Below are 54,972 nucleotides of genomic sequence, written 5' to 3' on the forward strand. Positions count from 1 at the left end.
CGATGCCCGGCCTTTCAAGTGGACCAAGACCGCCGACCAGATCCTCGACCGCATCTGCCGCTACTGCTCACGCATCTCCGAACCAGATCACTAGGTCCCGGCCGCCCTACGACCGCCGCACCCAGCCGCAGCGGTTGCGGGTGAGGACTCGGAAACCGAGGGCGGTGAGGAGGCGCAGCTCGGCGGCGTCGTCGGGGTCGGGTCCCGAGTAGGCCAGGAGGCGGTCGACGCGGGCCAGGCGCAACCAGTCGGCGGCATGGGCGACGAGCGCCGTGGCGGTGGTCTCGTAGTCGAGTGCGGGGTCGGTGACGTGCAGGTTTCCGATGTCGGCCCAGGCGGCGTGGGGGGTGAAGCGGCCGGTGCCGTGGAGGTTGGTGTCGATCTCGATGTAGCCGGCCTCGTCGACGGTGAGGCGTGTGCCGTTGATGCCGACCGAGCGGCGGACCTTCCTGCCGAGGGCCACGTCAGGGGTCGGGGCCGGCAGGTCCGCCACGTCGGCGAGGAGCAGGAACTCCGTCCGGGTGTGCCGGAATCCGGCCCGCTCGTAGAGGTCGGCGATGTGCGGCCACTGGTCGGGGACTCCGCAGAAGGTAGGAGCGGGGAGGTCTCCACCGGCCGTCACGGAGCCGACCCGCCACCGGGCGAACTGCGCCAGGCAGGCGGTCAGCAGCGCCTCGGCGGCCGGGACGCAGTCCGGGATGAACCGTGCGGCCGGGCCGTCCGGAGAGACCGGCCAGTACACCAGCCAGCAGACCTCACCGACGTTCCGGTAGGCAGGACCGACGGTCTCGTCCGAGCCGTAGCGGAGCAGGTGCGCCGCGGCGACGACACGCCCCCGCTGCTCGGCGACCAGCGTGCTCCGTTCGACGACCCACGGGTCGACCACGAACTCGGCCGGATCGCGGGCGAGTTGACCGAGCACGGCGTTGACCGAGACCGACAGGCCGGGGACGGTGGCCGCGACGTGCGCGTTGACCAGATCGGTGACCTGGTCGCGGTCGTCGCGACGGAAGGGACGCACGGTGAAGTCGGACATGACTGACTGGCCTCCGAAACACGTCATGGGGGAGCTGAGGGAGGCCGCTGCCGGTGCGGTATGCGGAAATCGTACCGGCCACGTGGACAGGAAAAGCGCAACTTCGACAGGGCCCGCGGAGGCAGTTACCTTCACCTGCCCCCGACCAAGGAGAGACGCGTGCCCCGTCTTGCGCTGTACACCTTCGGCGTCCTGAAGTCGCCTCTCGTCGATCCCGCGCCGCTCACGCGCGAGTTCTACGACGTGGGTGAGGCCGTCTACCGGAAGATCAGTCAGCAGCCCGGATACCTCGGGCATGCGGAAGCCGCGGACGGCGACCAGGGCATGCTCTTCGAGGCGGACTGGGGTGTGTGGGGAGAGTTCGCCGTACCGGCCTGGTACGGCAAGGGCCGTACGGTGGCGACCACCGCCCTGGCCACGACCCTCTCGCTCTGGACCGACCTGCGCCCCGCCTTCGACGCCGTCTACACCGGGCTGCACCGTGAGGCGCTGAACCGGCGTTACGACTGGTTCGAGAGGACAGGACACCCGAATTACGTGTTCTGGTGGGTCTCCGACGGCGTGATACCCACCTGGCAGGACGGGGTCTCCAGGCTGGAGCACCTGCACGACCACGGCCCCGCGCCGCACGCCTTCACCTTCCGCCACTCGTTCGCCCCGGAGGGCAGTGCGCGCGGGCCGTACCCGATGGCCGGGGAATAACCGGAGGCCCCCTCCTGTTACGTCGCGCAGCGACCCACGAAACGTCACGAGCAACAGGAGGCACCCCACCATGGCCGCAGACGCCGTAGAGGAGATCCGGGGCACCGCCCAGGGCACCGCTCCCGTCCCCCTCTCCGTGCTGGACCTGGTGACCGTCGGCGCCGGCCGGACCGCCACCGACGCCCTGCGGACCAGCGTGGACATCGCGCGCCTGGCCGAGAAGCGCGGCTTCCACCGGTACTGGGTCGCCGAGCACCACTCCATGCCCGGCGTCGCCTCCTCCTCCCCCGCGGTGATCCTGGCCCACCTCGCCGCCCACACGGACCGCATCCGGCTCGGTTCGGGCGGCGTCATGCTGCCGAACCACGCGCCGCTGGTGATCGCGGAGCAGTTCGGGACGCTGGAGGCCATGGCACCGGGGCGGGTGGATCTGGGCCTCGGCCGGGCGCCCGGCACGGACGGGGCCACCGCCGCCGCCCTGCGCCGCACGGACCGGCTGGGCGAAGGCGCCGACGACTTCCCGCAGCAGCTCGCCGAGCTGATCCGGTTCCTGGACGACGACTTCCCCGACGGGCACCCGTACGGGCGTATCCACGCCGTGCCGGGGCCCGTGCAGGCGACCTCGCCCGGGGGCGTGCAGTCGGCCCACCGGCCGCCGGTATGGCTGCTCGGCTCCTCCGGGTTCAGCGCGCGGCTGGCCGGCACCCTCGGGCTGCCGTTCGCCTTCGCGCACCACTTCTCCGCGCAGAACACCGTCCCGGCGCTCGACCTGTACCGGGACTCCTTCCGGCCGTCCGCCGTCCTGGACGCGCCCTACGCCCTCATCGGCGTCTCCGCGCTCGCGACCGACGACGAGAAGGAGGCCCGCCGGCAGGTGCAGGCGGCCGCGCTGAACATGGTGCGGCTGCGCACGGGCCGGCCGGGGCTCGTGCCGACGCCCGAGGAGGCCGAGGCGTACGACTTCAGCCCGATGGAGGAGGAGTTCGTGCGGTCCTGGAACGCCAACGTCATCCACGGCACCGCCGACGAGGTGCGGACCGGCCTGGACGACCTGCGCAAGCGCACCGGCGCCGACGAGCTGATGCTCACCGCCAACGCCCACGGCGGCGACGTGCGTCTGCGTTCCTACGAGCTGATCGCCGACGCCTACGGCTTGCCGACCGCCTGAACCCCGGCCGCGCCGGGCCCGGCGGAGCCCAGCAGCGCGGAGATGCGGTCCGGTGCCACCGGTCGGGAGTACAGCCAGCCCTGACCGGTGTCGCAGCCGATGCGGCGCAGGCGGGTCGCCTGGTCGGAGGTCTCCACGCACTCGGCGGTGACGGTCAGGCCGAGCCGGTGCGCGAGCTGGACCATCGCCTCGACGATGACCTCGTCGGCCGGGTTGGCGGCGCCTGCGCCGGCTCCCGCGCGGGGGCCGCCGTCCGCGTCGCCGTCCGGTACCGCGTCGTACTGGAAGCCCCGCACGAAGGCGCCGTCCAGCTTCAGGACGGAGACCGGGAGCCGGCTGAGGTAGGCCAGGTTCGAGTAGCCGGTGCCGAAGTCGTCGATGGCGATGTGGACGCCCATGTCACTGAGCGCCTTGAGGACCTGGAGCGGTCGGCCCGCCGAGCCCATGACCGCCGACTCGGTCAGCTCCAGCTGGAGCAGGTGCGGGGCGAGGCCCGTCTCCTCCAGGGTGCGGGCCACGTCCGCCACCAGGTCGGAGTCCCAGACCTGGCGGACCGCCACGTTGACGCTGACGAAGATCGGCGGATCGTCCGGGTGGGCGAGCTGCCAGCGGCGGGCCTGGTGGCAGGCCGTGCGCAGGATCCAGCGGCCGAGCGGAACGATCGAGCCATCCTCCTCCGCCAGTGCGATGAACCGATTCGGCGCCAGTACGCCGAACTGAGGATGATTCCAGCGGATGAGCGCCTCGACGCCCCGCACCCGGCCGTCCTCCATGCCGACCAGCGGCTGGTACTCCAGTGCGAACTCGCCGCGCTCGATGGCGGGACGGAGCGTGGCCGCGAGCGCCTGGCGCGTCATGCGGTTGGCGTTGCGCTCCGGGTCGAAGAGCGTCCAGCGGGCCCGGCCGTCGGCCTTGGCCCAGTACAGGGTCGTGTCGGCCGCCTGCATCAGGGCGGTGGGGGTGGTACCGGCGGTGTGGCGTTCGACGACGCCGACCGAGGCGGTGACCGACAGGCGGCGGTCGGACAGCTCGAACGGCGGCTGGAGGGCCGCCAGAACCGCTCCGGCCAGGTCGGCGACCTGGTCGGTGCCCAGGGAGTCCTCCACGAGGAGGGCGAACTCGTCACCGCCGAGCCGGGCCACCAGCGGGGCGCCGCCCGAACGCGCGTCGGCGGCCTCCTCCGCGCACCGCGTCAGCCGCTCGGCCACGGCGGCCAGCAGCCGGTCGCCGACGCGGTGGCCGTGGGTGTCGTTGACGGCCTTGAAGCCGTCCAGGTCCAGGTAGCAGACACCGATCCGGCCGGTGCCGCCGTGCTCGTACGTCTCCGCCTCCAGGGCGGCGGTCAGCCGTTCGAAGAACAGGGCGCGGTTGGGCAGCCGGGTCACCGGGTCGTGCATCTGGAGGTGGCGCAGCCGCGCCTGGAGTTCGCGCCGCGCGCTGACGTCGGCGACGGACAGCAGGAGGCCCGGGGTGTCCCCGGCGTCGGCCAGCGGCTCGACCGTCACCTGCGCCCACAGGGAGTGCCCGTCGGCCCGCTTCAGCCGCCGGGTGCAGCGCAGCCGGGGCTGCCGGCCGCGCAGCACCTCGCGGTAGGCGTGCCAGATACCGGCGTCGGAGGCGAGGTCGACGAGGTCGGCCGCCGCGCAGCCCACCAGCGCGTCGGGGTCGTTGCCGAGCAGGGTGCCGAGGGTGTCGTTGGCGCTGACGACCAGGCCCTCGGCGTCGACGACGGCCATGGCGAGGGGGGCGGCGGTGAACACCGAGCGATAGGCCGCGGGTCTCTCGCGCGCCGTACGAGGAGCCAGATCTTGGTCACTCTCTGTGACGGCTGACCGGTCGAGGTCTGCCGCGGACGTCGGCCCTTCGGAGGTTCCGTTCACCGCTCGCTCCCGCAGTGCCTCGATCTCTGTTCGTGCTCTGTTCGTGCAGGAAAGTGTGCCGATCATAGAGGCTGACACCGGGCCCTTCCAGCCGCCTTTCCGCGTTCCGGACCGAGCGGCCACTCTGAGAGATCGTTTCTGCTCACACCTGGACGGGTTCTTCATGCCTCCGACCAGTTGTGACGTTCCGTGAGTGTTGCCGGGGTGTCGACCGGGAGGCCGACGACGAAACCACGGACGGCTCACCCATCCGGTGCAGGCGAACAGGGCGTAATACGACAATCATGCACAAGCTGGGTGCGGTGTCCCGTCGACCGCACCCGGAGGTTCATGTGCCACGCCTGCGCAGCACGGCGGCGGTGTGCACCACCATGTCGGCGCTCGCGGCGACCTCCCTGATCACCGCCCCCTCGGTCGCCGAGCCGTTCTCACCGGAGCCCTGCGCCCTCCAGCGCACCGAGGTGCACCACTCCGAGGGCCTGGACACCTGGAACGCCGCCTATCCGCGGCCCGCCCGCGCCCTGGACGCGGTGATGGTCTTCCTGTCCTTCCCCGACTCCCAGCCGCTGACCTCGCCGGCCGAGCTCACCGCCGACCACTTCCCGGCCACCAGCCGCTTCTTCCAGCAGGCCTCGTACGGCGCCTTCAACCTGCGCCCGCACCCGATGCGGGACTGGATCCCGATGCCGAGCCCGTCGACGTCGTACGCCATACGGCGCGACTGGCGCCCCGAGCACCGGGCCGCCTACCTGCGCGACGCGCTGCGGGCCGCCGACCGGCACATCGACTTCTCCCGCTACGACGTCGTCTACTTCGTCGCGGACCCGGACGCGCCCGGCGTGGACTCCGACGCCACGAAGGTCGTCAACCTGGAGCGCCCGATGCGGGCCGACGGCACCGACGTGCGGCGGGTCGTCACGGTCTTCGAGAACCATCCGCCCGACCGGCTGGTCCTGGCCCACGAGACGGGACACGTCTTCGACCTGCCCGACCTCTACCACCGGCCCGTCGACGGCGAGGGCGACTGGGACACCCATGTCGGCGACTGGGACCTGATGGGCAGCCAGTTCGGACTCGCCCCGGACCTGTTCGGCTGGCACAAGTGGAAGCTGGGCTGGCTGGAACCCCGGCAGGTGGCCTGTGTACGGGGCAGCGGGCCGACCCGGCTGACGCTGGAGCCGCTGGCGGCGGGGCCGGGGGTCATGGTGACCGGCGCGGCCGGGGCGCCGGCCTTCGGTCTCGGGCGGGGGACGAAGCTGGCCGTGGTGCGCACGGGCGCGGACACCGTGCTCGCCTTCGAGGTGCGGAGCCCGGTCGGCAACGACGCCTCCGCCTGCCGGGCGGGGGTGCTGGTGTACCGGGTGCACAGCGGGGCGGAGTCCGGGGGCGGACCGATCGAGGTGATCGACGCCCACCCGGACACCGAGGCCTGCTGGGCCGACTCGGTCTACCCACCCCTCGCCGACGCCCCGGTGGGCCCGGGCGAGAGCTTCACGGTCCCGGGCGAGGGCGTCCACGTGGCGGTGGAGGGACGCTCGGAGTCGGGGGCGTGGACGGTGCAGATCACACCGGGGTGAGCGGAGTCGTGTCAGGGGCGTCCCAGACAACGGAAAGGCCCCTCGCCTGGGCGAGGGGCCTTTCCGTTGTCTGTGCGCCGCCAGGGACTCGAACCCCGGACCCGCTGATTAAGAGTCAGCTGCTCTAACCAACTGAGCTAGCGGCGCCTGCTGACGTCGTAGACCTTAGCATCCTGGTCGGCAGAGGGAAAAATCGAAATCCGCACCGCGGATCGGGCCGCTCTCACGGCCGCCCAGAGCAGGATTTCCGGGCCCGGCAGCCACGGCATGCGGGTGTCCGGCGCGACGAGCCACCGCGACCCGGAACGGGCGGGCCCGCCCGCGGGGGCCGGTACGGTCACCGCGTCCCCGGCGCCGTGACACAGCAGCGGCGGCACCGCGCCCGTACGCCCGTCACCCCTGCCGCGGGCGCTCCACTCCTCCCACTCGAGGAGCGACGGCAGCCGCTGGGCGGTGCCCGGCGCGGCGAACAGCAGCATCCGGCCCCGGAACTCCGCCACCGGGCCGGACCCCGGGCCGTCGTCCCACATCCGGTCCAGCATCCGGCGCCCGAAGATCGCGGGGGCGCTCACCACGTCGAAGGCCGAACCGCAGGGCAGGACGACCGGGGCCTCGGGCCGCTCCTCCCACAGCGCGAGCGTGCTGCGCGGATACGCGCTCGCCGAGGCCAGCCAGGCGGCGCCGTCCGAGGTGACGTCCGAGACGTGGGGCGTGGCGTTGCGTGTGCTGCTCATGCCGCATACATCTACCGGGCGTGAGGGAGCCGCTCCGCTGGGTTGCGGGAAACGGGGACAGGACAGCAGGGAAGGGAGTATCTTGCCCACCCTCCTGGCATATGCGGTCGGGTTACTCCGCCGGCTCGCCGCGCATCAGATCGCGTCCGAACTCCACCATCTTCTTGGCGTAGTCCTCGGTCCACTCGGCGCGCTCGGCGATGTCCGCGGCGGTGAGCCGGTCGAACCGTCGCGGGTCGGCCAGCTGCGCCGCCGCGATCGCCTGGTACTCCATCGCGCGGTCCGCCGCCGCGCGGAAGGCCTGCGTCAGCTCGGTGGCGCGCTCCAGCAGCTCCCGGGGGTCGTCGATCGACTCGAGGTCGAAGAAGTGCTCGGGATCGGCGGCCGCCTCCGCCGGCTCGAAGAGCAGGGGCGCGGGGCGTAGCCGCGGTTCGTTCCGACGCGGCGTGGGCTCCGCCATGTCTTCTCCTCCTCGTACGTCACGACGACCCTCCCCCCGCACGCGGGGGCACTCCGTCGGAGTGGGCCACCGTCCATTGTCCCGCGCCCGCGCAAGAGGGCGGGGGTGCCCGGCGCGGCGCCCGGACACACCCCGCCCCCTGGGGCGGTGCCACGCGGCTCGCTAGCCCGCGTACGTCTCGAACTCGGCGACCTTCGGGGTGCCGGAGGCGCCGGTGATCTCGAAGGTGATCTTCGTCAGGGAGACCGCCGGGAAGCTGATCACGCCCGCCCCGCTGCCGGTGGCCAGCACGGCTCCGGTGCCGTGGTCGACGAGCCGGTAGGAGCCGATGGCGCCCTCGGATCCCGCCGCCTCCCGGATGGCGACCTTGGAGACCGTGACGGGGGACGACCACTTCACGGAGACCGAGCCGGTCGTCCCGGCCGGCGACCAGTACGTACCCAGGTCACCGTCGCGCACGTTGCCGTAGCTGGTGCCGCTCGCCTTGGACGAGCCGTCGGCGCCGGCCCCGACGCTGAGGTTGGTGCCGCTCGGCGGGTCGGTCGGGTCCGGGGACGGCTCGGTCGGGTCGGTCGGGTCCGGGTCGGTGGGGTCCGGGGACGGGTCGGGGTTCTGCGGTGTGCAGCTGCCGTCGGACACCTTGAGACCCTTGTTCGCGCCCGCCGTGGCGCTCACCACGTCCGGTACGCAGGAGGCGGCGTCCAGGCCGTAGGAGTACGGGATGGAGACCGTGGTGTTGGACCGCGGGTCGGGTCCGGCCGGGTTGGTGTCCTCGCCGGGCTCGGACCAGGTCACGTTGTCGAAGATGTTGCCGCTGACCTGCCAGTAGCCGGCCTGGTCGGTGTAGAAGGTGCCGAGGACGTCCTTGGAGTCCTCGAAGTAGTTGTTGTCCACCTTGGCCTTGGCGCCGGCCCGGGAGTTGATGCCGGACTCGTTGAGGCTCACGTAGTGGTTGTTGTAGATGTGCGAGGTGCCGCCGCGCAGCAGGGGGGTGCGGGAGTCGATGTTCTCGTACTTGTTGTGGTGGAAGGTGACGTACCCGTTGGACACGTCGCTCTCGCTGGAGCCGATCAGTCCGCCGCGGCCGGAGTTGCGCAGGACGCTGTAGGACAGGGTCACGTACTGGGTGTTGTCCTTCATGTCGAAGAGGCCGTCGAAGCCCGCCGACTCGCCGCCCGAGGCCTCCAGGGTGGTGTGGTCGACCCAGACGTTGCGGACGTCGCTCTCCATGCCGATGGCGTCGCCGCCGTTGGAGGTGGGCGAGCCCGACTTCTTGACGTTCCGGACCGTCACGTTCTGGATGATGATGTTGCTGGACTCCCGGATGTGGATGCCCAGCTGGTCGAAGACGGCACCGCTGCCGACCCCGACGATCGTGACGTTGCTGATCTGCTTCAGCTCGATCTTGTCGGCGGCCGTGCTGCAACTGTCGCCCGACACCTTGCTGGTGTTGCCGTGGTTGATGGTGCCCTCGACCTCGATGGTGATCGGGGTGGCGCTGTCCGCCCGGCCGCACAGGGCCTGGTGGATCGCGGTGCCGGTGGTGGCCCGGACCGTCTGCCCGCCCGCGCCGCCGGTCGTGCCGCCGTTCTGGGTCGCGTAGCCGGTGGCGCCACCGGCCGCTGCCGCCGCCTCGGGCATGGCCAGCACCACCCCGGTCGCGGCGGCGAGGGCCAGTGTGCCCAGCGCCGCCTGGAGTCGCAGCGCGACGGGTCGTCTCATCCTCGGTCTCCCCTTCGTCTTCACATGCCGGAACGAATGGACTGTCGCGATCATGTCAATACGACAGTCGGGAAAGCGCTTTCTCGGCGTGAGAATAGGGTTCGGGCCGAGACCTGACAAGGGGTCAGGTGTTTTCAGATAGTGGAATGGTAGGCATGTATGTGAACCGCACTGGCGTCGATGTGCACCCCGAGCGGAGCTGCGGTACGCTCAAGCTGCCTGATCACGGGGGTCAACCCCCAAGAACCGGCAGTGCGTTGGTGGTCCAAGGAAAGACGCCCCACTTCCCGTGGGGAAATGCAGGTGCAAGGCCTGCCCAGCGCTCCATGGAGAACCCCGGCCCCGCAGCAGCGGGACCGGGGTTCTCGCGTGTCACGACCCCTGACAGGGCCCTCAGGCCTGCACCACCGGCTCCCGGGTGAAGAGCGCGCCCAGTTCCGGAGCGTTGACCCGGCGGTCCGCCAGACGCAGGCCCTCCCAGATGGTGACCTGGTTCGCCGTCAGGACCGGCTTGCCCAGCTCCTTCTCCAGGGCCGGGATGTGGGCCGCCGTGTGCAGGGCGGTGTCCGGCAGGAGCACCGCCTCCGCGTCCGGGCGGTCGGCGGCGCGGGCCAGCGCCAGCACCTCCGCCTCGGTCCAGGTGCCGACCTCCGCGGCCGTGATGATGCCCGAGCCGACCACGTCGACCACCTCGATGCCGGCGGCCCCGAGGAACTCCGCGAAGAGCTGTGCCACGTCCTGCGGATAGGTCGCGCCGATCGCGACCCGCCGCGCCCCGACCTCCCGCACCGCGTGCACGAAGGCGAACGAGGTCGACGAGGCCGGCAGTCCCGCCGTCTGGGCCAGGCCGCGCACCTGTTCCTGCGCGCCCGCCCAGCCGTGCACGAAACTGCCACTGGTGCAGGCCCACACCACGGCGTCGGCGCCGGCCAGCCGCAGCTCCTCGACGCCGGCCGCGAGCCGCCGCGGCGAGCCCATCTCCAGCAGGGCGTCCACCCGGTGCGCGTCCTCGCCGATGTCCGTGTGCACCAGGTCCACCCGGATGTCGCTGCCCAGCAGCTGCTCGATGCGTGGATAGTCGTCCTCGCCGGAGTGGCCCGGGTACAGGAACCCCAGTGCTGTCATGTCCACCCTTCCTGCTGCTGTTCGGTGTCCGGGCCGTCCGTGACGCCCGGCATGTCCGCCACTGCGGGGCCGGCCGGTCCCGGCACCGCGGGGCCGGTGCGCGCCGACGGATCGGTCAGCGCCTGGTACGGCCCCACGGCACGGGTACCCAGTCGGCGCAGCGCCGCCCACATCGTCACTTGGTTGGCCGAGATCACCGGGATCCGCAGCTCGGCCTCCAGCTGCGGGATGACGTCGTAGGTGGGGAGGTTCGTGCAGGAGATGAAGAGGGCGTCCGCCGTGCCGTCGCCCGGTACCGCCTGGCGCGCCATGTCGGCCACGTCGCGGTACGGCACCTTCCAGATGTGCCGGGTCAGCCCCATGAAGGCGCAGCCCGTGACCGTCACTCCGGCCTCGGCGATGTACGCCTCCAGCGACCGGGTGACCGACACGGTGTACGGCGTCACCAGCGCGAGCCGGCGCACACCCAACTCGGCCAGCGCGTCCAGCAACGCGCCGGAGGTGGTCACGGACGGGACCGCGCCCGCCCAGGTCATCGCCTCGCACATCGCCCGTTCGCCGGCGACTCCGCCGACGAAACTGCCCGAGGTGCAGGCATAGGCGACGACCTCGGGGGCGATGGCGTTGAGGGTGCGCACCGCCTCACCGAGGGTTTCGTGCTCGCTGACCATCCGCGCGAGGTCCAGACTGACCTCGACGGGCACAAAAGGGGTTCGCGTCATGTGCAGCGAGACGTCGTCGGGCACCCATCGCCACAGCTCGCGATCGAGTGCGAAGTCGAACGGGGCGACCACGCCGACCCCGCGTTGCGGAGCTGGTCCGCCGAGAAAGGAGATGTCCATGGCACGCACCGGCCTCACACTGAGGAAGGAGAGGGCAACGCACCGTTACGCACGGCCGTGTTGACGAAGGTAGGTTGCGGTGCGAGCGTGGTCAATCCGCCCGCGTCACTCCCAGGTCAACAGCCGGTTAACTTCCGCGTCAACACCCGAACGGCCCCCAGTCCCCCCGTACCGGAGACAAGCCTGCCGATGAGCACGCCCACGCTTCTCGTCCTGGACGCCGAACCACTCCCCCGACTGGGCCGGCTGACCGGCCGGGCCCGGATCGAGCACACCGACGCGAAGTCCCTCGCCGAGCGGTTGCCGCACGCCGACGTGCTGCTGGTGTGGGACTTCACCTCGCACGCGGTGCGCGAGGCGTGGCCCGGCGACGGCCCGCGGCCGCGCTGGGTGCACACGGCGAGCGCCGGGGTGGACCATCTGATGTGTCCGGAGCTGGCCGATTCCGAGACGGTGGTGACCAACGCGCGCGGTGTCTTCGACCAGCCGATCGCCGAGTACGTCGCCGCGCTCGTCCTGGCGATGGCGAAGGACCTGCCGACGACCCTGCGGTTGCAGGGTGAGCGGACCTGGCGGCACCGCGAGTCCATGCGGGTGGCCGGAACGCGCGCCTGTGTGGTCGGTTCCGGGCCGATCGGGCGGGCGATCGCGCAGACGCTCAAGGCGCTCGGCATCACCACCGCGCTGGTCGGCCGCACCGCTCGCACGGGTGTCCACGGGCCGGACGAGCTGGACCGGCTGCTGGCCCGCGCCGACTGGGTGGTCGCGGCGGCGCCGCTCACCGACGACACGCGCGGCATGTTCGACGCCCGGCGGTTCGGGGTGATGCAGCCCTCCGCCCGGTTCGTGAACGTGGGGCGGGGGCAGCTGGTCGTGGAGGACGACCTGGCCGAGGCGCTGACCAGGCGTTGGATCGCGGGTGCCGCGCTGGACGTGCTGAGCCGGGAGCCCCTCGCGCCGGAGAGTCCGCTGTGGCGGGTCCCCGATCTGATCATCTCCCCGCACATGAGCGGGGACACGGTCGGCTGGCGGGACGAACTGGGTGCGCAGTTCGTGGATTTGTTCGAGAGCTGGGCGACGGGCCGGCCGCTGGCGAACGTGGTCGACAAGAAGCGCGGATACGTGCCCGGACACTGACGTCCCAGGAAGCGGGAGGGTGCATGACGGACCTCGACCTCACCGAGCTGACCGCGGTACAGCTCGTCGACGGTTATCGCAAGGGTGTCTTCAGCCCCGTCGAGGTGACCCGGGCGGCCCTGGAGCGGGCCGAACAGATCCAGCCGGAGGTGAACGCCTTCGTCCGGCTCACCGGTGAGGAGGCGCTCGACCGGGCCCGGCGGGCGGAGGAGCGGTGGCGGCGCGGGGAGCCGTGCGGGCGCCTGGACGGGGTGCCGGTCACGGTGAAGGACATCCTGCTGACGCGCGGTCAGCCCACCCTGCGCGGCTCCCTGGCCGTCTCCCCGGACGGCCCCTGGGACGAGGACGCGCCTTCCGTCGCCCGGCTGCGCGAGCACGGCGCGGTGTTCCTCGGCAAGACGACCACGCCCGAGTACGGCTGGAAGGGCGTGACGGACTCGCCGCTGTCCGGCATCACCCGCAACCCGCACGACCCCGCCCGTACCGCGGGCGGCTCCAGCGGGGGCGCGGCGGCGGCCGTGGCGCTCGGGGCGGGGCCGCTGGCGCTCGGCACGGACGGCGGCGGGAGCGTGCGCATCCCGGCCTCCTTCTGCGGCGTCTTCGGCCTGAAACCGACGTACGGGCGGGTGCCGCTCTACCCGGCGAGCGCGTTCGGCACCCTCGCGCACGTCGGCCCGATCACCCGGGACGCGGCGGACGCGGCGCTGCTCCTCGACGTCATCGGCACCCCCGACGCCCGGGACTGGTCGGCGCTGGGGCCGGCGCCCGGGTCGTACACCGAGGCCCTGGCCGGCGGGGTGCGGGGGCTGCGGGTGGCGTACTCGCCCTCGCTCGGCGGGCAGGTGGCGGTGCGCCCGGCGGTGGCGACGGCGGTCCGGCGGGCGGTGCAGCGGCTGGCGGAACTGGGCGCGTTCGTCGCGGAGGTGGATCCCGACTTCTCGGACCCGGTGGAGGCCTTCCACACGCTGTGGTTCAGCGGGGCGGCACGCGTGGTGCAGCATCTGCGGGCGGGTCAGCGGGAGCTGCTCGACCCCGGGCTGCGGGAGATCGTCGGGGCGGGCGCCCGGTACTCGGCGCTGGAGTACCTGGCCGCGGTGGACGTCCGGATGGAGCTGGGCCGGCGGATGGGCCGCTTCCACGAGGAGTACGACCTGCTGGTCACGCCGACGCTGCCGATCACGGCGTTCGAGGCGGGCGCCGAGGTACCGAAGGGCTCCGGCCACCGCCGGTGGACGGGCTGGACCCCCTTCACCTACCCCTTCAACCTCACCCAGCAGCCGGCGGCATCGGTCCCAGCGGGCACCGACGCGGACGGCCTCCCCATCGGCCTCCAACTAATCGCCGCCCGCCACCGCGACGACCTGGTCCTACGCACGGCACATGCGTTGCAGGCGGACCCGGCGTAGTCCCGGGCCCGGCGCAATCCGGGCCCGGCGTAATGCGGGCCCGGCGTAATCCGGGCCGTGCCCGAGCGGGGCCGTGCCCGAGCGGGGCCGTGCCCGAGCGGGGCCGACATGAGCCGGGCCCGATACGGGCGGGGTCGGCACGGGCGGCCCGGCATGAGCGGGCCGGCATGAGCCGGGCCCGGCCCCCCCGCGACGCGTAGCACCCGCACGAGCGCGCCCACCCGAAGGGGGAGGCGACGCCCGCCCGACGGGGGGGGCGACACCCGCCCGGCGGGGGGCCGATGCCTGCCCGGCGGGGCCGACCCGGCACGGCCGCACAGCCCCCGCCCAAGCCACGACGCCGCGCCCCACGAAGACCCCACGCCCCCGCCCGACGGCAGGACCACGCCGCGGGCGAGATGGCCAGCACCCCGCGAGGCTGCCGGGCACCCGGCGGGGGCCGGAGGCGCCCAGCGGGGGGGCACCCGGCGAGGGGCGGGGGCGCCCAGCGGGGGGGCCGGGGCACCCAGCGAGGGGACCAGGGCCGCCCCCGGCGACGGACCCCCGCCCTCCTCCGCCCAACCGCCGGAGGCTTACGCGCGGCGGAAGCTCAGGGTTTCTCCCGCCGCCCCCGTGCGCCACAGGTCGTTGCAGGCCTCGGCCATCGCGGGCAGGCCCTCGATGATCTGGCCCCAGACGGTGCCGGGGACCCAGCCGACGTCCGCGTTGAGCAGGAGGTTGTTGCGCTCGTAGAACAGGGCGAGGTCGACGAGGGTGGTGCCCGGGCGGACCTCCCGGTCGTAGCCGTACGCCTTGGTGCCCAATTCGGCGCCGGCGAAGGCGAAGTAGCACAGGTCGCCCGGAATGGGCGTTACCGTCGGATTCTCCAGTGGTGGCTCGGATGTCGCGAAGGGCGGGAAGAGGGCGTAGATCTCGTTGCGCGCGTATTTGGCGTGATACACGTCGCTGCCGAGAGGGAGGGCGTCCCAGACGGCCTTGCAGGTGATCGGGGCCCGGTCGTCGAGCAGTTGGGCCGTGCAGGTGATTCCGCGCTTGACCAGCGAGACTTCGATGTAGCGATCAGCCATGCCTCCATGGCAGTGCCCCGCGGCCCCGCGGTCAAGGGCGCCGGGCCGAGGTATCGGACTGAAAACGGTCGGCATAACCCTTCCCCCATCGGGTAGCTGCGCGCCCATGGCTCCACCACACAGAACCCCGCCAAGGGGTATATCCGACCAAAGGTCCAGGACAGCCGGGCCCACACGCCGGTCGCTGCTCGCGGGGGTCGCGGCGCTCGGCGCACTGGGGGCCGCCGGCTGCTCGCGGGTGGCCACCGCGTCCGACGTGGAAGGCGGTGACCTTCTCGACCGGCTCAAGGCACAGGGCGTCGCACGGCTCGGCATCGCGGGCGAGATCCCCTTCGGGTACATCGACAAGAACGGTGAGCTGACCGGCGAGGCCCCGGAGCTGGCGAAGGTCATCTTCAAGCGCCTCGGAGTGGACCGGGTGCAGCCGGTGCCGACGGAGTTCGGCTCGCTCATCCCCGGGCTGGCGTCGCAGCAGTTCGACGTCGTGGCGGCCGGGATGTACATCAACCCCGAACGCTGCCAGCAGGTCATCTTCTCCGACCCCGACTACCAGATGCTCGACGCGTACATCGTGCGCAAGGGCAACCCGCTCGGGCTGCGCAACTACAAGGACGTCGTCGAGAAGAAGGCCAAGTTCGCGACCGGCACCGGCTACGCCGAGATCGCCTACGCGGTGGAGCACGGGTACAAGGAGGACGACATCCTGATCGTCCCCGACCAGGTGGCCGGCCTCAACGCCGTCGAGTCCGGGCGCGTGGACGTCTTCGCGGGAACGGCGCTGACCGTCCGCGAGGTGGTCAAGAAGTCCAGCAAGGCCGAGGCGACCGAGGCCTTCTCGCCCATCATCGACGGCAAACCGCACGTCGACGGCGGTGGCTTCGCCTTCCGGCCGAACGAGACCAACCTGCGGGACGCCTTCAACGTCGAGCTGCAGAAGCTCAAGAAGAGCGGCGAACTGCTGCGCATCCTCAAGCCCTTCGGTTTCACCGAGAACGAGATGACCGATCTGACCGCGAAGGAGCTGTGCGGCGGATGACCTCGGGACTGTGGGAACTCGTACTCCAGGGCGTCTGGGTCACCATCCAGCTGCTCTTCTTCAGCACCCTGCTGGCGATGGCCGTCTCCTTCGTGGTCGGCATCGCGCGCACCCACCGGCTGTGGGTCGTCCGCTTCCTCGCGGGCCTCTACACCGAGGTGTTCCGCGGCACCTCCGCGCTGGTGATGATCTTCTGGGTGTTCTTCGTGCTGCCCCCGGCCTTCGGCTGGCAGCTGGTGCCGATGTGGGCGGGCACCCTGGCGCTGGGCCTGACCTACGGGGCGTACGGCTCCGAGATCGTGCGCGGCTCGCTCGCCGCGGTCGACCCGGCGCAGCGGGAGGGCGGCATCGCGCTGAGCTTCACGCCCTGGCAGCGGATGAAGCTGATCCTGCTGCCGCAGGCCGTGCCGGAAATGATCCCGCCGTTCTCCAACCTGCTGATCGAGCTGCTCAAGGGCACCGCCCTGGTCTCGATCATGGGCATGGGCGACCTGGCGTTCAGCGGCAACCTGGTGCGGCTGGCGCTCCAGGAGAGCGCGGAGATCTACACGTACATCCTGCTGATCTACTTCGTGATCGCGTTCCTGCTCACGCGGGTGATGCGCGGCCTGGAGAAGAAGCTGAAGGCGGGCGTCGGAAAGGCGCCCACGCGAAAGCCCGACACGGAGCTGAAGCGGCCTGAGACGAGCAACGTGGGGGGTGCCGCCTGATGAACTGGGACTGGAGCGCGGTCTCCGACTTCATGCCGCACTTCTGGGACGGTCTGCTGGTCACCCTGCAGATCCTGGTCCTCGGCTCGCTGGTCTCCTTCGGCCTGGGCCTGGTGTGGGCGCTGCTGATGCGGGTGCCGAGCCGCTGGGTGACCTGGCCGGTCGGGGTGGTCACCGAGTTCATCCGGAACACTCCGCTGCTGGTGCAGCTGTTCTTCCTCTTCTACGTGCTGCCCGAGTGGAACATCACCTTCTCGGCGCTCACCACCGGTGTGGTCGCCATCGGGCTGCACTACTCGACGTACACGATGCAGGTCTACCGGGCCGGCATCGAGGCGGTGCCGGTCGGCCAGTGGGAGGCCGCGACGGCGCTCAACCTGCCGCTCGCGCGGACGTGGACGGCGGTCATCCTGCCGCAGGCGATCCGCCGCGTGGTGCCCGCCCTGGGCAACTACGTGATCTCCATGCTCAAGGACACGCCGCTGCTGATGGCGATCACGGTGCTGGAGATGCTCGGCGAAGCACGGCTGTTCTCGCAGCAGAACTTCCAGTTCACCGAGCCCCTGACGGTGATCGGTGTGGCCTTCATCATCATCTCCTACCTGGCCTCCCTTGCCCTGCGAGCCCTGGAGCGACGCCTTGTCCACTGACACTCTTCCCAACCCCGAGAAAAGCCCCGAGCGAGGCGGCTCCGAGCTGATCCGCCTGGAGCGGGTCACCAAGCGGTTCGGGGACAACACCGTCCTCGACAACCTCGACTTCGCCGTGGACGCGGGCAAGCACGTCACCCTGATCGGGCCGTCCGGCTCGGGCAAGACGACGATCCTGCGGCTGCTGATGACGCTGCTCAAGCCCGACGAGGGCACGATCACCGTGGACGGGCAGAAGCTGTTCCCGGCGACCGAGAAGGAGCGGCGGGAGGTGCGCAAGCAGATCGGGATGGTGTTCCAGCAGTTCAACCTGTTCCCGAACATGACGGTGCTGCGCAACATCACCGAGGCGCCGGTCACCGTGCTCGGTCTGTCCAAGGACGAGGCGGTGGAGCGGGCCAAGGAGCTGCTCGACATGGTGGGCCTCGGCGACAAGTGCGACGCCCACCCGGCCCAGCTCTCCGGCGGCCAGCAGCAGCGGGTGGCGATCGCCCGGGCGCTGGCGATGCGGCCGAAGGTGCTGCTCCTCGACGAGGTGACCTCGGCGCTCGACCCCGAGCTGGTCGCGGGCGTCCTCGACCTGCTCCGGGACATCGCCCGTAGCACGGACATCACCATGCTGTGCGTGACCCACGAGATGAACTTCGCCCGGGACATCTCGGACCAGGTGCTGATGTTCGACTCGGGCCGGGTCATAGAGGCCGGCCCGCCCGAGAAGATCTTCAGCGAGCCGGAGCACGACCGGACGCGGGAGTTTCTCAGCGCGGTCCTGTAATTGCGCGGTGCGCCTGCCCCAACGTCCGAGGTCGGGACGTTGGGGCAGGCCACTGGCATGTGCCAGAGGGTCTGCGTCGCAGATGGGGGCCCCGAAATCCGGTCAACACGCCCTCACGCGAGGCCTCTTGGCGGCTATCGTGAAAGCCGGGATGCACCAGCGAGCGCAGGGGGAGACCACCGTGGCGCTGCAGCACAAGCCGACCGCGCCGCACCACTCGGCCCAGGACGCCCTGCGCGTCCTGGAGACGGTGACGCGGCACACCTCCGGAGTCACCGCCGCCGAACTCGGCCGCGGCTCCGGTCTCGACCGGGAGCGGCTGACCGCGCTCCTGCGCATGCTGCGCCGCGAGGGCTACGTCGAGCAGACCGCCGACGGCGCGTACGTCACCGGTGAGGCCCTGGCCCGCCTGGGCTCGGCCGACGGACGCGAGCAGGCGGTGCGCGACAAGCTCCAGCGCACCCTGGACCGGCTGCGCGACTCGGTGGGCGCCGCCGTCTACATCAGCCGGTACGTCGACGGCGAGGTCAGCGTCACCCACTACGCGGACGGCCCGACCACGCCCAAGGTCAACGAGTGGGTGGACTTCCGGGTCTCGGCGCACGCCACCGCGGTCGGCAAGAGCCTGCTGACCCAGCTGGACCACGCGGGCCGCCGCGACCACCTGGCCCGGCACAGGATGGCCCGGCTGACCTCGCGCACCATCACCAGCGACAAGCTCCTGCTGTCCCGGCTGGAGTCCCAGCCGCCCACCGTGCCGGTCCTCGACCTCCAGGAGTACGCGGTGGGCACGGTCTGCGCGGCCGTCCCGATCACCGCGGGCTCCTCCGTGGGCTGTCTGGCCCTGTCGCTCCCGGTGGAGCAGGCGCACCGGCTGCGCGAGGCGGCGGACGAGCTGAACCGGAACGCGGCGCCGGTACTGCTGTCGCTGACGATCTAGACCGCTGACGATCAAGAACGTGGTCGAAAGCACCTCCCGGGACCGGGTAGTATTTTCGTCGTCGCCGGCCGCGGGAAGCGGACGGCGGGAGTCATGCGCCGCTAGCTCAGTTGGTTAGAGCAGCTGACTCTTAATCAGCGGGTCCGGGGTTCGAGTCCCTGGCGGCGCACAGCACAGGGTCCCCCTCGCTCCGGCGAGGGGGACCTTGCTCGTGCCGCTCGTATCAGAAGGTGACGTCCGAGCACGCGTAGAACGCGTTGCCCGTGTCGGCGATCGTCCAGACCGCGACGATCACGTGGTGTCCGCTCAGCCCGGACGGCAGTCTGCCGCTGTGGGAGAGCGTGGCCGGGGGCTGCTGGTTGTTGTAGGGCACCGTGAAGAACGGTGTCAGGTTGAGGTCGGACCGGGCCAGGTTGTGGTTCTGGTTCCAGCCCGGCTTGGTGACGTAGTACTTGAAGTCGGTCGTGCGGTGCCGGGCGGTGAACTGCCAGCGGAAGGTGTAGCTCTGCCCGCCGCTCACCCGGGTGGTCGGCCACGCCTGGCCGTTGGGCTGCCTGGGGCTGTCCAGCGGGGCGAACGAGCCGACACCCGCGGAACAGATCTTCCCGTCGGCCGGGCCGGAGGCCGGGAAGCCCTTGGGGCCCTCCACGCTCTGCGGCTCCCACTGGATGGCGCCGCAACCGCTGACGGTGCCGTTCTGGCACACCTTCTGCCGGCTGACGGGCAGGTCGGTGTAGCCGTGGCCGCTGGCGCCGCCGGACGAGAGCACGAGGGCTCCCGTGGTCGCCATGCCCACCGCGGCGGCGTACATCTTGGTCCTTGTGCGCATACTGCTGCTCCCTGTGACGTGTGGGGAAGTTCAGTGAGCCGTGCAGGTCTAGACCAAGTCTCAGATTATTGCCGTTAGTTGAACATGTCCATACCAATAGCGGAACCGGCTCGCCCGTCAGTGCCCGGTGTCCCCGCGCCCCGCGCAGAACGCCACCGTCAGGTCCTTCACCAGCATCTTGCGCTCGTAGTCGTCCAGTTCCACCAGCCCCCGCACGGTCAGCCGGGTCACCGTGTCCTCCACCGAGTCCACGACCGAGGTCAGCACGCTGGCCCGCTGCGCCGCGTCCAGCGCGGCGATCCGGCGCCGGTGCATCGCGGCGGCGACCTCCGGGGCGTACTCCACCCGGACCGGCCGCACCGAGAACACCTCCAGCCCGACCGGCGCCGTGTCCGCCGCGACCAGCCGGGTCAGCGTGTCGCCGGCCACGTCGGCCGAGCTGCGGACCGTGCCGAGCGGCTCCACCGGGACCCGGGCCAGCGCGGCCTCGACGCACTCGCGCAGATACGTCTCGTGGTCCTCGACGCCCAGCGTGGCCTTCGCGGTGTCCCGCACCCGCCACACCACCAGCGTCACCGCCCGGAGCGCGACCCCGTTGCCGTCGGCCGCGGGCATCGGCTCGCTGCGCCAGTGCCGCAGGCGCACGTCGACCCGGCGGCGCAGCAGCAGCGGGTTCACCCACATCAGGCCGGTGCGCCGGACGGTCCCCCGGTAGCGGCCGAACAGTCCGAGCACCCAGGCCCGTCCGGTCCGGCCCCGGGCCAGGCCGCCGAACCCGAACATCCCGAGCGCCCCGGCGGCCGCGTACGCCGCCCACTGCGCGGGCCCGAGCCCGGCACCGGCGTACGCCGGCAGCCCCAGCGCCTGGGCCGCGAGCGGCGGTACGACCCCGGCCCACCAGGAGGTGACCGCGCAGCCGGCCGCTCCGCAGAACCCGGAGGCCACTCCCGCGGCGCCGGGCAGCACCCGGGCCGGACGCTCCGTCAGCTCCGGGTCGACCTGCGGCACCGGACGCGGTCGCGCCGCCTCGGGCCGCCGCGTCCGGGGCTGCTCGCCGGTGCCCTGCCGGCGGCCGACGACCGCGGGCCGCAACGGCACCGGCGCCGGATCGGGGTCGTCGCGGAACAGCAGGTGGACGGGGATCTCGGTGGTGGCCTCGTTGTGGATGAGCCGGGCGGGCCGGTGACCGGTCTCCGCGGCCGGCGAAGGACCGACGGCGGCCGGGGCCGTGCTCTGCGGGTTCGTTGACGATGTCGTACTCATGCGTGCTCCAGCCTCCGCGCCAGACGCCTCATGAACGGGTGATCACCTCGGGGCGGGCGGTCACGAGAAGAGCCGCCGCCAGGTCTCCGGGCCCGGATGGCCGTCCGCCGCGCCACCGCGCCAGCCCTGGGCGCGCTGGAAGGCCTGGACGGCCCGCCGGTCCGCCTCACCCCAGCGCGGACCCGGTCCGATCGTGTAGTACCTGCCGAACCCCTTCCGTACGAGCTGCCCGCCGAGCCGGGTGACGTATGGATTCTCCGCACCCGGCCGGAACATCGCCCGGCCCGGATAGCCGGCCACCCCGTGCGAGGCGGGGCCCGCGGCCGCGGCCGGGACGTCCTTGCCGCGGCCCTCGGCCAGCAGCCGCCAGGTTCCCGGACCCGGCAGTCCGTCGGCCTCCCGGCCCCGCCAGCCCTGGGCCAGCTGGAACGCCTCGGTCGCCCTGCGGTCCGCCTCCGACCAGCGGGGGCCGGGCCCGGAGGCGTAGAAGCGTCCGGCGCCGCGGGCGGCGAGCATCCGGCCCAGCTCGGTGACGTGCCGGTTGTTGGCGCCGGGCCCGAAGGACGACGCCCCCGGGTATCCGGAGGCCGCGGCCGGTGCCCCGCCCGCCGTGCTCACCGGGCTCGCCGCGACGCCCTTGTAGCGGTAGGGCAGGTACTTCGCGGAATTGCTCCAGTAGGCGTAGGGCGTGGCGAGCTTCCGGGCGTGTGGCGGGGTCTGCTCGTAGGCCGTGTAGGCGGTGTGCGTGCCGTTCGTCCAGCCGCCGAAGATCACCACATGGGAGCCTTTCTGGGGGTCGGACGCATTGTGGAACAGCAGAATGTCGCCGGGCTGGAGTTCGCCCTTGGTGATCCGGTCGGCGACGGTGCCGAGGCTTCCGGTCCATTCGTTCGTCGGCAGTTTCCAGGCCATCGACACATAGCCCGAGCAGTCCTGCCGGTATCCGTCGGACCAGTAGGCGCTCATGCTGTACGGCACCTTCGCGGTGACCCAGGTCTTGGCCCGGTTGATGATCTCCGTACGGCTGATGGTGGCCAGTCCCGCGCCGGGCGCGGGCGCGGGCCGGCCCGCCGGACCGTGCAGCGGGGCCCTGGCACCCTGCGGGGTGTCCGGCTCCTCATCTGCGGGGACGCCCGGTCGCAGGGGTGCGTGGGCGGCGGCCGGGAGCGCGGCGGCACCGCTCGCCCCCAGTGCGGCAGCGGCGGCGGTGACCACGATCAGCGTGCGCCGGCCCGTCGGGGAATGCGGCGGGACGCGGGTCCGGTGCCGGCAACCGGGGCAGTCGCAGTCGCTCGCGGCATCGAATTCCTCGAATACGGGAGTCTCCATGCGATTCCCCTCACACTCCCGATCGAAATGTCCGCGGCGGTGCACTTCGGTACATGTCCGTCAGTTTCTCAACTGGTCTCCTCATTCGCATGTTGACGGTCCGAATGATGTAACGGGCCCCTCGGGACGGACACCCGGCTGGTCCGGAGCACCGTCCGGCATCGGGTAGAGTTGTGCAGGTCAGCAGGCGCCGCTAGCTCAGTTGGTTAGAGCAGCTGACTCTTAATCAGCGGGTCCGGGGTTCGAGTCCCTGGCGGCGCACAGACGGCCGAAGGCCCCTCGTATCACACGGGGGGCCTTCGGCGTACCCGGGTTCCGAACGTCTTGCGATCATGACGAACCCCATAGAACCCTGGTCCGGTTCAGGAGCCGGATGCCGAGGGGGCATCATGCAACCGGGAAGCCCACACTCCATGTCTATATAAGGTGTGTGTCGGTCGAGGGGGACCGGTGCAGACGATGAAAGCAACGAAACACGCATGACCCGCGTGTGGGGGGATGACACATGACGTCGACGCCGACGGGCGCCGGGCAGGACCAGGACCCGTCACAGACCACCCAGCTCAGGGTGCCCGGGCATCGGACCTGGAACACCGGCTCGTTCCGCCGGATACGCAAGACCCTGCCGAAGTACGACTACGAGCACTACAGCCGGCTCGCGGGCCCCCTCACCCAGCCCGACCCGCACCAGCCGTACAAGGTCCAGTACCGCTCGCTGATATCCCAGGAGCCGCACCGCGTCCGGGTCGCGCTGATGCTGGCCGCCGCCCCGCTGCTGTCGGTGGTGCTGCTGGTCTGGCTGCTCCAGCCCACGCACTGGACCGAGCGCGACTACCCCGCCTTCGACTGGCTGCCCACGCTCGACATCGTGATGCTCGTGGCGATCGGCCTGATCGAACTCTTCCGCTGCCTGAACGTCCTGTCGAACGCGCACGCCACCCTGGTCGCCCGCGACCCGGTCCCGGTGGTGCCCGAGACCGGCACCCGGGTCGCCTTCCTCACCTCCTTCGTGCCCGGCAAGGAGCCGCTGGAGATGGTGACGAAGACCCTGGAGGCGGCCGTCAAGATCCGCCACCGCGGCCTGATGCACGTCTGGCTCCTCGACGAGGGCGACGACCCCGAGGTGAAGGAAGTCTGCGCGCGCCTGGGAGTACATCACTTCTCCCGCAAGGGCGTCGCCAAGTGGAACCGGAAGAAGGGCCCGCACCGCGCCAAGACCAAGCACGGCAACTACAACGCCTGGCTGGACGCGCACGGCAACGACTACGACTTCTTCGCCTCGGTCGACACCGACCACGTGCCGCTGCCCAACTACCTGGAGCGGATGCTCGGCTTCTTCCGCGACCCGGACGTCGGCTTCGTCATCGGCCCGCAGGTCTACGGCAACTACGACAACCCGATCACCAAGGCCGCCGAGTCGCAGCAGTTCCTCTTCCACGCGCTGATCCAGCGCGCGGGCAACCGGTACGGCTCCCCCATGTTCGTGGGCACCTCGAACGCGGTGCGCATCAGCGCGCTCAAGCAGATCGGCGGCCTGTACGACTCGATCACCGAGGACATGGCGACCGGCTTCGAGATCCACCGCCACAAGAACCCGGCCACGGGCCGCAAGTGGCGCTCGGTCTACACCCCGGACGTGCTCGCGGTCGGCGAGGGCCCGAACGCCTGGACGGACTTCTTCACCCAGCAGATGCGCTGGTCGCGAGGGACGTACGAGACGATCCTCAAGCAGTACTGGAAGGGCTGGTACTCGCTGCCGCCGAGCAAGCTCTTCAACTACACGATGATGATCATCTTCTACCCGATGTCGGCCCTGAACTGGATCCTGGCGGCGCTGAGCTGCTGCCTGTTCCTGGGCCTGGGCGCCTCGGGCGTCAACATCGACCCCGCGGTCTGGCTGATGCTCTACGGCAACGCCTCCGCGCTCCAGATCGGCCTCTACGTCTGGAACCGCCGCCACAACGTCTCGCCGCACGAGCCGGAGGGCTCCGGCGGTGTGGCCGGCATGATCATGTCCGCGCTGTCGGCGCCGCTGTACGCCAAGGCGCTCATCGACTCCGTGCTGCGCCGCAAGAGCAAGTTCGTGGTGACCCCGAAGGGCGACTCGGCCAGCCCGGACACCCTGTTCGGGACCTTCCGGTACCACTGGTACTTCATCGTCATCTTCGCCGGCTCGATCACCGCGGGCTTCGTCTTCGGACACTCCCACCCCGCCATGATCATCTGGGCGACGTTCGCGCTGCTGATCACCGCGTCGCCGATGTTCGCCTGGCGCCACGAACTGCGGAAGGCGAAGAAGCGGCCGCCGGCCGTGGCCGCCGAGCCCGCGCCGGGGATCCCACCCCAGCACATGGCGCCCGAGCAGGCGTACGCGCCGCACGCGCCGCAGCAGAAGCCCAGCTGGGCAGCCCCCGCCGACGGGGGCGACGACCAGACCATGCAGATCGCCCTTGGTGGACTCGGGGGACTTGGGGGACGTAAGGAATGAAAGACCGTGCCGGCCGCCGCCGCGCCCGTCGCTTCGCGATAGGTACGGCGGTGGTAGTCGCGCTGGCCGGGATGAACGGGCCGTGGCTCTACCGCTTCGGAACCGAGAAATACCACCAGTACAAGATCAATCAGCCGGAGTACAAGGCCGCCAACGGCAAGTGGGAGATCGTCGAGTTTCCCGAGAAGTACCGGCAGAACACCATCCACGCGGCGCTGCTGCGCACCGGCAAGGTGCTGCTCGTCGCCGGGTCGGGCAACAACCAGGACAACTTCGACGACAAGAAGTTCGACACCCGGATCTGGGATCCCGTCAAGGGCACCATCAAGAAGGTGCCGACGCCCGCCGACCTGTTCTGCACCGGCCACACCCAGCTCGCCAACGGCAACCTGCTGATCGCGGGCGGCACCAAGCGGTACGAGAAGCTCAAGGGCGACGTCACCAAGGCCGGCGGCCTGATGATCGTCCACAACGAGAACCCGGACCAGCCGATCACCCTGCCGGCGGGCACCAAGTTCACCGGCAAGGAGAACGGCAAGACCTTCGTCTCCAAGGACCCGGTCCTGGTGCCCCGCGCCAAGAAGGTCTTCGACCCGGAGACCGGCGCGTTCGTGCGCAACGACCCGGGCCTCGGCCGGATCTACGTCGAGGCGCAGCGCAGCGGCGCCAAGTACGAGACCGGTACGCAGGACAACTACCGCGTCCAGGGCCTGTCGGGCACGGACGCGCGCAACACCTACGGCATCGCGCAGAAGCTCGCCCTCGACAAGAAGGACTTCCAGGGGATCCGGGACGCCTTCGAGTTCGACCCGGTCGCCGAGAAGTACATCAAGGTCGACCCGATGCACGAGGCCCGCTGGTACCCGACGCTCACCACCCTGAGCGACGGCAAGATCCTCAGTGTCTCCGGCCTCGACGACATCGGCCAGCTGGTCCCGGGCAAGAACGAAATCTACGACCCGGAGACCAAGGAGTGGACCTACACCGACAAGGTCCGCCAGTTCCCGACGTACCCGGCGCTGTTCCTCATGCAGAACGGCAAGATCTTCTACTCGGGCGCGAACGCCGGCTACGGTCCCGACGACGTGGGCCGCGACCCCGGCATCTGGGACGTGGAGACCAACAAGTTCACCAAGGTGCCCGGGCTCAGCGACGCCAACATGCTGGAGACCGCGAACACGGTGCTGCTGCCGCCGGCGCAGGACGAGAAGTACATGGTGATCGGCGGCGGCGGGGTCGGCGAGTCCAAGCTGTCCAGCGAGAAGACCCGGATCATCGATCTCAAGGCGGACGACCCGAAGTTCGTGGACGGGCCGTCACTGGAGAAGGGCACGCGCTATCCGCAGGCCTCGATCCTGCCGGACGACAGCGTGCTGGTCTCCGGCGGCTCGGAGGACTACCGGGGCCGCGGCGACTCCAACATCCTCCAGGCCCGGATGTACCACCCGGGCACGAACGAGTTCGAGCGGGTGGCCGATCCGCTGGTGGGCCGGAACTACCACTCCGGTTCGATCCTGCTGCCCGACGGGCGCCTGATGTTCTTCGGGTCGGACTCGCTCTACGCGGACAAGGCCAACACCAAGCCGGGCAAGTTCGAGCAGCGGATCGAGATCTACACGCCGCCGTATCTCTACCGGGATTCCCGGCCGGATCTGTCCGGGGGGCCGCAGACCATCGCGCGCGGTGAGTCGGGGACGTTCACCTCGCGGGCGGCGGCGTCGGTGAAGAAGGTGCGGTTGATTCGGCCCAGCGCGTCTACGCATGTCACTGACGTGGATCAGCGGTCCATCGCGTTGGACTTCACGGCGGACGGGGACAAGTTGACGGTGACCGTGCCGAGCAATAAGAACTTGGTTCAATCGGGGTGGTACATGATGTTCGTGACTGATGGGGACGGGACGCCTTCGAAGGCGGAGTGGGTCAGAGTGCCGTAGCGCTCCCGCAGGTTGTGACTCGGGGTGCGGGAGCGCTGTGGCTGGTCGCGCAGTTCCCCGCGCCCCTGAGGGGGCGCTATCCCTGCGCCAGTTTTAGAGCGTACTCGGGGTACCACTCGCCTGCCTTTGGGCCGCCCTTGCATTCGCCGTCCGACTCTCCGGGGCGCTTGACCCAGACGTAGGCGTCGACCAAGGGGTCGGACGTCTTCGTTGTGGGGGTTTCGCCGAGGGCTCGGCCCGGGGGGTTGCACCAGCGTTCGTCCGGGTTGCCCCCGGTGTAGGGGCCGTTGCCGTTGCGGCTGGTGTCGATGACGAAGGGCTTGTTGCCGACCTTGGCGGAGAGCTGCTTGCCGTAGGCGATGGAGTCCTCGGTGGTGTAGAAGTTCGACACGTTGACCGAGAAGCCGTCCGCCTTGTCGATGCCGGCCCGCTTCAGCGGGTCGAAGATCTGGTCGGGGTGGCCCCAGCCGGCGTTGCCCGCGTCCAGGTACACCTTGGTGTTCTTCAGGGCGGCGAGCTTGCCGATGGCCTCGTTGAGGAGGGCGTAGCGCTCCTCGTGGAACTGCTCCGGGGTGCAGCCGTCCACCAGGTGGAGCACGGCGTCCGGTTCCAGGATGACCGTGGCGGAGCGGTCGCCGATGCCCTTGGCCACGCCGTCGACGAAGTCACGGTAGGCGTTGCCGTCGGCGGCGCCGCCGCCCGAGTACTGGCCGCAGTCGCGGTGCGGGATGTTGTAGAGGACGAGCAGCGCGGTACGCCCGGCCTCGTCGGCGGCCTCGGTGAAGCCGCGGGCCTGTTCCTCGGGGTTCTCCGGGCTGAGCCACTCGCCGGTCGGCTGCTGGGCGATCTTGCGGATCTGCTCGGCCTGGTCCTTCTTGCCGGCCTCGGCCAGCGAGGCCACCTGCTGCGCGGCGGTGCCGTCGGGGTTGACCCAGAACGGGTCGGCCTCCTTGGGCTGCTGCGTGATCTTGGCGCCCGCGTTCCCGCCCTTGTCCTCTCCGTCGCCGGAGGAGGAGCAGCCCGCGAGCAGCAGTGCCGCGCCGAGCATCGCCGCCGACGTCCGCCTCGTGGACAACGTCGCGGCCCCCCTGCTGCCGTACATCCAACCCCCCTGGGTGCGTTCCGAGGCTCAATCCTGACATACGCCTCCGGCACTCAAGAGGTTCCCTGACCGGGCGCCGGTTCCTGTGCTAGGAGGCCGTTCCGGTCAGGTAGGCGGAGACGATGACGTTGGCCGTGTAGCTGTTGGTGGTGCGGTCGAAGGTGCCGCCGCAGGTGATCAGGCGGAGTTCGGCGCGGCCCGTGGTGCGGGGGCCGTAGGCCTGCTGGGCGTCGAAGCCGGTGCGGGTGAGGACCTGGACGTCGTCGACGGTGAACTCGGCGGTTCCGCCGTCGTCGCGGGTCACCCGGACCCTCTCGCCGGGCTCCAGGGCGCTCAGTTCGTAGAAGACGGCGGGCCGGGTCTCGGTGTCGACGTGGCCCACCATCAGCGCCGTCCCGGCCGCGCCCGGGGTGACACCGGCGGCGTACCAGCCGACGGAGCCCGCCCGGTCGAACGGCGGTGGTTCGATGGCGCCCCGGGCGTCGAGTCCGCTGGGCAGGACCGGGGCGCTGATGTCGAGGCCGGGGACGTCGAGCCGTTGCGGCCGGGCGTCGTCGAGGGGTGCGTGGGCGGGCGGCAGCGGTACGTCGGGGGGCCGGCCGGCCGCCGCCATGTCGCCGGTGGCGGGCCGGGATATGCCCTCGCGCACGTCGGTGGCCTCGCGGCCCCACAGCCACAGCCCGAGCAGCAGCACGGTCCAGGCGATGCCGGTCACCAGACGGCCGCCGGGGGCGGTGGTGCCTCGCGCGTCCTGTTCGGACATGGTCAGCCCGTCCCGCGGCTCCGGCTGCGGACGCCGCGCAGCGCGACGGCGACGGCGGCGATGCCCGCGAGGACCAGCCCGGTCACGGTGTGCGCGGTGCCGGGGGGCTCGGGGCGGGCCTCCTCACCGCTGTCGGCGGCGGCCAGCCGGGCGCTGCCGCCGCCGCCCGCGTGGACGGGGGCGACGGGAGAGGCGGGTGCGGCCGGGCGCCGGCGCTCGACGTTGACGGTGCCCTCGCGGGCGTCGGCACCGCAGGTGACCCGCACGGCGTACGCGCCGGCCTCCATGCCGGAGCGGACCGTGCCGGTGCCGACGAGGACGCCGTCCTCCGCGGCCACGGTCAGCCGTGCCTCGGAGACGAACGCCGCCGACACGGCGACGGCCGTCCTCTCGGTGCAGTCGGGCACGCGCAGCTCGACGTCGCCGCCGGGCGCGGGCGAGGACGGAGACACCGAGACGCCCCCGCCGTCGGCCGCGTACGCGGCGGGCGCGACCGGTGCGAGCGCCGCCACCAGGGCGGCTCCGGCACAGAGAGTGACCTTCAGAGAGCCCATCGTGTACCTCCAGTTACCTGGAGACTCCCCCGCGGGACCCGCCCCCGCATCCTGCGCGAGGGTCGGGCTGCTCCGTTCGGGTCACACCGGGCGATCTCGGGTTTACCGAAGGCTGGGTGGCCTCAGACCCGTTCGACGAGGTCCGCGATGGAGTCGACCACCTTGGAGGGGCGGTACGGGAAGTTCTCGACCTGCTCGGGCCGGGTCAGGCCGGTCAGGACCAGGAAGGTCTGCATGCCCGCCTCCATGCCGGCCAGCACGTCGGTGTCCATGCGGTCGCCGATCATCGCGCTGGTCTCGGAGTGGGCGCCGATCGCGTTGAGCCCGGTGCGCATCATCAGCGGGTTGGGCTTGCCCGCGAAGTACGGCTGCTTGCCGGTCGCCTTGGTGATCAGCGCGGCGACCGCGCCGGTCGCCGGGAGCGGACCCTCGGTGGAGGGGCCGGTCTCGTCGGGGTTGGTGCAGATGAACCGGGCGCCGGCGTTGATCAGCCGGACCGCCTTCGTCATGGCCTCGAAGGAGTACGTACGGGTCTCACCGAGGACCACGTAGTCGGGGTCGTGGTCGGTGAGGATGTAGCCGATGTCGTGCAGGGCGGTGGTCAGACCGGCCTCGCCGATGACGTACGCCGACCCGCCGGGCCGCTGGTCGTCCAGGAACTGGGCGGTGGCCAGCGCCGACGTCCAGATCGACTCGATCGGCACCTCCAGGCCCATCCGGCGCAGCCGGGCGTGCAGGTCGCGCGGGGTGTAGATCGAGTTGTTGGTGAGGACCAGGAAGGGCTTGCCGGACTCCCGGAGCCTCTTGATGAAGGCGTCGGCCCCGGGAATCGGCACGCCCTCGTGGATGAGGACCCCGTCCATGTCGGTGAGCCACGACTCGATGGGCTTGCGGTCTGCCATTGCGACGAACTCCTGGCGTGCGGTGGGGCATGGGCGGGGGCGCCGGAACCACGGCGTACCGACGCCCCACAGCCTAATCAGGAGCCGGTCAGAGCGACCCCGTCGATCACCCAGTACCAGTTGTTGCCCGCGGTGTAGCGGAACCGGACGCGGGCCGTGCGGGCGCCGGCGGGGACCTGGAGGGCGACGGTCTCGGTGCGGGAGGGGACGTCGGCGGTGTAGGTGCGGACGGTGACGGGGGCGGCGTCGTCGTAGGAGACGAGGACCTCGCCCTTCTGCGGGGACTCGTGGCGGTAGTACGTGGTGTAGGTCAGCGTGGCGGCGCGGCCGCCGGTGACCGGGTACGCCGGGCTGACCAGGGTGGAGTCGAAGGTGCCGGTGACGGGCTTGTCGTACCACTCGTCGCCGTCCGCGACGGCGAAGACGTTCCGGGCGCGGACGTTGGACTCGCGGTGCTGGTCGCGCTGGGCCGCGGTCCAGAACTCGTCGGTGGTGAAGGTCCAGCCGCGCCATTCGGCGACCCCGCCGGTGCCCATCGCGGAGTTGTCGACGGACCAGCCGGCGGGCGGGGTGTGGGTGTGACCGAGGACGGCGGCCGGGATGCCGGTCTCGTCGGTGCGGGGCGCGAGCCTGGCGCGCAGGGTGTCGAAGTCGTCGGGCCGGGGCTGCTGGACGGGGCGTCCGTCCAGGTTCCACGCCGGGTCGATCGCGACGCCGAGGTGGGCGAGGGCGGAGGCGGCGACGTCCGGCATCTTCACGTCGTACCGGACGGAGCCGGGGGCGAGGGTGGGGCCGGTGGCGATGAGGAAGGTCTGGCGCTCGGGGAGGGTGGAGCCGCCGTGGCCGCCGGCGTCGGTGTGGCCGTGGTCGGCGGTGACCATGATCAGCCAGTCCTCGGAGGCGTAGGACGCCCGGGACTTCACGGCGGCGACCATCTGCCCGACCTGGGCGTCGGCGGCGTGGATCGCGTCCAGGTACTGGCCGCTCGCGGCGCCGTGGTCGTGGCCGGCGTGGTCGATGTTGTCGAGCTGGACGAAGACCGCGTCGGGGTCGCCGCCGCCGAGCTGGGCCACGGCGCGCGAGGTGGTGCCGGTGTCGTACTCGGCGCTCGGGGTGGAGACGCGGGTGTCGACCTTCGAGGAGAGGACGGTGTCGGTGATCGGGGCCCAGGAGGAGACGGCGTACGTCGTCAGGGACGGTCTGGCGGTCTCGGCGCGGGTGAGGAAGTCGGGGTACTGGGCGAAGCGGTGGCCGGTGAAGGCGTTGTCGCGGACGTTGTGCTTGTCGGGCCAGACGCCGGTGAGGAGGGTGGACCAGCCGGGGCCGGACATGGTCGGCGCGAGGGGCTGCGCGTGGATGCTGCTGGGCGCGGTGAGGCCGGCCGCCATGAGGGCGTCGAGGTGCGGGGCGTCGGCGTCCTTGACGCGGGTGAGCAGGGCGCCGTCCAGGCCGATGACCAGGACCTTGGGTGTCCGGTCGGCGGCGCGGGCGGTGGCGGCGAGGGGGCCCGCGGTGGCCGCGAGCGCGGCGGCGGACAGGAGCAGGGAGCGGCGGGACAGGCGGTGCGTCACGTGAACCTCCATGAGGGGCGGAGCCGTGCGGGGTGGCGGGGTGCGGCTCAGCTGCCGGTGGCCGACTTCCAGGCGTCGACGTACGAGGTGAGGTTCTCCTCGATGTCGTTCCAGTCGGGTTCGAAGATCTCGACGCCGTCCATCAGCTTGGCCAGTTCGATGGCGTTGGCGTCGGTGGCCTTGACGTCCTGGCGGGCCGCGAAGCCGCCGCCGATCTCGCTGACCTGCTTCTGGGCCTTCTGGCCGAGCATGTAGTCGAGGAGCTTCTTGCCGTTCTCGCTGTGCGGGGCGTCGGAGACCAGGCCGGCCGCGTACGGCAGGGCGAACGTGGTGGGCTTGCCGCCTTCGCGGGCGGGGAACCAGATGCCGAGGTTGGGCATGGACTTGGACTGGGCGAAGTTCATCTGGACGTCGCCGTTGGCGGCCAGCAGCTCGCCCTTGTCGACCTTGGGGGCGAGCTTGCCGGTGGAGGCGGACGGGCCGACGTTGTTGGCCTGGAGCTTCTTCAGGTACTCCATGGCGGGCTGCTCGCCGCCGAAGTCGTGCATGGCCTTGATGAGGACGGCGGTGCCGTCGCCGGCGACGCCGGGGGTGGAGTACTGCAGCTTGTTCTCGTACCTGCCGTCGAGCAGGTCCTCCCAGGTGGCGGGGGCCTGCTTCAGCTCCTTGGTGTTGTGGATGAAGCCGAAGTAGTTGTTGACGACGGCGGTCCAGGTGCCGTTCGCCGCCTTGTCGGCGCCGCTGACCTGGTCGGCGCCCTTGGGGGCGTACTTCTGGAGCAGGCCCTTGGTGTCGGCCTGCTGGATGAAGGGCGGGAGGGTGACGAGCACGTCGGCCTGCGCGTTGCGCTTCTCGCGGGTGGCGCGCTGGACCATCTCGCCCGAGCCGCCCTCCACGTACTCGACCTTGATGCCGGTCTCGTTCTCGAAGTCCTTGAAGACCTGGTCGTACCAGCCGTCGCCGTTCTCGCCCTTGAGGCCGTCGGCGCTGTAGACGGTGACGACGTTCTCGTCGGAGGCTGCGGAGTTGCCGCCGCAGGCGGTCAGGGGGAGGGCGAGGAGACAGACGGCGGCGAGCGGCAGGAGGGGCTTTCCGGGCATGGCGAGGTGAACTCCTTGCGGGAGAAGGTCGGTCGGGCTGGGGCTAGCGGTAGGAGGCCTTGGTGCGGATGCGGGAGACGGCGAGCAGCACCAGCAGGGTGGCCGCCATCAGGACCACGGCGACGGCGGAGCCGGTGAAGAGGGCGCCGCGGTCGGTGGCGGCGTAGATCAGCACCGGCAGTGGGGTCCAGTCCGGCGGGTAGAGCATCATCGTGGCGCTCAGCTCGCCCATGGACAGGGCGAAGCAGAGGCCGGCGGCGGCGGTCAGGGACGGCAGCAGCAGCGGCAGCCGGACCCGCAGCAGGACGCGCGCCGGGGAGGCGCCGAGGGAGGCGGCGGCCTGCTCGTAGGCGGGGTCGAGGCGGGTGATCGCCGCGGACACCGACTGGTAGGCGAAGGCGGTGACCAGCACGGTGTGGGCGACGATCACGATCCAGCGGGTGCCGTTGAGGAGGAACGGCGGCTGGGAGAAGGCGACCAGGATCGCCAGGCCGACCACGACGGAGGGCACGGCGACCGGCAGGACGAACAGGGCGTCCATGACCTTGCGGTGGCGCTTCCGCAGCGCGGCGGCGGCGAGCGCGGCCCAGGTGCCGGCGGCCAGCGCCAGCAGGCTCGCGGCGAGCGCGGTGACCAGGCTGGTGGTGAGGGCCTGGAGCGCCTCGCCGCGGGTCGCCGCCTGGTAGTTGGCGGTCGTCAGGCCGGACGGCAGGACGCTGGACCAGTGGGTGGCGAAGGACGCGCCCAGGACGACGAGCAGGGGGAGGGCGAAGAGGGGCAGGAAGAGCACGAGGAAGACCGCCCACAGGGCCCACCTCGCCTTGCGGCTATGCACCAGCACGGCGGCTCACCACCCGGTAGAGGCCGTACAGGCCCACGGAGATCAGGACGTTGACGACGGCGACCACACAGGCGCCCGGGTAGTCGGACTCCAGCATGGCCTTGCTGTACACGAGCGTCGGCAGGGTGGTGACGCCCTTGGCGCCGGTGAAGAGCACGATGCCGAACTCGTTGAGGCACAGCACCAGGACGAGGCTGCCACCGGCCGCGAGCGCGGGCAGCGCCTCCGGCAGGACGGTCCGGCGGATGATGCGCGGTGCGCGGGCCCCGAGCGAACTGGCCGCCTCCAGCTGGGCGGTGTCCAGCTGCGAGAACGCGGCGAGCAGCGGGCGCACCACGAACGGCGTGAAGTACGTGATCTCCGCGAGCAGCACGCCCCAGGGCGTGGTGAGGAACTGGAAGGGTCCCTCGGACGCCCCGGTGGCGTCCGTCCACAGCCCGTTGGCCATGCCGACGGAGCCGTAGATGAACAGCAGGGCCAGCGTGATCAGGAACGACGGGAAGGACAGGAAGACGTCGATGAACCGCGACACCGCCCGCGCCCCGGGAAACGGCACGAACGCGATCACCAGCGCGAGCACGAACCCGAGCACCAGACACCCGACGGTGGCGGCCACCGCCAGCCACACGGTGGTCCACAACGCCTCCCGGAACGCATACGAGGCGAACACATCCGCGTACGGCTCGAGAGAGGTCCCACCACTGTCGGGCTGGAAGGACTGCTGAACGACGAGGGCGAGCGGATAGAGAAAGAAAAGAGCTAGGAGAGCCACTGGAGGCAACGCCCAGAAGAGCGCCCCGAAGGGGCGCGGGGCTGTGCTCGATTTGCGGCTGCCGCCGCCGGGGCGCGACCAGCCACCCACGGCCCGCGGCTTACGCACAACCTCAGCCATGGTCCACCCCAGCAGGCAGCAACACACCATCATCCGGCGCGAAATGCAACGTCACCTCGTCGCCATGAGCCGGCGGATCCCGCAGCTCACGCAGGTCCGCCATCACCCGATGACCACCCACGTCGACAAACAGCCGATGCGTAGCCCCCCGCCACTGAATCTCCCCCAGCGTCCCGGTGAGCCGGTTGGGCCCGTCCCCGAGCCCGACAAGATGCGGCCGCACACACAGGACGGCCGACGCGCCCCGCGCGGCACCCCCCGTGTCGACCTTGATGTCCGCGCCGCCGAAGGACACTCCCCCGGCTCCGACGGTCACCGGCAGCAGGTTCGCGCCGCCCACGAAGGACGCCGTGAACTCGTCGGCCGGCGCCCGGTACAACTCCCTCGGCGTCCCGCACGCGCGCAGCCTCGCCTTGTCCATGACCGCGATCCGGTCGGCGAGGGTCAGGGCCTCCACCTGGTCGTGGGTGACGTAGAGGATCGACACGTCGGGCAGCTCGCGGTGCAGGCGGGCCAGTTCGGCGAGCATGCCGGAGCGGAGCTGGGCGTCGAGCGCGGAGAGGGGTTCGTCGAGGAGCAGGACGCCGGGCCGGATGGCGAGCGCGCGGGCGATGGCGACGCGCTGCTGCTGGCCGCCGGACAGCTCGCGGGGGTGGCGGCGGGCGTAGGCGCCCATGCCGGTCATGTCCAGCGCCTCGGCGACCCGTTCCCGGATCTCGGCCCGGGGGACCTTGCGGGCGCGGAGTCCGAAGGCGACGTTGTCCTCCACCCGCATGTGCGGGAAGAGCGCGTACTGCTGGACGACCATGCCGATGCCGCGCCGGTGCGGGGGCAGGTCGGTGACGTCGCGGTCGCCGAGGAACACCCGCCCCGAGGCGGGCCGTACGAACCCGGCGACCGCCCGCAGCGCGGTGGTCTTGCCGGATCCGGACGGCCCGAGCAGCGCCATGACCTCGCCGGGTTCGACGGTGAGGTCGAGGGCGTCGAGGACGACGTTGCCGTCGTAGGCGACGGTGACCGAGTCGAAGTGGATGCCGCTGCTGGTGGCGCTCATCAGCCGTCTGCTCCCCGCAGGAGGGCGGGCAGGCCGGCGACCGAGTCGAGGACGTGTCCGGCGCCCGCCTCGCGGAAGGCGTCGTCGCCGTGGGCCCCGGTGCGCACCCCGGCGACCAGTCCCGCGCCGGCCCGTACGCCGCTGAGCACGTCGTACGAGGTGTCGCCGACGACGGCGACCTGGCGTACGGCGTCGGCGGCCTTCGTGCGCAGGAAGGCCTCCAGCACCATGTCCGGGTACGGCCGTCCGCGCCCGCCCGCGTCGGCGGGGCACAGGGTGAGCGGCACCAGGTCGCGCCAGCCCAGCGCGTCGAGGATGGCGTCCTGCGTGACGCGGGCGAAGCCGGTGGTCAGGACGACGGTACGGCCGTCGGCGGTCAGCTCCTCGACGGCCGCGCGGGCGCCGGGGACGGGGGCGATCAGGCCGCCGTCGACCAGTTCGCCGTACGCCTTCTCGAAGGTGGCGTTGGCGTGCTGGGCGCGGTCCTCGTCGCCGAACAGGTGCCGGAAGACGGAGATCTTGGACTCGCCCATGGTGGCGCGGACGTAGTCGAGCTTCTCGGCGTGGTCCGGGGTGCCGGGCTCGACGCCCAGTTCGCGGGCGGCGGCGTCGAAGGCGCGCTCGACCAGACCGCCGTCGGCGACGGTGGTGCCGGCCATGTCGAGGACGACGAGGCGGATGTCTGTCGTGTTCATGGGTACTTTCACCAACCCAGTTCGTTCGCGGTGGTTTCGGCTATCGCGGGTGAGCAGGTCATGCCGCGCCCGCCGGGCCCGGTGACCAGCCACACGCCGTCGCGCACCCGTTGCCGGTGCACGACGCGGCTCTTGTCGGTGCACTGCGCGTACACCCCGGCCCACCGGCGGCGGACCTTGGGCAGCGGCCGGCCGAGGAGGGACTCGACGACGCCGGTGAGGTGGTCGTAGGGGTCCTCGACGGTGTCGAAGGCGAAGGGGTGCTCGTACTCGTGGGTGTCGCCGATGGTCAGTCCGCCGTCGGCGCGCTGCACCATCAGCAGCTGCATCCTGTGTTCCGCGGCCGTGGCCGGCTGCGGCTGCCGCGCGTTCAGCTCGTCCAGGGCGGGCGAGCCGTAGGCGGGGTAGTAGCGGAAGCTGTCGGCGTCGGCGACCGAGGTCGTGAGCGGTTCGCCGAGGGGGTCGGTCTGCATCATCTGGAGGCGGACCCGCCGCACGGGCAGGTCGGGCCCGGCCAGCTCGCGGACCAGGCCGCCGAGCCAGGCGCCCGTGCACAGGACGACGACGTCGCCCGTGTGGGTGGCGCCGTGGTCGTCGCGGACGGCGTTCTCGCCGATCACGTCGCGGACCTCGCGGCCGGGCAGGAAGGTGTACTGCGGGGACCGGCGGAGTTCGGCGCGCAGGGCGAGCTGGGCGGTGCGGGGTTCGACTGCGGCGTCCCGTTCGCAGTACAGCGCGGCGTCGAAATCGCCGCGCAGGGCGGGGTTCAGCGCGCGCGCCTCACCGGCGGTGAGCAGCTTGTGGCCCCGGGCGGCGGCGTCCGGGCGGGCCACGGCCGCCTCGGCGACCGCGCGTTCCAGGTCGCCGCGGACCGGGGTCAGGGAGCCGTTCGGGCGGAAGCCCAGCGCCGGGATCCGGGCGCCGATCTCCTCCCACAGCTCCCGGGCCCGCAGCGCGGTCTCCAGCTCCTCGCCGCCCGCGCGGCCACTGATCCAGATCTGGCCGAAATTGCGCAGCGAGGCGCCGCGGGCCTCCGTCTCGCGCTCGATCTGTACGACCTCATGGCCGCGGTTCACTGCGTGCCAGGCGTGCATGGTGCCCACCACGCCGGCTCCGACGACTATCACTCTCACGACGGCCACGCTCCTTGCCAAGGGGGAACCGGAGGAATCCGGCTGACAACGAGAGCGTGAACTGGTCATCACGTTTGGGCTAGACCCGTTATCTTTTCGTTATGAATCGACGGTCTGCGTGAGTGGTGGTTTTCAGCCGCGCAGGTGGGTCGTGAAGGAGAAGCGGTCGCCCCGGTAGAGCGTCCGGACCCGCTCCAGCGGGCGCCCCTCCGTGTCCCGGGAGACGCGGTGGATGAGCAGCATCGGGAGGGCCGGCGGAGTGCCGATGAGCAGCGCCTCGCGCGGGGTGGCGAGCACGGTCTCGATGCGTTCGTCGGCGTCACCGAAGGCGATGCCCTGCCCGGCGAGGTGGGCGTAGAAGGACGAGTCCGGGTCGAAGCTGCTGTCCAGGTCGGGGAGCCGGGCCACGGAGAGGTAGGTGCTCTCCAGGCCGACCCGCTCGTCGTCGGCGAGCAGCACCCGCTCCAGGTGCCAGACGGGCTCCCCGCGCGTGAGGCCGGTCTCGGCGGCGAGCGCGTCGGGGCAGGGGAAGCGGTCGAGGGTGACCAGCGCGCGGCCGGGGGTACGTCCCTGGCGGCGGACGCCCTCGGTGTAGCTGGCCAGGGAGAGCGGCTGCGCCAGCTTGGGCCCGGCGACCACGGTGCCGCGTCCCTGGCGGCGCAGCTTGCCCTCGAGGACCAGCTCGCGTAGCGCCTGCCGCACGGTCTCGCGGGCGACCTCGTACCGCTCGGAGAGGTCCCGCTCGGTGGGGATGGCGCTGCCCTCCCCCAACTCGCCGACCAGACGGTCGATCCGCGCCTTGACGGCGTAGTACTTCGGCACGCGGCCGTGCTCCGGGATCCCGGAGCGGACGGGGGCGCCGGGGGCCTGGTCGTTCGGATAGTCCACGCAGGGATGGTCGCAGACGGGGGTGGGCCCTGGTGGGGCGGTGGGGTCGGTGGGGGCCGGGCGGGGCGGGGGCGTCAGCGGCGGCGTCCGCGGGTCAGCAGTACGGCCGTGCCGCCGGCGGCGAAGAAGAGGAGGGTGACCGCCAGGGCCGTTTCGACCCGGCCGGGTCCGGTGCCGGCGAGTTCGTCGGCGGAGGGGGTGCCGGTGTTCCGGTCCTCCGGGGTGGCGGGGTCGGCGCTCTGCTCGGTGGCGGACCCGTCGGGGGAGGTGTCGGGGGAGGTGTCGGGGGACGTGCCGGAGGGCGCGTCGGCGGGGGTGCCCGGCCCGATGCGGAAGCGGTAGTCGTTCGACTGGCCGATCCACTCGCCGTCGCCGCCCCGGCGCTGGACGACCGCCGCGTTGGCGGTGACCTCGCCGGGGGCGGTGTCCGAGGTCAGCGAGAGGCGCAGCTTCACGGTGAGGGTCTTGCCGGGGGCGACGGTGAAGCCGGCGAAGCGGTCGGCGGCCGTGTCCTCGCCCGCGTTCACCCCCTCGTCCTCGCCGAACGCGCCGATCAGTTCGTCCCGGTCGGTCTTCTCGAAGCCGACGGGACGGGGGTCGGCGCCGTCGTAGAACTCCAGTTGGGGCTGCGACGGCTCCAGGGCCCCCTCCTCGTCGACGAGGACGACGACCGGGTGGACGCCCGAGCAGGTGCGGGAGGTGGTGTTGGTGAGGTCCAGGTACCAGACGCCGAAGCCCCCACCGGGTTCGTAGCGGGCGGGGCCGCCGTGGACGCGGGTGGTGAGCGGGAAGGTGTGGTCGTCCGGGGCCGTGCAGGCGGGCAGGGGATCCGGGGACTCCGCGTGCGCGGGGACGGCGGGCACGAGGACGGCGGACGCGGCGGCGCAGGCGGCGAACAGGGCGGCTGCCGCCACCGGGCGGGGGGACGTGGGCGTGAACAGTCGCATAAACACATGAGCGTGTCGGAGGGTCCGGCCCCACGGCACCGCCGTTCGGGGCACGCCCCTCGAACGGCGGCGGCGATGCGCTCGTTCGGCGCACCCGGCTCAGCCGCCGTCCCCCCGCCCGAACAGCGGCGCGAGCAGCAGTTGGGCCGCGCCCTCCGCGACCCCGCGCGTCCCGCCGGGCGCGATCCGCACCGGTACGGCACCCTCATGGCCGCCCTCGCGCCGGGCCCGGGCGTCGAGGACGGCGCCCACGCCCTGGACGAAGGCGTCGGGTGCGGCGGCGACGGTACGGCCGCCCAGCAGGACCAGGTCGATGTCGAGCAGCCCGGCGAGGTTCGCGGCCCCCGCGCCGAGCACCCGTGCCGCCTCCGCGAGGTCGCCGCGGCCGACGGCGGCGAGGCACAGGGCCTCTATGCAGCCGCAGGCGCCGCAGGTGCAGGGCGGCCCGTCCAGCTGGATGACCTGGTGCCCGAACTCCCCGGCCCCGGTCCGGGCGCCCCGGTGCACCCCGCCACCGATGACGAGGCCCGCACCGAGCCCCGTACCGAGATGCAGGTAGGCGAAGGACCCGCCGTCGCCGCCCACCGTGCGGCCCCTCCCGCCGCCCGCCGCACCGCCCGCCGTGAGACCGAGCGCCGCCGCGTTGGTGTCCTTGTCGACGACGACCGGCACGCCCAGCCGCCGCTCCAGCGCGTCCCGCAGGGGGAAGCCGTCCCACTCCGGGAAGCCGGTGACCCGGTGCAGCACCCCCCGGACGTGGTCGAGCGGACCGGGGAGGGCGACGCCGAGGCCGAGCAGGGTGGGCGCGGCGGCGAGGGTGCCGTCCGGCGGGCGCAGGGTGTCCGCGGTCAGCTCCCGGGCCGCCCCGGCCACCGCCTCCACCACGGCTTCCGCACCCGCGCCGAGGTCCAGCGGCGCGCGCCGCTCCCCCACCACCGTTCCGTCGAGGTCGACCAGCACGGCTCGCAGCTCGTCCCGGTCCAGGTGCACGCCGACCGCGTGGCCCGCCTCCGGCACCAGGCGCAGCACCGTGCGCGGCTTGCCGCCCGTGGACGCGCGGCGTCCGGCCTCGGCGGCCAGGCCCCGGTCGCGCAGCCGGGCGGTGATCTTGCTGACCGCCTGCGGGGTGAGCCCGGTCCGCTCGGCGAGTTCGAGCCGGCTGATGCCCTCCGGGCCGGCCCCGCGCAGCAGGTCGAGGACGAGGGCGGTGTTGTGGCTGCGCAGGGCGAGCAGGTTGGCCCCGCCGGCCCCGCCCCGCATGCCGCCGCCGCGCGCCGCCCGCCCGCCGGTGCCTCCACCGACGCCTGCGCCGGCCCCCCTGCCATCGCCCGCGCCGGCGTCCCCGCCAACGCCCGGCCGGGCGCCCGCACCGATGCCGCCGCCCAGGCCCCCGCCCGTCCCCGTACCTCCGCCGTTCGCTCCGTTCACGCCCCCATTGTCCCCGGCGCTTGCACTTTGGCAACACCGTTGCGAAAGTGGGAGGCATGACTGGTACTCCCCCCGCCCACGCCCCCGGCGGTCCGCTGCGCGTCGGCCTCGTCGGCTACGGCCTCGCGGGCTCCGTCTTCCACGCCCCGCTGATCGCCGCCACCGAGGGCCTGACCCTGGACACCGTCGTCACCTCGAACCCGGAGCGGCAGCGGCAGGCCCGCGCCGAGTTCCCGGACGTACGGACCGTGGCGACCCCGGACGAGCTGTTCGACCGGGCCGCCGAGCTGGACCTCGTCGTCATCGCCTCCCCGAACAAGACGCACGTGCCGCTCGCGACGACGGCCCTGAAGGCCGGTCTGCCGGTCGTGGTGGACAAGCCGGTCGCGGGCACGGCGGCCGAGGCGCGCGAGCTGGCGGCGCTGGCCGAGGAGCGCGGCCTGCTGCTCTCCGTCTTCCAGAACCGCCGCTGGGACAACGACTTCCTGACCCTGCGCGAGCTGATCGCCGAGGACGCCCTGGGCGACGTATGGCGGTTCGAGTCGCGCTTCGAGCGCTGGCGGCCGCAGCCCAAGGGCGGCTGGCGCGAGTCCGGCGACCCGGCGGAGATCGGGGGCCTGCTGTACGACCTCGGCAGCCACGTCGTCGACCAGGCCCTGGTCCTGTTCGGCCCGGTCACGCAGGTGTACGCCGAGTCCGTCGTCCGGCGCGCGGGCGCGGAGGCGGACGACGACACGTTCATCGCCCTCACCCACGCGAGCGGCGTCCGCTCGCACCTCTACGTCTCCTCCACCGCCGCCCAGCTCGGCCCCCGTTTCCGGGTGCTCGGTTCGAAGGCCGGCTACGTCAAGCACGGCCTGGACCCGCAGGAGGCGGCGCTGCGCGACGGCGCGCGGCCGGGCCCCGGCTGGGGCGAGGAGGACGAGGCGCTGTGGGGTCGGGTGGGCTCCGGCGAGTCCCCGGTGAGCGGCGGCGGAAGCGTGGCGCCGACCGTCCCCGGCGACTACCCGGCCTATTACGCGGCCGTGGCGAAGGCCCTGCTGGCCGGCGGCCCGAACCCGGTGGACGCCCGGGAGGCGGCCGACGCCCTGGACGTACTGGAGGCGGCCCGCCGGTCCGCCCGCGACGGAGTGGTGGTGGCCCTGTGAGCGCCGGGCAGAACGAGGCGTCCGTACCGACCGTGGCGGAGCTGGAGGAGCAGGAACGCCGCCTGGTCTTCCGCCGGTTCACCCACGACGACGCGTGGGCGCTGGGCTCCCTGCTGGTGGAACTGGCCCGCGAGCGGCAGGCGCCCGTCGCCATCGACATCCACCGCGCGGGGCAGCAGCTCTTCCACGCAGCGCTGCCCGGTTCGACCCCCGACAACGACGCCTGGATCGCGCGCAAGCGCCGGGTGGTGGAGCGGTACGGCTCGGCGTCGTACCTGGTCGGCTCGCGCTTCCGGGCCAAGGGCACGACGTTCGAGGAGTCCTCGCGGCTCGACCCCGACCGGTACGCGGCGCACGGCGGCTCCTTCCCGGTCACGGTGGCCGACGTCGGCGTGGTCGGCTCGGTGACGGTGTCCGGGCTGCCGCAGGTGGCGGACCACCTGCTGGTCGTGGAGGCGCTGGAGCGCTTCCTCGGCGAGTAGCCCGTACGCCCTGCCGCCCGTACGGCGGCAGCCGGGAATCACAGCCCGCCCCCTCCGGTTGGCACGCGGTGTACGCATGACGATCACAACGCCCCACCGGAGGGATCGCGGCTGATGAGCGACACGAAGGCTTCTTTGCGGGAATCGGTCGGACGGTACGGCGTCTGGAGCGTGCAGCTGCGCGCCGAGGACCCGGCGGGCGCCGGTGAACGCGCCGAGGCCGCCGCCGAGTTGGAGCAGCTCGGGTACGGCGCCCTGTGGCTGGGCGGCAACAGCTCCGCGCGGCACGCCGTCCCGCTGATCGAGGCGACCTCGCGGATCGTCGTCGGCACCAGCATCCAGAGCATCTGGGAGCACGAGGTGGCCGAGACGGCGGCGAGCTTCGCCGAGCTGGAGGTGGCGCACCCGGGCCGCTTCGTGCTCGGCCTCGGGGTGAGCCACGGCCCGCGCGTGGAGGGGTACAGCCGCCCGTACTCGACGATGGTCGACTACCTCGACGGCCTGGACCGGGCCGGGATGCGCTCCGGCCACCGGGTGCTGGCCGCGCTCGGCCCGAAGATGCTGGACCTCTCCCGGGACCGGGCCGCAGGCGCGATCCCGTACCTGGTCACCCCGGAGCACACCGCGCAGGCCCGCGAGCGGCTCGGCGAGGGGCCGCTGCTGGCCCCGGAGTTCAAGGTGGTCCTCGACTCCGACCCGGCCCGCGCCCGCGCGACGGCCCGCGCCTACCTCGCCCGGTACCTGGAGCTGCCGAACTACACGAAGAACTTCCTGAACCTCGGCTTCACCGACGACGACGTCGCCGGCGGCGGCAGCGACCGCCTGATCGACGCCGTCTTCGCCTGGGGCGACGAGGCCACGATCCGCGCCCGGATCGACGCCTTCCTCGACGCCGGCGCCGACCACGTGGCCCTCCAGGTGGTGGAGGACGACATGACGCAGACTCCCAGGGAGGGCTGGCGGCGGCTCGCCGCGCTGCTGGACTGAGCGGTCGCCCTTGTCTCATTAGTGGCTGTAGGCACCACCGGGATCCTGCTAGGAATTAGAGCGGATTTCTAATTCAGCCGGAACGGGGAGTGCCGATGTCCGACTCAGCACAGCCGAACCCACACCGCGACGCGAGCCGCCGTACCGCCCTGAAGGCCGGGATGGGGCTCGCCATGGGCGCCCTCGGCGTCGCCGGTGCGGCCGCACCGGCCGCCGCGGCACCGCGCGGCGCCACGGCCCGGGTGCTCCAGGCGGGCACCCCGCTGTGCGACCAACCCGGCGACTCCGCCGCCGCCCAGGGCCTGGGCTCCGGCGACCTCGCCATCCCGTACTACCGCGAACACGACGGCACCTGGGGCTACGTCTTCGGCGACGCCTGGCGGGGCATGCAGCAGACCGGGGAGTACATCGGCTCCCCGGTGATGCTCAACCAGGACCGCTTCGACGCCTCCGGCGCCACCCCCATCTCCTTCACCTGGGCCATGCCCACCGCCGGCCGCGCGGGCCAACTGTTCGCCTACGGCCACGACCGGGACAACGGGCACGGCTTCGAGGTGAGCCGCATCCCCAACGACTGCATCGAGTTCGGCGGCCGCACGTACATCCAGTACACCTCCGTGGCCACCTGGACGCCGCCCGCCGGGTACGACGGTTCGCTGATGTCCGGCGTCGCCTACTCCGACGACCACGGTGTGACGTGGCGGGACTACCCGTACCACTGGGCGGGCGACACCCAGGGCGTGAACCAGTCCATGTACGGCATGTGGTCGTTCGCGGGCATCGACCCGGACGGCTGGCTGTACATCTTCTCCAAACGCTGGAACGGCACCCACGTCAACACCGCGGACGGCGGCGCGATCCAGCTGTTCCGCATCCGCCCCGACGACTTCCGCGCCGGGAACTTCGGGGCGCAGGAGAACTGGGCCTTCGTGGACGGCGGATGGCGGTGGACACGCTCCGCCCCGCCCTCGGTCATCCTCTCGGGCAACAACATCGGGGAGTTCTCCGTCAAGCGGATCGGCGGCACCTACTGCATGAGCTACTTCGATGTCACCGACTACTCGATCTGCACACGCACCGCGTCCCGTCCGGACGCCGTGTGGTCGTCGCCCAAGCCGCAGATCGTCGGCGACAACCGGCTCCCCCCGAGCCACTGGGGGAAGCCCCAGGTCCCGTTCCTCTACGGCGGATACATCCACCCGGGCAGCGCCGGCCCGAACTCGCTGACGCTGATCGTCTCGCAGTGGAACGGCAAGCTGCACGAGCCGCCGTACTGGGTGCTCCAGTACGACGGCATCGCGCCCTGAGATCGCGCCCTGAGTCAGCCTCGGAACGCGAGGCGTCAGGCGTCCTTCAGTTCCTGCCGCTGCCGTCCCAGCCCGTCGATCTCCAGCTCGACGACGTCCCCGGCGCGCAGGTACGGCTTCGGCTCGGGCTGTCCCATCGCCACCCCCGCCGGCGTCCCGGTGTTGATGACATCACCGGGACGCAGCACCATGAACTGGCTGACGTACCGCACGACCTCGCCGACGGGGAAGATCTGGTCCGCCGTCGTCCCGTCCTGCTTCAGCTCACCGTTCACCCACAGCCGCAGCGGCAGCCGCTGCGGGTCGGGGACCTCGTCGGCGGTGACCAGCCAGGGGCCCAGCGGGTTGAACGTCTCGCAGTTCTTGCCCTTGTCCCAGGTGCCGCCGCGCTCGATCTGGAACTCCCGCTCCGACACGTCGTGCGCGACCGCGTACCCCGCGACGCACGCGAGCCCCTCCTCCGCCGACGCCAGGTAGCGGGCCGTGCGCCCGATCACGACCGCCAGCTCCACCTCCCAGTCCGTCTTGACGGAGCCGCGCGGCACGAGCACGGTGTCGTGCGGCCCGACCACCGTGTCCGCCGCCTTGAAGAAGACCACGGGCTCGGCGGGCGGCTCGGCCCCGGTCTCGCGGGCGTGGTCGTGGTAGTTCAGCCCGATGCACACGACCTTGCCGATGTGCGCCACGGGCGGCCCGACGCGCAGCCCGGCGCCGTCCAGCGCGGGCAGCTCACCGGCCTCGGCGGCGGACCGTACCCGGCCGAGCGCGGCCGAGTCGGCGAGCAGCGCTCCGTCGATGTCCGTCACCACGCCCGACAGGTCACGCAGGATCCCGTCGGCGTCGAGCAGCGCGGGTCGCTCCGACCCCGCCGTACCGACTCGCAACAGCTTCATGATCCCCAACTCCTCGGTCTCGGGCAGCCCGCCCGATGAGGTGCGACCTGGGTGCGGCAGGCACGCGACACCATCGGAGGGTTGGTCGATCCTCCAAGGTCAGGGTCCACTCCGCAATACCCCGTTCACGTACTGGACCGTAGCCTGACCGGCACCGGAGCCTCACCGGTACAGGACGGCCCGCTCCACGACGCTCCACGTGGTGCTGGTGACGACGTACAGCGCGGCGGCCAGCGGCACCACCGCCACGGTGACGAGCGTGAAGAAGGACATGAACGGCATGACGCCGGTGATCGCCCCGAGCCCCGGCACCCGCTGCCCGTCCGCCTCCGGCAGCAAGGGACGGTCGGCCATCGTCCGCTTGGTCAGCCGGTAGCTGAAGAAGGCCACCCCGGCGACGACGGCGAACAGCGCGGCGTACACGAGACCGGCGCTCCCGAAGGGGCCGCCGTCGCCGAGCGCGTCGGCCCACCGCCCGCCGAGCGGGGCGGCGAGGAGCTGGTGGGAGAGCAGCGCGTTGGCCTCGCCGCCGATCGAGGAGTTGGAGAAGAGGTGGTAGAGGAGGAAGAACGCGGGGATCTGGCACAGGCTGGGCAGGCAGCCCGACAGCGGGGACACCTTCGCCTCGGTGTGCAGGTCGAGGACGGCCCGCTGCAGCCGTTCGGGGTTCTTCGCGTGCGTGCGGCGCAGTTCGGCGATCCTCGGCTGGAGTTCGGCGCGCGCCTTCTGCCCGCGGGCGGCGGCCCGGGACAGCGGGTGGACGAGGAGCCGTACGAGGGCGGTGAACAGGACGATGGCGGCGGCCGCGGCGGAGGCGCCGAACAGCGGCTGGAGCAGGTCGGCGAGGTGCTCGACCAGGCTGGCGAAAACGGACATGAGTGGGTGAGCCCTCCGAGGGTCTCGTCGTGCCGGGACTGGGACTGCGGCATGACGACACGCCCCGCGCGGGGGTGACTTCCGTGGCTTCGGTGAAGCGGGTGCCCTACGCGGTGGTCGCCGGGAGGGTGCGTCCGGGCGCTCGGGGCCGGCGGCGGCCGGCGGCGTCGGGATCGCGTTGGGGCAGGAACGCGGTACGCAGGTCCCGGTCCCTGATGGCCGTACGCACCCGGGTCGGCGGCACGGCGGGCACGCAGCGCGCGGCGATGACGGCGCAGACGGCGAGCGCGGAGCCGACGGCGGCGGTCGCGGCGAGCGCGACGGTCGCGGAGAGGTTGCCCACGTCGACGAGCGCGACGGGGAGGAGAACGAGCAGCAGGACGAGAAGGGGACGCAGGACGGCCCGTCGCTGGGTCATCGACGGCTCCCCCTCTCCTCTGCGTTCTCGTACGTTCTCGTACGCGCGTTTGCCCCAGTTATACAGGACTTGGCTTTGCACAGGAGGTGGCGCGGGCGTTAGGCGGGATCGGCCGCCGACGGCTGCGGCTCGGTCTCGATCGGCTGGAGCAGCCGGCGCGGTCCGAGCAGCGCCCGGCTGACGGGGTCGGCCGGGTCGGGGTCGAGTCCGGGGCCCGGCTTCATGTGGATGTCGCGGACGGCCACGACGGTTCCGCAGGCCGGGCAGGCGCCGTACGGACTGAGTTCCGTGCCGCAGTCGGCGTGCCAGAAGGTGCGCATCGGCTCCCCGCCGAGGTGCTCGCGCCCCCAGATCCCCAGCGCCCGCAGGGCCGGCCACAGGGCGATGCCGCGGTCGGTGACGACGTACTCGTCCCGGGGCGGCGACTCCTGGTACCGGCGCTTCTCCAGGATGCCCTCGGCGGTGAGCGCCTGGAGGCGGTTGGCCAGGACGGCGCGCGGGATGCCGAGGTGGACGAGGAAGTCGTTGTAGCGCCGGACGCCGTAGAGCGCGTCGCGGATCACCAGCAGCGTCCACCGCTCGCCGACGACCTCCAGCGCGCGGGCGATCGAACACTCCTGTGCCGCGTAGTCCTTGCCCAGTGCCATGACGTCCACTGTAGCCACTTTCCCCGTTGTTGGTTCATTGACCGAACCGATGATGCTAAGTTGACCGCGCTCAGGTCAGTTCATTGACCGAACCCACACACCACACACCACACACCACACGTCACACATCTGGCACCGAATCGAATCGAGAAGGCGGGCAGCCATGACCGACACCGGCACGGACCCCGTGCGAACGGCCGTCATCCCGGAAGGGCCGGGCACCGACCGGGCCGCGCCCCCGCACCCCGGCCGCACCCTGGCCCTGACCAGCGCGGCGACCGCCGTGGCCCTGATGACGTACACGGCGCCCATGGTCACGCTCCCCCAGACGGCCGCCGACCTGCACACCCCGGTCTCCGCCCAGGCCTGGCTGCTGAACGGCACCCCGCTGGGCCTGGCCGCGCTGCTCCTGGTGGTCGGCAGCCTGGCCGACGACTACGGGCGCCGCCGGATCTTCGTCTCCGGCACGCTGGCCCTCGGCGTCACCACGGTGCTGGGCGCGTTCGCGTCCACGACCTGGCTCTTCACGCTGGCCCGCATAGCGCAGGGCGCGTCGAGCGCGGCGCTGCTGGCCAGCAGCCTCGGCCTGCTCGTGCACGCCTTCCCGACCCCCGCGGGGCGGCTGCGCGCGACCGGCGTGTGGGGCGCCTTCGTGAGCGGCGGCATCGCGACCGGCCCGCTGGTCGTCGGGGCGATCCCGGACTGGCGGGTGGCGTACGGGGTGCTGGGCGCCGTCGCCCTGGTGGTGGCGGGGCTGGGGACGCGGGGCCTGTCGGAGTCGCGGTCACCGCGGGGTGGCCGGCCGGATCTCGCCGGGGCGGTGACGTTCGGCCTGGCGCTGGTCGCGCTGGTGGCCGCGCTGACGCTGGGGCGGGAGGGCTGGCTGCGGGCACCGGTCGGGCTGCTGCTGGCGGCCGCCGTACTGCTGGGCGCCCTGTTCGCCGTACTGGAGCGCCGGGCGGCCACCCCGATGATCGACCTGTCGCTGCTGCGCCGCCCGCGCTTCCTGGCGTCGTCCGCGGGCGGGCTCTTCACGGGCCTCGCGATGATCGGCCTGTTCAGCTTCCTGCCGGCGCTGCTGCAACGGGCGCTCGGCCTGTCCGCGATGGACACGGCCTGGCTCTTCCTGGTCTGGTCCGGCCCGTCCTTCGTGGTGTCCCTGCAGGCCCGCCGCATCGCCCACCGCATCTCCCCGCCCCGGCAACTGGCCGTCGGCTTCGTTCTGCACGCGGGCGGCGCCCTGTCGATGCTGGGCGCGGTCGAGGCGGGCTCCTGGCACCGGCTGCTGCCCGGCCTGGTGGTGGCGGGCGTGGGCAGCGGCCTGGTGAACGCCGCGCTGCCGCTGCTCGCGGTGGAGTCGGTGCCGGTGGGGCGGGCGGCGATGGGCTCGGGCGCGCAGCAGACGTTCCGCTACATCGGCTCGTGCGCCGGGGTGGCCCTGACGATCGCGATCGTGACGTCGGCGGGCGGCCTGGGCCGGGGCGCGGACACGGCGCTGTGGGTGTCGGCCGGGCTGGCGGTGGCGGCCGGGGTGCTGGTCGGGACGGTTCGGGAGCGGGACTGACCCGGCGGAGGCCGAGCCGCCCGCTGGCCCGGCCGACCGCCGCCGGTGTCCGCCACCCGGGTGCCTGACCTTCGTCACCTCCCGGCAGTACGGTGTCCCCCATGCGCCCCGACACGCCCGCCGAGAACGTCGACCACGCCGCCGAAGCGGCCCGCCTGGAGCGGACCGCCGGCCTCTACCCCGAGGACGCGGAGGCCCTGCTGCTGCGCGCCGCGGCCCACCTGGAACTGTCCGGCGACCGCCCCGCCGCGACCACGCTCTACGACCGCCTGCTGTCCTCCGCCACCGGCTCCCCCGAGCTGGAGAACCCGTCCCTGGTCCGCGCCCTGAAGGCGTCGAACCTCTGGGAGTACGACCACGAGGCGGAGGCCAGGGCGATCATCGACGGTGTCCGTGCGGCGGCACCGCGCGACCCGGCGGCCTGGGTGATCGTGGCCGAGGCCCTGGAGTCCCACGACGAGCTGGAGGCGGCGCACGAGACGCTCACGGAGGGCGCCCGCCTGCTCCTGACGGACGGCGCGGAGCCCCCGTACTCGACCCACCCGCTCCTCTACGGCCGCCACCGCGTCCGCAGGATGCTGGGCCTGCCCCACGACGAGTGGGACACCCTGGCCGACACCCTCCACACCATGCCGGTCTCCCTGGACGAGCTGCACGACCCGAAGCGGGTCTGGTCCCTGGGCTCGGACAACCCGGCGGACCTGGAGGCGGAGATCTCCCGCCTCCGCGCCGAGCTGGGCGCCTACCGCGAGGCCCTGTCCCGCCCCTTCCCGGTGGCGATGCTGCACTGGCCGGCCGGCGAACTGACGGAACTGCTGGAGGCGTACCCGGCCCTGGCCGCCGAGTACCCCTCCTACGAGGAGCACCTGGCGACGATAGAGGCGGCCCTGCGCGAACTGGCCTCGTCCGGCACCCCGAACCTGGGCGTGGTGCCGGGCACGGTCCCGTCCTACGAGGCCTTCGCGGCCTCGGAGAGCGCGTCCCCGACCGACCCGTCCCTGCTCCCGCAGTACGCGACGACACTGGCGGCCCGGGGGCTGGCGGTGGCGTGGCCGCCGCAGCGGGGGGCGGCTTGCTGGTGCGGGTCGGGGCGGGCGTACGGGGAGTGCCACGGCTCGGACTAGGGCCTGTCCGACAACGTCTGGTAAGGGTCAGGCGTCGCGGTAGCGGGTGGCCAGGTCGGTGCTCTGGCCCCCGAAGGCGGCGAGGTCGGCGGTGAAGACGTTCTCCAGGAGGCGGTGGTCCTCGACACCGGGCGCGCTGACGGTCTCGCCGAGTTCCAGACCACGCAGGGCGCCGGTGACGACGTCGTCGGCGCTCATGCGCGGGACGCCGCTGAGGTCCATGCCCTGCGCGGAGTGGAACTCGGTGGCGACCACGCCCGGGCACACCACGTGGACGCGGACACCGGAGTCCTCGACCTCGGCGGCCAGCGTCTGGCCCATCGCCACCAGGTACGCGAGCGCACCGGCGTAGACAGCGCGGCGCGGCATCTGGGACTTGTCGGCGGGGCCGGAGAAGGCGATCATCCCGGCGACGTTGACGACGGTGCCGCTGCCCCGGCGCCGCATGCCGCCGACGGCGGCGCGCATGAGCTGGGTGGGGGCGAGGACCTTGACGTTCACCAGTTCCCGGGCCTTGTCGGCGGGCAGGTCGGCCAGCGGCATGTAGTGGGCGACGCCCGCGTTGTTGACGAGGACGTCGAGCGGCTCGTCGGCACAGTACGCCGCCACCGCGTCGATACCGGCCTCGGTGGACAGGTCGGCGGCGACCGCGCGCACGGCGACCTCGGGATGCGCGGCGGCGAACGCGGTGAGGCGGTCCTCCCGGCGGCCGACGACGATCAGGTCGTAGCCGTCGGCGGCGAAGCGTTCGGCGAAGGCCCGGCCGATGCCGGAGGTCGCGCCGGTGACGAGTGCGAGCTTGCTCATGTGGAGTTCCTGTCGGTGGCCGGCGCCGCGGCCGGCGGGTTCGGGACGTCTCCCACCCTCGTCCCGGCCCGCGCGCCGAGCCAGTTCCCCACGTATCCAGGGGAGTGACGGGACCCCCTCTCCCGGGCCGCCGGCGGTCCAGGGGCGGCATAGCGTGGGACGTATGAGCGTGGGCGTATGAACGAGCAGCCGAATCTGCTGGGCGAGTTCCTGCGCGCCCGGCGCGAGCTGGTGACCCCCGAGGAGGCCGGCATCCCCGTCAGGGGCGTGCGCCGGGTGCCGGGGCTGCGGCGCGAGGAGGTGGCCATGCTGGCGGGCATCAGCGCCGACTACTACCTGCGCCTGGAGCGCGGCCGGGACCGCAGGCCGTCCCTCCAGGTCCTCGAATCGCTCGCCGAGGTGCTGCGGCTCGACGACGACACCCGCGCCCACCTCTTCGGCCTGGCCGCCGACCGGCCCCGCCGCACCCGGCGCCGGCACCGGGAGACGGTGCCGCCCAGCACCGCCCGGTTCGTCGAGCTGCTGCCCGTGCCCGCCTTCGTCGAGGGCCGCCACCTCGACGTCCTCACGGCCAACCCGCTCGCCGCGGCGCTCTCCCCGCGCCTGGTCACGGGCGGCAACCGGCTGCGGGACGTCTTCCTCGACCCCGGCGAGCAGAGCCTCTTCCCCGACTGGGAGAGAGCCGCGGCGGCCCTCCTCGCCGGCTTCCGGGAAGCGGTCGGCCCGGACACCGACGACCCCCGCTGTGCCGAACTCGTCGGGGAGCTGTCCCTCGCCAGCCCGCTCTTCCGCAGACTCTGGGCCCGGCACGACGTACGCCCCCGCGGCAGCGCCACCGTGCTCTTCCGGCACCCGCAGGTCGGCGACCTCACCCTCAGCCGCGAGAAGCTCCACATCACCGACACCGACGGCATGATGCTCGTCGCCTTCCACCCGGTCCCGGGCACGCCGGACGCGGAACGGCTGGCGCTGCTCGGGTCGACTGCGGCGGGACGCTGAAACCGTCGGCTAAGCCGCCTCCGGGGCTGGCGGACCGATGAGTTCCCGCCGTGCCGGACGTCTACAGGTGCGACATCCCTGACGGATCCCGCCGGAACCCGAGCGGATACCGCAGCACCCGAGGAGACGCAACGACATGAGCACCGACCAGACCCGCACTCCGGCCCCGACCCCGGCCGACGGCCTCTCCTACACCCTGACCCGCACCCTGGACGCCCCCACGTCCAAGGTCTGGCAGGCCTGGACCACCCCCGACCAGTACGCCCAGTGGGCCCACGCGGCCCCCGGCTCCGTCGAGATGGACGTCCGCCCGGGCGGCCCCTGGAAGGCCACGATGCGCACGCCGGACGGCACGGAGTTCCCCCTCACGGGCTCCTACGTCGAGGTCACCGAGAACCGCGCCCTGACCATCGGCATGGACATCCCGGGCCGCCCGGACCAGGCGACGATGACCGTCGAACTGACGGAACAGGGCCCGCGCAACACGCTGCTCGTCCTGAGCCAGACCTGCGACTCGGTGGAGGAGCGGGAGATGGCGGAGGAGGGGAGCGGGATGCTGCTGGACGGGTTGGAGGGGTTCTTGGGGGACGGGGCGAAGGGATGAGCCCCCTCTGTCTCGGATACGCGGGTCGCGGACAATAGGGATGCGGCTCGCGGACCGCGAGTGGTTTCTTGTACGGATGCGAGTACAGAGGCTGCGCGACGCCGTACGCCGTATCGACGCCCTGACCGGCACGCGCCCAACCACCGGCCGGACGCACGACGCCGCCGACGACACCGTGGGAACCATCGCAACCGACAGCGCCAGAGGCTTCGACCCGTTCCCCCTCCTCGCAACGCTCCAGGCGAGCGGCGTCCACGTGATCGTCATCGGTCAGGTGGCCGGCATCATGCACGGATCCACCGAGCTGACCGGAGACCTGGACCTGCTGTGGGACGCGGACCCGAGTAGCACCGTGGCACTCGGCGCAGCGTTCGCCGCCGCAGGTTGCAGGCTCCGGGCGGACGACACATCCGACGCGTCGACCGACCCGGAGCTGCTCCTGCGCCCCAAGGCCACCTTCGACTCCACACGGGCATGCGGGGACTGCTGCACGCCGTCGCTTCCGTGGGGCGAAGTGGATCTACGGGCCGTCCTCGCCAGGTCCGAGACCGCAGCCTCCCCCGACGGCCTCGAAATCCGCATCCCGACCCTCCCGGACCTCATCCACATGCAACGCGCGCTGGGCCGCCCGAAGGACCTGCGCCGGGCAGCCGAGTTGGAACGGCTCCGCGACATGTCGTGAGGTTCGCCGGAAGAAGGGCGCTGTGCCCGAAGCCCCCCGGGACACAGGAGCCCGTGGGTCGAATGAGCACCGACGGCCAAGGGGCACTGGTAGCGACCTGACGCGTTACGCACTGTTGTCACACCGCCACCCGCGATAGCCTGCCCGGCGACCACGGGCTGCACGGCCTGGAAAGACACGGAGAAACGCGAGGACAGCGGTGGAGCGGGGCGGAATGCGGGGACACTACGACGGGCTCGCAGCCGAGTACGACGAGCACTGGGTCTACGGACCGGAGTACGTCCCGTGGATGTCCGGCCGAATTGCCGAGGCACTGCGGCTCGGCCCCGCCGACCGAATCGCCGACATCGGCTCCGGCACAGGCCTCTTCGCCCGAGAGCTGGCCAGGCAGCTACGCCCCAGCCATCCCATTCTGTGCGTTGACCCCTCCGAAGCGATGCTCCGCGGACTCGGCACCCCGCCCGCGCCAGAGCTGATGCCGGTCGTGGCCTCGGCAGAGGACATCGCCGAAGCCCGGGTCCGGCTGCCGTATGAGGAAGTGGACGCGATCTGGATAAAGGAGGCGGTGCACCATGTCGCCGACCCAGCGCGCACCTTGCGCGGGCTCACCGGCCGGCTGGCCCCAGGCGGCCGGCTGCTGATCGTCATGCTTCCCGCCACCATCAGGTACCCCCTGTTCAAGGCGGCCCTCTCGCGCTTCGAAGAGCTGCAGCCGGACCCGGCCCTGATCGAAGCGCAGCTGCGCCGGGCCGGGTTGGAGACCCGGCTCAGTTACGTCGAGCACGAACTCCGCATCGACCGGGACAGGTACCTCGACATGGTCCGCGCCCGCTACATGTCGCTGCTCTCCACCTTCAGTGACAGCGAGATCGAGGAGGGCGTCGAAGAGATGCGAGCCGCCCACCCGGAGCCCGTGCTGGTCTTCCCGGACCGGTTCGCGTTCGTTCTCGGCCAACGTCGGGAGGACAACACGTGAGCACCGTCGTCGACGAACGGCTGCGGCGCCTGCGTAGGGAACTCGACGATCACTCGCGGATCGCCGACCGTCTCGGACTCGACCTGGAACGCCCGTTACGGTCGCTCAACGACGGCTATCCGGAGAACGCCGTCTAACTGGTCGGGAAGCTGACCGAGAAGCTCCTCAAAGAGCTGTGGCGGCATCACGACGTCGAGGGTGACCCCTCGACCAAGGCACTCAACGACCTGGTCAAGCGCTGCCGCCCATACATCCGCAGCAGCACCGTTCTGGACGCACTCGACGACATCCGGCGGTTGCGCAACCGCTCCACGCACGACGGGTACGAGATCAGCGACGAGGACGGGCTGCTCGCCGTACGAAGGCTCGTCGATGTCCTCATCTGGTTCACGGACACCGGGAGCGCGGCCCTCCTCGGTGGGGAGCCGGACGTGGCCCCCGAGGTCGCACGTCGCTGCGAATTCCTCGCAGGACTTCATGTCACCCTCGGCTACCGGCAGGCCAAGCGATTCGTGCTCAGCCCGGACACCGTGTACCTGCTGTTCTGCCGGGAATCAGGGATGCGGCTCGAGTACGTGGAGCTGATGCTCTCCCGAGACGCCGACGACCTCGGCACCGTCCTCACCTCCCGCGGCGGTGAACTGCTCCGGACGCGGCTGCCCAAGCTCACCCGGTTCGTCGTGGTGGACAACGAGGGTGGTGCGGCTCCTGGCGCGCTCCACCAGCTGCTCGGAACCGACTTCCGGATCGTGCGATACGACGGCTTCGTCGACACCGT

Annotated in this window: 54 protein-coding genes and 3 tRNA genes (1 of these 57 only partly in view); 26 read left to right on the forward strand and 31 right to left on the reverse strand. The window is 71.9% G+C overall.

Annotation, left to right across the window (positions count from 1 at the left end):
• Window positions 1-106 precede the first annotated feature (106 nt).
• Window positions 107-1,036, reverse strand: coding sequence for a GNAT family N-acetyltransferase (locus tag ACFC1X_RS21500; protein WP_376355928.1), 930 nt, complete (start codon window positions 1,034-1,036; stop codon window positions 107-109).
• A 159-nt stretch (window positions 1,037-1,195) separates the two neighbouring features.
• Here ACFC1X_RS21500 and ACFC1X_RS21505 point away from each other — a divergent pair, with 159 nt between their 5' ends.
• Both ACFC1X_RS21505 and ACFC1X_RS21510 read left to right on the forward strand, forming a co-directional pair.
• On the forward strand, window positions 1,196-1,738 hold the full coding sequence (locus ACFC1X_RS21505) for a DUF3291 domain-containing protein (RefSeq protein WP_376355930.1): 543 nt from the start codon (window positions 1,196-1,198) through the stop codon (window positions 1,736-1,738).
• Window positions 1,739-1,808: 70 nt separating this feature from the next.
• Entirely contained in the window at window positions 1,809-2,906 is a 1,098-nt protein-coding gene (locus ACFC1X_RS21510) for an LLM class flavin-dependent oxidoreductase (protein WP_376355932.1), read from the forward strand.
• Here the strand turns inward: ACFC1X_RS21510 and ACFC1X_RS21515 are convergent.
• Window positions 2,885-4,786 carry a putative bifunctional diguanylate cyclase/phosphodiesterase gene (locus ACFC1X_RS21515; protein ID WP_376355934.1) on the reverse strand — a complete coding sequence of 634 codons (1,902 nt, stop codon included), beginning with the start codon at window positions 4,784-4,786 and terminating at the stop codon, window positions 2,885-2,887. The genes ACFC1X_RS21510 and ACFC1X_RS21515 overlap by 22 nt on opposite strands.
• 284 nt (window positions 4,787-5,070) lie before the next feature.
• On the opposite strand from ACFC1X_RS21515, the gene ACFC1X_RS21520 reads away from it, so the two are divergent.
• Complete coding sequence (locus ACFC1X_RS21520) at window positions 5,071-6,363, forward strand: M6 family metalloprotease domain-containing protein (RefSeq protein WP_376355936.1); 1,293 nt, start codon at window positions 5,071-5,073, stop codon at window positions 6,361-6,363.
• 73 nt (window positions 6,364-6,436) lie between these two features.
• Here ACFC1X_RS21520 and ACFC1X_RS21525 read toward each other — a convergent pair.
• The 6 genes from ACFC1X_RS21525 to ACFC1X_RS21550 form a co-directional block, all read right to left on the reverse strand.
• Window positions 6,437-6,510 (reverse strand) — tRNA-Lys (locus ACFC1X_RS21525).
• Complete coding sequence (locus tag ACFC1X_RS21530; protein ID WP_376355938.1) at window positions 6,501-7,097, reverse strand: bifunctional DNA primase/polymerase; 597 nt, start codon at window positions 7,095-7,097, stop codon at window positions 6,501-6,503. Before ACFC1X_RS21530 ends, ACFC1X_RS21525 begins: the two co-directional genes overlap by 10 nt.
• Window positions 7,098-7,209: 112 nt before the next feature.
• Window positions 7,210-7,557: a hypothetical protein gene (locus ACFC1X_RS21535; protein WP_376355940.1), complete on the reverse strand. Its 348-nt coding sequence runs from the start codon at window positions 7,555-7,557 to the stop codon at window positions 7,210-7,212.
• Between the two features lie 162 nt (window positions 7,558-7,719).
• Window positions 7,720-9,279 carry a polysaccharide lyase family 1 protein gene (locus ACFC1X_RS21540; RefSeq protein ID WP_376355942.1) on the reverse strand — a complete coding sequence of 520 codons (1,560 nt, stop codon included), beginning with the start codon at window positions 9,277-9,279 and terminating at the stop codon, window positions 7,720-7,722.
• Between the two features lie 393 nt (window positions 9,280-9,672).
• Entirely contained in the window at window positions 9,673-10,404 is a 732-nt protein-coding gene (locus ACFC1X_RS21545; protein WP_376355944.1) for a decarboxylase, read from the reverse strand.
• Window positions 10,401-11,246 (reverse strand): decarboxylase, encoded by an 846-nt coding sequence (locus ACFC1X_RS21550; protein WP_376355946.1) that lies wholly within the window; start codon window positions 11,244-11,246, stop codon window positions 10,401-10,403. Before ACFC1X_RS21550 ends, ACFC1X_RS21545 begins: the two co-directional genes overlap by 4 nt.
• Window positions 11,247-11,435: 189 nt before the next feature.
• Here ACFC1X_RS21550 and ACFC1X_RS21555 point away from each other — a divergent pair, with 189 nt between their 5' ends.
• Window positions 11,436-12,383: a D-2-hydroxyacid dehydrogenase gene (locus ACFC1X_RS21555; RefSeq protein ID WP_376355948.1), complete on the forward strand. Its 948-nt coding sequence runs from the start codon at window positions 11,436-11,438 to the stop codon at window positions 12,381-12,383.
• Window positions 12,384-12,406: 23 nt separating this feature from the next.
• On the forward strand, window positions 12,407-13,789 hold the full coding sequence (locus ACFC1X_RS21560; RefSeq protein ID WP_376355950.1) for an amidase: 1,383 nt from the start codon (window positions 12,407-12,409) through the stop codon (window positions 13,787-13,789).
• A gap of 572 nt (window positions 13,790-14,361) precedes the next feature.
• Here ACFC1X_RS21560 and ACFC1X_RS21565 read toward each other — a convergent pair.
• Window positions 14,362-14,856: a DUF3830 family protein gene (locus ACFC1X_RS21565; protein WP_376355952.1), complete on the reverse strand. Its 495-nt coding sequence runs from the start codon at window positions 14,854-14,856 to the stop codon at window positions 14,362-14,364.
• 106 nt (window positions 14,857-14,962) lie between these two features.
• Here ACFC1X_RS21565 and ehuB point away from each other — a divergent pair, with 106 nt between their 5' ends.
• The 6 genes from ehuB to ACFC1X_RS21595 all read left to right on the forward strand — a co-directional run bounded on the left by ehuB (window position 14,963) and on the right by ACFC1X_RS21595 (window position 19,136).
• On the forward strand, window positions 14,963-15,892 hold the full coding sequence (gene ehuB, locus ACFC1X_RS21570) for an ectoine/hydroxyectoine ABC transporter substrate-binding protein EhuB (RefSeq protein ID WP_376355954.1): 930 nt from the start codon (window positions 14,963-14,965) through the stop codon (window positions 15,890-15,892).
• Entirely contained in the window at window positions 15,889-16,602 is a 714-nt protein-coding gene (gene ehuC / locus ACFC1X_RS21575; protein WP_376355955.1) for an ectoine/hydroxyectoine ABC transporter permease subunit EhuC, read from the forward strand. The genes ehuB and ehuC overlap by 4 nt, the downstream gene beginning before the upstream one ends.
• Window positions 16,602-17,252: an ectoine/hydroxyectoine ABC transporter permease subunit EhuD gene (gene ehuD, locus ACFC1X_RS21580; protein ID WP_376355957.1), complete on the forward strand. Its 651-nt coding sequence runs from the start codon at window positions 16,602-16,604 to the stop codon at window positions 17,250-17,252. Before ehuC ends, ehuD begins: the two co-directional genes overlap by 1 nt.
• The gene (gene ehuA / locus ACFC1X_RS21585) at window positions 17,242-18,027 is read left to right on the forward strand and encodes an ectoine/hydroxyectoine ABC transporter ATP-binding protein EhuA (protein WP_161331221.1); all 786 of its coding nucleotides are present in this window, start codon (window positions 17,242-17,244) and stop codon (window positions 18,025-18,027) included. Before ehuD ends, ehuA begins: the two co-directional genes overlap by 11 nt.
• 181 nt (window positions 18,028-18,208) lie before the next feature.
• Window positions 18,209-18,967 (forward strand): IclR family transcriptional regulator, encoded by a 759-nt coding sequence (locus ACFC1X_RS21590; protein WP_376356274.1) that lies wholly within the window; start codon window positions 18,209-18,211, stop codon window positions 18,965-18,967.
• 95 nt (window positions 18,968-19,062) lie between these two features.
• Window positions 19,063-19,136: transfer RNA gene (locus tag ACFC1X_RS21595), tRNA-Lys, on the forward strand.
• 54 nt (window positions 19,137-19,190) lie between these two features.
• Here the strand turns inward: ACFC1X_RS21595 and ACFC1X_RS21600 are convergent.
• From ACFC1X_RS21600 to ACFC1X_RS21610, 3 genes are all read right to left on the reverse strand, one after another.
• Entirely contained in the window at window positions 19,191-19,796 is a 606-nt protein-coding gene (locus ACFC1X_RS21600) for a lytic polysaccharide monooxygenase (protein WP_376355959.1), read from the reverse strand.
• 117 nt (window positions 19,797-19,913) lie between these two features.
• Window positions 19,914-21,059 (reverse strand): SPFH domain-containing protein, encoded by a 1,146-nt coding sequence (locus ACFC1X_RS21605; RefSeq protein WP_376355961.1) that lies wholly within the window; start codon window positions 21,057-21,059, stop codon window positions 19,914-19,916.
• Window positions 21,060-21,119: 60 nt separating this feature from the next.
• Entirely contained in the window at window positions 21,120-22,388 is a 1,269-nt protein-coding gene (locus tag ACFC1X_RS21610; protein ID WP_376355963.1) for a peptidoglycan-binding protein, read from the reverse strand.
• A 187-nt stretch (window positions 22,389-22,575) separates the two neighbouring features.
• On the opposite strand from ACFC1X_RS21610, the gene ACFC1X_RS21615 reads away from it, so the two are divergent.
• The 3 genes from ACFC1X_RS21615 to ACFC1X_RS21625 all read left to right on the forward strand — a co-directional run bounded on the left by ACFC1X_RS21615 (window position 22,576) and on the right by ACFC1X_RS21625 (window position 26,810).
• Window positions 22,576-22,649, forward strand: a tRNA-Lys gene (locus ACFC1X_RS21615).
• A gap of 244 nt (window positions 22,650-22,893) precedes the next feature.
• Window positions 22,894-24,876, forward strand: coding sequence for a glycosyltransferase family 2 protein (locus tag ACFC1X_RS21620; protein ID WP_376355965.1), 1,983 nt, complete (start codon window positions 22,894-22,896; stop codon window positions 24,874-24,876).
• Window positions 24,873-26,810, forward strand: a complete 1,938-nt coding sequence (locus ACFC1X_RS21625) for a galactose oxidase-like domain-containing protein (RefSeq protein WP_376355967.1) — start codon at window positions 24,873-24,875, stop codon at window positions 26,808-26,810. Before ACFC1X_RS21620 ends, ACFC1X_RS21625 begins: the two co-directional genes overlap by 4 nt.
• A 76-nt stretch (window positions 26,811-26,886) precedes the next feature.
• On the opposite strand, the gene ACFC1X_RS21630 is transcribed toward ACFC1X_RS21625, so the two are convergent.
• From ACFC1X_RS21630 to ACFC1X_RS21695, 14 genes are all read right to left on the reverse strand, one after another.
• A complete protein-coding gene (locus tag ACFC1X_RS21630) occupies window positions 26,887-27,912 on the reverse strand; it encodes a glycoside hydrolase family 6 protein (RefSeq protein ID WP_376355969.1) in 1,026 nt (341 codons plus the stop codon).
• Window positions 27,913-28,000: 88 nt separating this feature from the next.
• Window positions 28,001-28,675, reverse strand: coding sequence for a class F sortase (locus ACFC1X_RS21635; protein WP_376355971.1), 675 nt, complete (start codon window positions 28,673-28,675; stop codon window positions 28,001-28,003).
• Between the two features lie 2 nt (window positions 28,676-28,677).
• Window positions 28,678-29,229: a hypothetical protein gene (locus ACFC1X_RS21640; RefSeq protein WP_376355973.1), complete on the reverse strand. Its 552-nt coding sequence runs from the start codon at window positions 29,227-29,229 to the stop codon at window positions 28,678-28,680.
• A 122-nt stretch (window positions 29,230-29,351) separates the two neighbouring features.
• On the reverse strand, window positions 29,352-30,131 hold the full coding sequence (locus ACFC1X_RS21645) for an HAD-IIA family hydrolase (RefSeq protein WP_376355975.1): 780 nt from the start codon (window positions 30,129-30,131) through the stop codon (window positions 29,352-29,354).
• Window positions 30,132-30,208: 77 nt separating this feature from the next.
• Window positions 30,209-31,714 carry an alkaline phosphatase family protein gene (locus tag ACFC1X_RS21650; RefSeq protein ID WP_376355977.1) on the reverse strand — a complete coding sequence of 502 codons (1,506 nt, stop codon included), beginning with the start codon at window positions 31,712-31,714 and terminating at the stop codon, window positions 30,209-30,211.
• 35 nt (window positions 31,715-31,749) lie between these two features.
• The gene (locus ACFC1X_RS21655) at window positions 31,750-32,802 is read right to left on the reverse strand and encodes a 2-aminoethylphosphonate ABC transporter substrate-binding protein (RefSeq protein ID WP_376355979.1); all 1,053 of its coding nucleotides are present in this window, start codon (window positions 32,800-32,802) and stop codon (window positions 31,750-31,752) included.
• Between the two features lie 43 nt (window positions 32,803-32,845).
• Complete coding sequence (locus ACFC1X_RS21660; protein WP_376355981.1) at window positions 32,846-33,643, reverse strand: ABC transporter permease; 798 nt, start codon at window positions 33,641-33,643, stop codon at window positions 32,846-32,848.
• The gene (locus ACFC1X_RS21665) at window positions 33,630-34,535 is read right to left on the reverse strand and encodes a 2-aminoethylphosphonate ABC transporter permease subunit (protein ID WP_376355983.1); all 906 of its coding nucleotides are present in this window, start codon (window positions 34,533-34,535) and stop codon (window positions 33,630-33,632) included. The genes ACFC1X_RS21660 and ACFC1X_RS21665 overlap by 14 nt, the downstream gene beginning before the upstream one ends.
• The gene (locus ACFC1X_RS21670) at window positions 34,528-35,589 is read right to left on the reverse strand and encodes an ABC transporter ATP-binding protein (protein ID WP_376355985.1); all 1,062 of its coding nucleotides are present in this window, start codon (window positions 35,587-35,589) and stop codon (window positions 34,528-34,530) included. The genes ACFC1X_RS21665 and ACFC1X_RS21670 overlap by 8 nt, the downstream gene beginning before the upstream one ends.
• Window positions 35,589-36,284, reverse strand: a complete 696-nt coding sequence (locus ACFC1X_RS21675; RefSeq protein WP_376355987.1) for an HAD family hydrolase — start codon at window positions 36,282-36,284, stop codon at window positions 35,589-35,591. Before ACFC1X_RS21675 ends, ACFC1X_RS21670 begins: the two co-directional genes overlap by 1 nt.
• Window positions 36,285-36,292: 8 nt before the next feature.
• Entirely contained in the window at window positions 36,293-37,417 is a 1,125-nt protein-coding gene (locus ACFC1X_RS21680; protein ID WP_376355989.1) for a TIGR03364 family FAD-dependent oxidoreductase, read from the reverse strand.
• Between the two features lie 132 nt (window positions 37,418-37,549).
• Window positions 37,550-38,305, reverse strand: coding sequence for a GntR family transcriptional regulator (locus ACFC1X_RS21685; RefSeq protein ID WP_376355991.1), 756 nt, complete (start codon window positions 38,303-38,305; stop codon window positions 37,550-37,552).
• Window positions 38,306-38,379: 74 nt separating this feature from the next.
• Window positions 38,380-39,252 carry a hypothetical protein gene (locus tag ACFC1X_RS21690; protein ID WP_376355993.1) on the reverse strand — a complete coding sequence of 291 codons (873 nt, stop codon included), beginning with the start codon at window positions 39,250-39,252 and terminating at the stop codon, window positions 38,380-38,382.
• A gap of 99 nt (window positions 39,253-39,351) precedes the next feature.
• On the reverse strand, window positions 39,352-40,512 hold the full coding sequence (locus tag ACFC1X_RS21695) for an ROK family protein (protein WP_376356276.1): 1,161 nt from the start codon (window positions 40,510-40,512) through the stop codon (window positions 39,352-39,354).
• Between the two features lie 224 nt (window positions 40,513-40,736).
• On the opposite strand from ACFC1X_RS21695, the gene ACFC1X_RS21700 reads away from it, so the two are divergent.
• The 4 genes from ACFC1X_RS21700 to ACFC1X_RS21715 all read left to right on the forward strand — a co-directional run bounded on the left by ACFC1X_RS21700 (window position 40,737) and on the right by ACFC1X_RS21715 (window position 44,604).
• Window positions 40,737-41,828 (forward strand): Gfo/Idh/MocA family oxidoreductase, encoded by a 1,092-nt coding sequence (locus ACFC1X_RS21700; protein WP_376355995.1) that lies wholly within the window; start codon window positions 40,737-40,739, stop codon window positions 41,826-41,828.
• A complete protein-coding gene (locus tag ACFC1X_RS21705) occupies window positions 41,825-42,310 on the forward strand; it encodes a heme-degrading domain-containing protein (RefSeq protein WP_376355997.1) in 486 nt (161 codons plus the stop codon). Before ACFC1X_RS21700 ends, ACFC1X_RS21705 begins: the two co-directional genes overlap by 4 nt.
• Window positions 42,311-42,424: 114 nt before the next feature.
• Window positions 42,425-43,297: an LLM class F420-dependent oxidoreductase gene (locus ACFC1X_RS21710; protein WP_376355998.1), complete on the forward strand. Its 873-nt coding sequence runs from the start codon at window positions 42,425-42,427 to the stop codon at window positions 43,295-43,297.
• A 95-nt stretch (window positions 43,298-43,392) separates the two neighbouring features.
• Complete coding sequence (locus ACFC1X_RS21715; RefSeq protein WP_376356000.1) at window positions 43,393-44,604, forward strand: DUF4185 domain-containing protein; 1,212 nt, start codon at window positions 43,393-43,395, stop codon at window positions 44,602-44,604.
• Between the two features lie 35 nt (window positions 44,605-44,639).
• Here the strand turns inward: ACFC1X_RS21715 and ACFC1X_RS21720 are convergent, their stop codons facing one another.
• The 4 genes from ACFC1X_RS21720 to ACFC1X_RS21735 form a co-directional block, all read right to left on the reverse strand.
• The gene (locus ACFC1X_RS21720; RefSeq protein ID WP_376356002.1) at window positions 44,640-45,497 is read right to left on the reverse strand and encodes a fumarylacetoacetate hydrolase family protein; all 858 of its coding nucleotides are present in this window, start codon (window positions 45,495-45,497) and stop codon (window positions 44,640-44,642) included.
• Window positions 45,498-45,659: 162 nt separating this feature from the next.
• Window positions 45,660-46,373, reverse strand: coding sequence for a YidC/Oxa1 family membrane protein insertase (locus ACFC1X_RS21725; protein ID WP_376356004.1), 714 nt, complete (start codon window positions 46,371-46,373; stop codon window positions 45,660-45,662).
• A 106-nt stretch (window positions 46,374-46,479) separates the two neighbouring features.
• Window positions 46,480-46,791, reverse strand: coding sequence for a DUF6412 domain-containing protein (locus tag ACFC1X_RS21730; protein ID WP_376356005.1), 312 nt, complete (start codon window positions 46,789-46,791; stop codon window positions 46,480-46,482).
• Between the two features lie 98 nt (window positions 46,792-46,889).
• Entirely contained in the window at window positions 46,890-47,438 is a 549-nt protein-coding gene (locus ACFC1X_RS21735) for a winged helix-turn-helix transcriptional regulator (protein ID WP_376356007.1), read from the reverse strand.
• Window positions 47,439-47,601: 163 nt separating this feature from the next.
• Here ACFC1X_RS21735 and ACFC1X_RS21740 point away from each other — a divergent pair, with 163 nt between their 5' ends.
• Both ACFC1X_RS21740 and ACFC1X_RS21745 read left to right on the forward strand, forming a co-directional pair.
• A complete protein-coding gene (locus ACFC1X_RS21740) occupies window positions 47,602-49,002 on the forward strand; it encodes an MFS transporter (protein WP_376356009.1) in 1,401 nt (466 codons plus the stop codon).
• 101 nt (window positions 49,003-49,103) lie between these two features.
• A complete protein-coding gene (locus ACFC1X_RS21745) occupies window positions 49,104-50,126 on the forward strand; it encodes an SEC-C metal-binding domain-containing protein (protein ID WP_376356011.1) in 1,023 nt (340 codons plus the stop codon).
• 27 nt (window positions 50,127-50,153) lie between these two features.
• Here the strand turns inward: ACFC1X_RS21745 and ACFC1X_RS21750 are convergent, their stop codons facing one another.
• Window positions 50,154-50,933 (reverse strand): SDR family NAD(P)-dependent oxidoreductase, encoded by a 780-nt coding sequence (locus ACFC1X_RS21750; protein WP_376356013.1) that lies wholly within the window; start codon window positions 50,931-50,933, stop codon window positions 50,154-50,156.
• Window positions 50,934-51,110: 177 nt separating this feature from the next.
• On the opposite strand from ACFC1X_RS21750, the gene ACFC1X_RS21755 reads away from it, so the two are divergent.
• From ACFC1X_RS21755 to ACFC1X_RS21780, 6 genes are all read left to right on the forward strand, one after another.
• On the forward strand, window positions 51,111-51,932 hold the full coding sequence (locus ACFC1X_RS21755; RefSeq protein ID WP_376356015.1) for a helix-turn-helix domain-containing protein: 822 nt from the start codon (window positions 51,111-51,113) through the stop codon (window positions 51,930-51,932).
• Window positions 51,933-52,068: 136 nt separating this feature from the next.
• Window positions 52,069-52,536 carry an SRPBCC domain-containing protein gene (locus tag ACFC1X_RS21760; protein ID WP_376356017.1) on the forward strand — a complete coding sequence of 156 codons (468 nt, stop codon included), beginning with the start codon at window positions 52,069-52,071 and terminating at the stop codon, window positions 52,534-52,536.
• A 76-nt stretch (window positions 52,537-52,612) separates the two neighbouring features.
• The gene (locus ACFC1X_RS21765; RefSeq protein WP_376356019.1) at window positions 52,613-53,218 is read left to right on the forward strand and encodes a hypothetical protein; all 606 of its coding nucleotides are present in this window, start codon (window positions 52,613-52,615) and stop codon (window positions 53,216-53,218) included.
• A gap of 214 nt (window positions 53,219-53,432) precedes the next feature.
• Entirely contained in the window at window positions 53,433-54,194 is a 762-nt protein-coding gene (locus tag ACFC1X_RS21770) for a class I SAM-dependent methyltransferase (RefSeq protein WP_376356021.1), read from the forward strand.
• The gene (locus tag ACFC1X_RS21775) at window positions 54,191-54,331 is read left to right on the forward strand and encodes a hypothetical protein (RefSeq protein WP_376356023.1); all 141 of its coding nucleotides are present in this window, start codon (window positions 54,191-54,193) and stop codon (window positions 54,329-54,331) included. The genes ACFC1X_RS21770 and ACFC1X_RS21775 overlap by 4 nt, the downstream gene beginning before the upstream one ends.
• Before the next feature lie 159 nt (window positions 54,332-54,490).
• Window positions 54,491-54,972: the 5' end (the start) of an SUMF1/EgtB/PvdO family nonheme iron enzyme gene (locus ACFC1X_RS21780; RefSeq protein WP_376356025.1), read on the forward strand. The gene runs 1,948 nt beyond the window's last position; only the first 482 of its 2,430 coding nucleotides appear in the window; its start codon is at window positions 54,491-54,493; the stop codon falls past the right edge of the window.

This window comes from Streptomyces sp. NPDC056128 (assembly GCF_042263835.1).
GTDB lineage: Bacteria > Actinomycetota > Actinomycetes > Streptomycetales > Streptomycetaceae > Streptomyces.

Bases quoted from the DNA above. Each gene is read 5' to 3' on its own strand.
- ehuC (WP_376355955.1), top strand. From the start codon at position 15,889: ATGACCTCGGGACTGTGGGAACTCGTACTCCAGGGCGTCTGGGTCACC.
- ACFC1X_RS21750 (WP_376356013.1), bottom strand. From the start codon at position 50,933: ATGAGCAAGCTCGCACTCGTCACCGGCGCGACCTCCGGCATCGGCCGG.
- ACFC1X_RS21565 (WP_376355952.1), bottom strand. From the start codon at position 14,856: ATGGCTGATCGCTACATCGAAGTCTCGCTGGTCAAGCGCGGAATCACC.
- ACFC1X_RS21635 (WP_376355971.1), bottom strand. From the start codon at position 28,675: ATGTCCGAACAGGACGCGCGAGGCACCACCGCCCCCGGCGGCCGTCTG.
- ACFC1X_RS21715 (WP_376356000.1), top strand. From the start codon at position 43,393: ATGTCCGACTCAGCACAGCCGAACCCACACCGCGACGCGAGCCGCCGT.
- ACFC1X_RS21710 (WP_376355998.1), top strand. From the start codon at position 42,425: ATGAGCGACACGAAGGCTTCTTTGCGGGAATCGGTCGGACGGTACGGC.
- ACFC1X_RS21675 (WP_376355987.1), bottom strand. From the start codon at position 36,284: ATGAACACGACAGACATCCGCCTCGTCGTCCTCGACATGGCCGGCACC.
- ACFC1X_RS21655 (WP_376355979.1), bottom strand. From the start codon at position 32,802: ATGCCCGGAAAGCCCCTCCTGCCGCTCGCCGCCGTCTGTCTCCTCGCC.
- ACFC1X_RS21725 (WP_376356004.1), bottom strand. From the start codon at position 46,373: ATGTCCGTTTTCGCCAGCCTGGTCGAGCACCTCGCCGACCTGCTCCAG.
- ACFC1X_RS21625 (WP_376355967.1), top strand. From the start codon at position 24,873: ATGAAAGACCGTGCCGGCCGCCGCCGCGCCCGTCGCTTCGCGATAGGT.
- ACFC1X_RS21530 (WP_376355938.1), bottom strand. From the start codon at position 7,097: ATGAGCAGCACACGCAACGCCACGCCCCACGTCTCGGACGTCACCTCG.
- ACFC1X_RS21500 (WP_376355928.1), bottom strand. From the start codon at position 1,036: ATGTCCGACTTCACCGTGCGTCCCTTCCGTCGCGACGACCGCGACCAG.
- ACFC1X_RS21600 (WP_376355959.1), bottom strand. From the start codon at position 19,796: ATGCGCACAAGGACCAAGATGTACGCCGCCGCGGTGGGCATGGCGACC.
- ACFC1X_RS21605 (WP_376355961.1), bottom strand. From the start codon at position 21,059: ATGAGTACGACATCGTCAACGAACCCGCAGAGCACGGCCCCGGCCGCC.
- ACFC1X_RS21535 (WP_376355940.1), bottom strand. From the start codon at position 7,557: ATGGCGGAGCCCACGCCGCGTCGGAACGAACCGCGGCTACGCCCCGCG.
- ACFC1X_RS21770 (WP_376356021.1), top strand. From the start codon at position 53,433: ATGCGGGGACACTACGACGGGCTCGCAGCCGAGTACGACGAGCACTGG.
- ACFC1X_RS21650 (WP_376355977.1), bottom strand. From the start codon at position 31,714: ATGGAGGTTCACGTGACGCACCGCCTGTCCCGCCGCTCCCTGCTCCTG.
- ehuD (WP_376355957.1), top strand. From the start codon at position 16,602: ATGAACTGGGACTGGAGCGCGGTCTCCGACTTCATGCCGCACTTCTGG.
- ACFC1X_RS21665 (WP_376355983.1), bottom strand. From the start codon at position 34,535: ATGGCTGAGGTTGTGCGTAAGCCGCGGGCCGTGGGTGGCTGGTCGCGC.
- ACFC1X_RS21765 (WP_376356019.1), top strand. From the start codon at position 52,613: ATGCGAGTACAGAGGCTGCGCGACGCCGTACGCCGTATCGACGCCCTG.
- ACFC1X_RS21755 (WP_376356015.1), top strand. From the start codon at position 51,111: ATGAACGAGCAGCCGAATCTGCTGGGCGAGTTCCTGCGCGCCCGGCGC.
- ACFC1X_RS21670 (WP_376355985.1), bottom strand. From the start codon at position 35,589: ATGAGCGCCACCAGCAGCGGCATCCACTTCGACTCGGTCACCGTCGCC.
- ACFC1X_RS21510 (WP_376355932.1), top strand. From the start codon at position 1,809: ATGGCCGCAGACGCCGTAGAGGAGATCCGGGGCACCGCCCAGGGCACC.
- ACFC1X_RS21520 (WP_376355936.1), top strand. From the start codon at position 5,071: ATGCACAAGCTGGGTGCGGTGTCCCGTCGACCGCACCCGGAGGTTCAT.
- ACFC1X_RS21740 (WP_376356009.1), top strand. From the start codon at position 47,602: ATGACCGACACCGGCACGGACCCCGTGCGAACGGCCGTCATCCCGGAA.
- ACFC1X_RS21630 (WP_376355969.1), bottom strand. From the start codon at position 27,912: ATGTACGGCAGCAGGGGGGCCGCGACGTTGTCCACGAGGCGGACGTCG.
- ACFC1X_RS21735 (WP_376356007.1), bottom strand. From the start codon at position 47,438: ATGGCACTGGGCAAGGACTACGCGGCACAGGAGTGTTCGATCGCCCGC.
- ACFC1X_RS21760 (WP_376356017.1), top strand. From the start codon at position 52,069: ATGAGCACCGACCAGACCCGCACTCCGGCCCCGACCCCGGCCGACGGC.
- ACFC1X_RS21700 (WP_376355995.1), top strand. From the start codon at position 40,737: ATGACTGGTACTCCCCCCGCCCACGCCCCCGGCGGTCCGCTGCGCGTC.
- ACFC1X_RS21620 (WP_376355965.1), top strand. From the start codon at position 22,894: ATGACGTCGACGCCGACGGGCGCCGGGCAGGACCAGGACCCGTCACAG.
- ACFC1X_RS21555 (WP_376355948.1), top strand. From the start codon at position 11,436: ATGAGCACGCCCACGCTTCTCGTCCTGGACGCCGAACCACTCCCCCGA.
- ehuB (WP_376355954.1), top strand. From the start codon at position 14,963: ATGGCTCCACCACACAGAACCCCGCCAAGGGGTATATCCGACCAAAGG.
- ACFC1X_RS21560 (WP_376355950.1), top strand. From the start codon at position 12,407: ATGACGGACCTCGACCTCACCGAGCTGACCGCGGTACAGCTCGTCGAC.
- ACFC1X_RS21640 (WP_376355973.1), bottom strand. From the start codon at position 29,229: ATGGGCTCTCTGAAGGTCACTCTCTGTGCCGGAGCCGCCCTGGTGGCG.
- ACFC1X_RS21745 (WP_376356011.1), top strand. From the start codon at position 49,104: ATGCGCCCCGACACGCCCGCCGAGAACGTCGACCACGCCGCCGAAGCG.
- ACFC1X_RS21645 (WP_376355975.1), bottom strand. From the start codon at position 30,131: ATGGCAGACCGCAAGCCCATCGAGTCGTGGCTCACCGACATGGACGGG.
- ACFC1X_RS21550 (WP_376355946.1), bottom strand. From the start codon at position 11,246: ATGGACATCTCCTTTCTCGGCGGACCAGCTCCGCAACGCGGGGTCGGC.
- ACFC1X_RS21695 (WP_376356276.1), bottom strand. From the start codon at position 40,512: ATGCGGGGCGGGGCCGGCGGGGCCAACCTGCTCGCCCTGCGCAGCCAC.
- ACFC1X_RS21730 (WP_376356005.1), bottom strand. From the start codon at position 46,791: ATGACCCAGCGACGGGCCGTCCTGCGTCCCCTTCTCGTCCTGCTGCTC.
- ACFC1X_RS21720 (WP_376356002.1), bottom strand. From the start codon at position 45,497: ATGAAGCTGTTGCGAGTCGGTACGGCGGGGTCGGAGCGACCCGCGCTG.
- ACFC1X_RS21610 (WP_376355963.1), bottom strand. From the start codon at position 22,388: ATGGAGACTCCCGTATTCGAGGAATTCGATGCCGCGAGCGACTGCGAC.
- ACFC1X_RS21540 (WP_376355942.1), bottom strand. From the start codon at position 9,279: ATGAGACGACCCGTCGCGCTGCGACTCCAGGCGGCGCTGGGCACACTG.
- ACFC1X_RS21690 (WP_376355993.1), bottom strand. From the start codon at position 39,252: ATGCGACTGTTCACGCCCACGTCCCCCCGCCCGGTGGCGGCAGCCGCC.
- ACFC1X_RS21545 (WP_376355944.1), bottom strand. From the start codon at position 10,404: ATGACAGCACTGGGGTTCCTGTACCCGGGCCACTCCGGCGAGGACGAC.